This is a genomic window from Variovorax boronicumulans, from assembly GCF_040544675.1.
Classification (GTDB): domain Bacteria; phylum Pseudomonadota; class Gammaproteobacteria; order Burkholderiales; family Burkholderiaceae_C; genus Variovorax; species Variovorax boronicumulans_D.
In genome coordinates, this window is record NZ_JBEPKK010000016.1 from 55910 (window position 1) to 113291 (window position 57382).

Here is a 57382-nt window from a genome sequence, read left to right on the forward strand (position 1 = left end):
CGGATTTCAGGAGATCCCACATGACTGTTTCCAAGCCGCTGCCCCGCCGCTCGTTCCTCGGCAAGGCGGCGCTCGGCATCGCCGCCGCCCAGCTGGCGTCGACACTGCCCGCTTTCGCTCAATCGACCGCCGGCGCCGCCGCTGCAGGCACCGCCAGGCGACTCGAGCCGCTCAGGAGCATCGAGGCCGGCGGCCTGAACATCGGCTACTTCGAGGCCGGTCCGGCCGACGGCGCGCCGGTCATTCTTCTTCACGGCTGGCCCTACGACATCCACATGTTCGTGGACGTGGCGCCGCTGCTTGCGGCCGCGGGCTTTCGCGTGGTCGTGCCGTACCTGCGCGGCTATGGCACCACCCGTTTCCTGTCGGCCGACACGCCGCGCAACGGGCAGCAGTCGGTGGTCGCCGTGGACATCATCGCGCTGATGGATGCGCTGAAGATCCAGGTCGCCACCGTTGCCGGCTGCGACTGGGGCGCGCGCACGGCGTGCATCATGGCCGCGCTCTGGCCCGAACGCGTGAAGGCGCTGGTGTCCGTGAGCGGCTACCTCATCGGCAGCCAGGAGGCCGGCAAGACGCCGCTGCCGCCGCAGGCCGAGCTGCAGTGGTGGTACCAGTACTACTTTGCGACCGAGCGCGGGCGCGCTGGCTACGAGAAGAACCGCGACGACTTCGCCAGGCTCATCTGGCAGACCGCATCGCCCCAGTGGAACTTCGATGCGGCCACCTTCGAGCGCAGCGCCGCGGCCCTGCACAACCCCGACCATGTGGCCATCACGGTCCACAACTACCGCTGGCGCCTGGGCCTGGCCGATGGCGAGGCGAAGTACCAGGCGCTGGAGAACCGGCTCGCCAAGGCACCGGTGATCGGCGTGCCGACCATCACGCTCGAAGGCGACGCCAACGGCGCGCCGCACCCGCAACCCAGCGCCTATGCAAAGAAGTTCTCGGGACGCTACGAGCACCGGCTGGTCAGCGGCGGCATCGGCCACAACCTGCCGCAGGAGGCGCCCGACGCCTTTGCGAAGGCGGTGATCGACGTGGCGCGGGGTTGAACAACAAGGGGCGCACGACCTTCGCCGTGCGCCCCTTTTGACTTTGAAGAAGGCGGCGCTTCGCAGCGCCGCGTGGCTCCATCAGGTACCGATGCGTCCGCCGTCGTCCTTCGTGATCACGATGGTTGCAGAGCGCGGCCGCGAACCGGCACCATAGCCGGCGTTGCTGGGCCAACGGCTCGAGTACTTCGACGGGTCGGCAATGTCGGCCTGCTTCGTGGTCTCGCCCGGGTGCTGGATGTTCACGAAGATCGCCTTGCCATCGGGCGTTTCGCAGAAGCCCGTGAGCTCGCATGCCGACGGACCCACCAGGAAGCGCTTGAGCGTGTCGGGCGTCGCGGCCTTGCCCACCTGGGTCAGCACATCGAGCTTGCTGCTGTCTGCCTTGGTGTAGCTCAGGGTCTTGGCGCCACCGTCGCCGACCTTGCCGGGCAGGCCGGCGAGCATCATGCAGTTGGTCACATCGGTGTAGGCGCCGTCGTCCGTCTGGATCCAGCAGATGCCTGTCGAAGGGCTGAACGCCAGGCCGTCGGGACTCGAGAAGTCCTGGTCGGCCGTGAGGTTCGAGATGTTGACCATGCTCTGGTCGGCACCGGCCTCGGCGCCCAGGAGATAGATGTCCCAGGTGAAGGTCGTGGCCGCGCCGCCCGCGCTGCCTTCCTTCATGCGCAGCAGATGGCCGTTCGGGTTGCCCTGCTGCGCCGTTGCGCCCTTCATGTCCGTGTAGGCGCGCGGATTGGCCGCGTCGGGCGCAAGCTGCGACGAGCCGCTCGGGTCGATCCGGCGGTTGCTGTTGTTGGTCAGCGTCTGGTAGATCTCGCCGTTGGCCGGGTTCACGGCGCCCCATTCGGGCCGGTCCATCTTGGTCGCGCCGACCGCATCGGCTGCAAGGCGGCAATGGATCGAAACATCGGCCTGGTCGGCGAACGCGTAGGTCGCGTAGCCAGCGACGGTGGGGTTCGTGATGCTCAGTTCCAGCCACACGCCGGTTCCGTCCGGGTTGTACTTGGCGACGTACAGCTTGCCGTCGTTCAGGTACTTGTCGCCCGTTGCCATGCGGTCCGCCGGGTTCGCGTCCGCGGCCGTCCACAGCGCGGTGGAGACGAACTTGTACATGTACTCGTTGCGGGCGTCATCGCCCATGTAGACGGCCAGGGGCTGGCCGACCGTCGGCACGCCGAACGCGGCGCTCTCGTGGGCAAAGCGGCCCAGCGCGGTGCGCTTGCGAGCGGACTTGTTCTTGTCGAACGGATCGATCTCGACGATGTAGCCCATGCCGTTGAGTTCGTTGCGGTAGTCGTCGCTTCCGTCGACCGACGCGCCGGTCTTGCTGATGATCCAGCGTGCGTACTTGTCGTCGGCTCCCGCGCTTTCCCAGCCGTGGCGCGATGCACCGCCCTGGGCGCTTCCGTAGCGCTTGAGCGCCACGACACTCTTGTCGGCACGGGCCGCGTCGTCGGTGGCGCTGCGTGTGAAGTAACCGAACCAGTTCTCTTCGCCGGTGAGGAAGGTGCCCCAGGGCGTCTTTCCGGTGCCGCAGTTGTTCAGCGTTCCGCGCGTGCGGGTGCCGTTGGTCGAATACTTGGTGACCATCAGGCTGTTGCCGCGTGCAGGCCCTGCGATCTCGATGTCGCTCAGCGGCGTCAGGCGGAAGTTGAAGCTGGAGCCCGGAACCGTCGCCCACTTGTTCGATGTCTTGGCGACTTCGACCACGGCGATGCCGTGAATGGCGATTTCCTTGTCGACTTCTGCAGCGGGGCGCGGCAGCGTCGAGGTTCCGCCGTTGGCGTGCAGGAAGAACGAGCTGAGCTTTTCGTCGGTCGTCGCTTCGTGGTTGATCGCCAGCAGGCCGCGATCGGCGGACGTGAGGGAGTATTTGCCGCTCGCGTCCAGGCCGAACCACTCCATGCCGTCGTGATGGTCGCCGGCGCGGTTCTCGAAATCCGTGTCGGTGCCGTCGTTCTTGTATGCCGCGGTGCCAGCGGTCAGCGGGTCGCCCAGGGCGTAGAGAACGCTGAAGGAGTAGCCGGCGGGAATGGAGACGACGTCCGCCAGGCTCTTGGCAACCGCGCCGAACCCGAGAAGCTTCTCGGTGGGAGGTTGCGGGGCCGGTGCGGGGGGCGGAGCAGGTGCCGGTGCGGGCGGCAGGACGGGGAAGGCAACGCCGTTGCTCCCGCCGCCGCCGCAGCCTGCGACGGCCAAGCCGCCCAGCAGGGCCGTTCCGGCCGTGCCGACGCCGCCGCGCAGAAGGCCGCGGCGACTCAGCCGCGCAGCCAGCACCGTATCGAAGGTCGGGTTGGGCGAAGTGTTGGAGTCTTCGTCGTTGAAGTCGATCTTTTTGGGATCGGCCGGGTTTTTCATTTGGGGCTTTCTAGATACGTGGAAATGGTTAATCTAGAGAGCCGCAGTGACGGTTTCGTGACTTGGTCAGGCGCTGGTCAGTCCGCCATCGGCTGACGGAGAAAGCGAGCACCAGAGAAAAAGAGCAACGGCTGCGCAGCAGCGGCATCGGCCGGCCGCTCAGGGCGCGGAGGCCCTTCAGCGCTTCGCGGGCTTGACCTGGCCGGTGCCGGCCTTCTTGCCTTCCAGCTTGCGATTGACCTCGTCCAGGGCCTTGGCCGACTTGCTCAAACGCTTTTCGATCTTCTCCGTGTGGGCCACGGCCTGGTCCACCTCGCTGGAGCGGTGCTTGTCGGTCAGTTCCTTGTCCAGCACGGCATGCACCACCACCAGATCGTCGGCGGCTTCCTTGATTTCCTCGGCGACCTGCTTGCTTTGCTCAACGGCGTTCTCTTCAGCGGAGCCTTTGTTGGGCGCAACAGGGTGGCGTTTGGCCGGCATATCGATTCCTTTGTGCGTGGACGTCGACGTTCATCAACGTCGTGGAGGTTTTAACCCAGACCCGAATCTCACGGAGTCGCGGCGCGGGACTACAGCGCCCAACCCGGCGCATCGTGGATAAGAGTCACAAGTTCAGCCGGTGCTGTTTTTCAATCATTCATGCAAAGCCTGGATCAGGCGCAGTCGCGCAAGTCCCGATGCCTCTTACCACCATTCTTGTCGAAGACAGCCAGACGATTCGGGACAACCTGATCCCGGCGCTGGAAGATCTCGTCGGCGCCGAAGTCATCGCGGTGGCCGATTCTCCGCTGGAAGCCGAAAAAGCCTTCGACGCGCACGGCGATGTCTGGGATTTGGCGGTGGTCGATATCTTCCTGTCGGACGGGTCGGGCCTGACGGTCTTGCGCCGCTGCATGGACAGGCTTCCCCATCAGCATGTGCTGGTGCTCACGAACTACCCGACCGCCGAAGTCCGCTCGCGGTGCCTGGCGCTCGGTGCCGACGGGGTGTTCGACAAGTCCACGCAGCTCGACGAATTCTTTGCGGAGTGCGCGCGCTACGCCGGGGCCTGACTCCCCGGCTGTGCAGCCTGCCCGCCCCCCTTGCCCGCTAAAAAATTGGACAGCCGAAGCTGTCCAATTTTTTCAGTTCACCCGGATGTCGATCCGCCGCGGCTGCGCATGCGCGGCCTTGGGTATTCGCAACTTCAACACGCCTTGCGCGAGCTCGGCCGCAACGTTCTGCGTGTCCAGTTCCTTGCTGAGGGTGAACACGCGCCGGAAGCGGCCGAGGCCGACTTCGGTGTGGCTGGTCTTCAGGCCCTCGGGCACGGCGAGGTCGGACTCGGCTTCGATCGTCAGCGTCGCGGCTTCCACGTGCAGGTTCAGCTTGTCGCGGCTCACGCCGGGCAGGTCCGCGTAGAGCGTGATGCCGTTGGTGTCCTCGATCACGTCCACGGCCGGCGTCAGTGCCGCTTCGCTGTAGCGGGCGTGCGGCTGCTGCGCGCGGCCGGCGGCTACGGCGGAGGCGTCGGGTGATTTCTGCATGGTGCTGTTCATGGCGATGTTCCTTCCTTCGTTCATTCCTTCATTTTTTCGTCGAAGTTCACTGGATGGCGATTCGGCGGGGCTGCGCGCTCGCACGGCGCTGCACGGTGATGTGCAGCACGCCGTCCTGCAGCCTGGCGTCCACGGCGTCGGGGTCGGCGTCGTCCGGCAGCGTCATCACGCGGCGGAACGCGCCCTCGAAGCGCTCGTTGATGTGAACCGCCGCTTTCTCGCCGGCCTCGGGCAGCGGGCTCTTGCGCTCGCCGGAAATGGTGAGCAGCCCGCGCTCCAGGCTGAGCTCCAGCGTGGCCGGGTCCACGCCCGGCGCAAACGCATAGATCTCCAGTGCTTCGGGCGTGCTGCCGACGTTCAGGGCCGGAAAGCCGTTGCGGGCAAAGCCGCGGATGGTGGGAGACAGATCGAAGGCCTGCTGCACGTCGCGCTGCAGGCGATCCATCTCCGCGAACAGGTCGCGAGGAAACAAGGACCGATACATGGCGAAAACCTCCGTCGAAAAAAGTTGGACAACGGAGCACGGGAGCGTTCCCGCGCTTCCGTGGAGTGATCTAGGTGCTGCAAAACGGGTTTCAAGACCCCTTTGCAGCACGCCGCGCCGGGTGTCTTACTGGGGCCTGGCGGTTTCGCGCGAGGCGGAGGATGAAGCGGACGACGCGGACCCGGCGCCGAAGGGGCCGAAGCCGGCCGTCTTGATCTTCGGCATCCGGAACCGCCAGCGCGGCGGGCGGGGCAGGGGCTGGGGGTAGTCGAAGCGGGCGAGCTCTTCGCGCCCCTTCTGGGTGATGGCCAGCACCTGGGCCGCCGGCCAGGCGTCCGACCTGCAGGGCGCATCGTTGGTGCGAGAGGGAACCAGCGCGACGACCAGCCCGGCGGCGCGCAGCACGCGGACGGCGTCGATGTCTTCGTTGCGGTAGTACGACGCGGGCAGTCGGGAACCCGCGATTTGCTTGAGCAAGGTCATGGTCATTTCAATAGCTCCTTTTTCGGTCGACCGATCTGTGACGAAACGCAAGACGGTGCAGGAGCCGGGAATGTAAGGCGGGGCGTGCCGCATCGAATGTCGGACGATTCCGATTTTTCGGTGACGGGCGCCGGGCGCAGCCAAGACCTCGCAGGAGCACCCTGCGGAACTCAAGCGGCAAGGTATCGGGGCCATCGAAGACTGAGCTGCCGCAGTCGCTGTGCGTTGCCGCGGTCAGGCGGCGCGCAGCTTCGGTTTCGATACTCGCCTTGCAGCCCCCGATGGGCTGCCTATGCTTGTCTTTTCTTCGGCTATCCTCTCGCACCCGCCGCGCGTAGCGATTTTTTACACGTTCAGGAACTACACACGCGCTTGAGCGAAGGGGAGAGACAGATGCGCTTGATCATCATCGAACTTCTATTGGCCTTGGTGCTGTTGCCCCTGAGCGGTTTGTTCTGGTGGTGGGCCTTTGGCATGGGCGGCTGGGCGCTGGCCGTGTTTCTGGTGCTGGTTGGCGTCACGCTCATTCTTGTGCTGCGGGGCGTGCGCTCCGCCAAGAACCAGCTCGGTCAGGTCGGGGACGACCAAGAGCAGTAAAGCACCGCCTGGCGCGGCCTCCGCTGCCTTCGCCCGCTCGATCAGAGGCCTCCCGGTGAGGCCTTTTTCATTTCACCTGGCTTCCTGCCGAGCCATGCGTCTTGCCGCGCAATAAGCGCCTGCAATTCTCCGATTTCGCCTGCAATGGCGTTTCTTTCGGATATGAATTCTTTTGTTTGATTTGTCCTGTCGCCAAGACAATTAGACGCGCCCTGCATGACCGTGCCGCGAAATATTCATGTCGCCCGGATGACTGAATTAAAAAACATTACAAGAACTTCAATTCAAATTGAAGCTGAAATTATTCATTTGATTTCTCGCGCGATGCTTGCACATTCCTGGTGCTTTTGTGGTTCGGCATGGGGCGAAATTTCCGAGTAAATCTAAAAACCTACAAGTCATCGAAATGGGGCGCGAAGCCCATTTTCGATCTCACTGAAATGGTGCTGCCGCCTACCACCTGCGGAGGGTACCTTGCCCGGTTGCCTGGCATCTCCCTCTGGAGAAGTAAGGATTTCACAAATTCTTACAAAACCGCATGCAAGATCAAAAACCCTGAAAGAACGACTTTCGTGGTGTGGGCACCACGATCTCCCCACTGTCGGAGGTAATTAATAAGTGCTTATTCCAGTCGCAAAAATTGGATTCCGGAATGAAGTTTCAAGACCTCTTTCTCCAATGAAAAAGGGGCCTTTGAAGCAGCTGTGCCGCGAAACACCGTGCCGGACACGGCCGGTCCACGAATTGACACTCATATTTCGTCTTTGCCACGAAAAACGGGGTTATCCGAGGCAGCGACAATTCAGTTTTCATCGTGCACCGCTCCAAGGCATTCGCCTGGCTTCAGGTGCACCGCGGCAAAAGGACGCGTCCCGCAAACCGGGCTCGACCTTTGCATATGAACCGCAGTTGAAAGAAAAACCAGTTTTGCAATGGAGTTCAATTTGACACGCTACGTGTACCTGATGGGGTGGACCGTCGCCCTGGCCGTCGCGTCGATGCTCCAGGCCTGCGCACCGGGTTTCGGCTCGGTGGGCGCCTACGAGCCCGACCAGAGCCCGCCGCCGGCGCTTGCCGCCGACGGCGCACCGGAAGGCGCGATGACGGCCATTTCGCCGGCGCTGATCCGCGCCATGGCCGACGCGCAGCCCACCGCCATTTCGCCCGACGTGAAGGCGCTCTTCGGCCAGGCGCCGGCCTACACCATCGGCCCGGGCGACGTGGTGGGCGTGATCGTCTACGACCACCCCGAGCTGCTGCCCAGCGCCGGCGCCGTCATCAGCCAGCAGGCCGACCCCACGGGCATCAGCGTGGCGCCGGGCTTCATCGTCGGCGCCACGGGGCAGATCAGCTTTCCGTACATCGGCCGCGTCAAGCTGCAGGGGCTGACCGAAATCGAGGCCTCCGACCTCATCGCCCAGCGCATCGCCACCTACATCAAGGCGCCGCAGGTCACGGTGCGCATCCAGTCGTTCAGAAGCCGACGCGCGTTCGTCGAAGGCGAAGTGCGCGAGCCGGGCCTGCAGGTGTTCACCGACGTGCCGATGACGCTGGCCGAAGCGCTCAACCGCGCGGGCGGCATCACCGCCAACGGCGACCGCTCCTTCGTCACGCTCACGCGCGGTGACCGCACCACGCTCATCGATCTGCCCCGGCTGCAGGACCTGGGCGCCACCGCGGCCGACATTCCGCTGCAGAACGGCGACATGGTGCAGGTGCGCAACCGCGACGAGAACAAGGTGGTGGTCATGGGCGAGGTGCTGCGCCCCTCGGCGCTGACCATGCACAACGGCCGCCTGAGCCTGAACGAGGCGCTCGGCGAAGCCGGCAGCGCGAGCCTGGGCACGGCCAACACCGGGCAGATCTACGTGGTGCGCAACCGGGCGCAGGGCGGGCCCTCGGTGTTTCACCTGAACGCGAAGAACCCCGCCGCGCTGGCGCTGGCCGACCGCTTTGCGCTGCAGCCGCGCGACGTGGTCTACATCGACTCGGTGCCGCTGGTGAGCTGGAACCGCGTGGCCAGCCTGATCCTGCCGGCCGCGCAAGTGCTCGACATTGCCGACCGCATCAACGTGAACAACCGATGAAAAGCGTGCTCACCGTCTGCATCGGCAACATCTGCCGCAGCCCCATGGCCGAGGGGCTGCTCGCCGCGGGACTGCCGGATCTGCGCGTGGTGTCCGCGGGCACCGGCGCGCTCATCGGCCAGCCGGCCGACCCGACCGCGCAGAAGCTGATGCGCCAGCGCGGCATCGACATCTCGGGCCACGTCGCGCAACAGGTGAGCCAGCTGCTGTGCCGCCAGGCCGACCTGATCCTGGTGATGGATCTGGCGCAGCGCCGGCACCTGGAGTCGGCCTATCCCTTCGTGCGCGGCAAGGTGTTCCGCCTGGCCGAACACATGAGCCAGGACGTGCCCGACCCCTACCGGCAGAGCGAGCTCGTGTTCGCGCAGGTGCTTGCGCAGATCGAGTCCGGCGCGCGCGCATGGACCGACCGCATTCTGAAAATCACACAACCCGAGCAGCAATCGACATGAACGTACCCTCGCAAGCCGCCGTGCCGATGCAGGCGCTGGAAGACGACGGCGACGGAATCAATCCCGCGGAGTACCTGGACATCCTGGTGGACAACCGCTGGCTGGTGGCGGCCGTGTTCGCGGTCGCGCTGGCGCTGGGCGTGGCCTATGCGCTGATGGCCAAGCCCGTGTACGAGGCGAACCTTGCGGTGCAGGTGGAAGACTCGGGCAACTCGGCGGGGAGCTTTCTGGGCGATGCAGCCTCGTCGCTCCTGAGCGTGAAGACGCCGGCGGCGGGCGAGATCGAAATCCTCCGTTCGCGCGCCATCCTGGGCAAGGCGGTGGAGAACACCAAGCTCTACATCAGCGCGCGGCCGCGCTACGCGCCCGTGGTGGGCAACTGGCTCTCGCGCCGCGCGACCGAACTGTCTGAGCCGGGTTTCCTCGGCCTGTCCGGCTATGTGACCGGCACCGAGCGCATCCTGGTGCCGCGCTTCGACGTGCCCGCGGACTTCGACGACAAGCCTTTCAAGCTCACCCTCGGCGCCGACGGCCAGTACGAGCTGAGCAACCCCGACATCGAAACGCCGATGAAGGGCACGGTCGGCAAGCTGCTCGTGGCCGATGTGCCCAAGGGCAGCATCCAGCTGATGGTGAGCGACATCGCCGGCAAGCCCGGCGCGCAGTTCACGCTCGTGCGCTCGTCGACGCAGCAGACGCTGCTGTCGCTGCAGGACAGCCTGAAGGTGGTCGAAAAGGGCAAGCAGTCGGGCGTGCTCGACGTCAGCTGGAAGAACCCCGACGCCGAAAAGCTCACGCAGCTGCTCAACGAGATCGGGCGTCTCTACGTGCGCCAGAACATGGAGCGCAAGGCCGCCGAAGCCGAGAAGACGCTGGGCTTCCTCGATACGGCGCTGCCGCAGTTCAAGAAGCAGCTGGAGCAGTCCGAAGACACCTACAACCGCTACCGCAACCAGAACGGCACGGTGAGCCTGGACGACGAGGCCAGGAACGCGCTGACGCAAACGGTCGACCTGCAATCCAAACTGCTGGAGGCCGAGCAGAAGCGCCGCGAACTCGCCGCGCGCTTCACCGACGAGCACCCGAGCATCCAGACGCTCGATGCACAGGTGAAGGCCTGGAAAAGCGCCATCGCCGGCATCGACGCGCGCATCCGCAAGATGCCCGAGCTGCAGCAGAACACCGTGCGCATGCAGCGCGACATCAAGGTGAACACCGACCTGTACGTGTCGTTGCTCAACAGCTCGCTGCAGATGCGGCTGGCCAAGGAGGGCAAGGTGGGCAATGTGCGCCTGCTCGACGAGGCCATCGTTCCGGAAGAGCCGGTGTGGCCCAAGCCCGCGCTGGTGGTCCTGCTCGCCGCTTTCCTCGGGCTGGCGGCGGGCGTTGCGGCGGCGGTGGCGCGCGCTTCCTTCTTCGGCGGCATCCGCAACCCCGGCGAGATCGAGACCCACACCGGGCTCAACGTGTACAGCAGCATTCCGCTGAGCGCGGCGCAGCGCGCGATCGACCGGCGCATCGACGCCAAGGCGCCCGGCTTGCACGTGCTCTCGCACCTGCAGCCCGAAGACCCGGCGGTGGAGAGCCTGCGCAGCCTGCGAACCGCGCTGCAGTTCGCGATGCTGGAGGCCACCGACAACCGCCTCCTGGTGACGGGCGCGACGCCGGGCGTGGGCAAGACCTTCATCTCGGTCAATTTCGCGACCATTGCCGCGGCCACCGGAAAACGCGTGCTGCTCATCGACGCCGACTTGCGAAAAGGCCGCGTCAACCAGTTCCTTTCGATTCCGCGGTCTTCGGGATTGTCGGAACTGATCGCAGGCACGCTCGCGCCCGAACAGGCGATCCGGCCCTCGGGCCTGCCGAACCTGGACGTCATCACCACCGGCGTGCTGCCGCCTAATCCGGCGGAGCTGCTTACCAGCAGTTCCTTTGTTCAGGTGCTGGAAAAGCTCTCGCCCCAATACGACCTGGTGATCATCGACACCGCCCCGGTCCTAGTGGCGGCCGATACCGCTTCGGTCGCCCCACTCGCCAGTACCTTGTTATTGGTTGCGCGCGCGGAAAAAACCCAATTGGGTGAATTGAATGAAAGCGTTCGAAGGCTGGCGCACGCAGGTTGCGCGGTCAATGGCGTCATTCTGAATGCTATAGACCTCACGCGCCGCCATGCCGGCAGTGGGGGATATAAATATGGCGCTTACAAGCAATTACAATATACATACAATACCAACAGGGATTCCACCTAGAGCGTGAAGAAGTGGGGTTAAATTGAATTGCAGAACCTGTGAATTCACCCTGAACATCAATTTCTAATGAAATCGTATTCAGAGTAAATAGGTATTAAAAATCAATGTTGATTCATTTGTAGTACGTCCATCGAATATTTGGCCGCGCAAAAGGATCTGCACCGCAGATCCTCCGAGGCAATTGTGCGGATCGTGTCGGCCAAAAAAAATCAGGCCATAACCAGAGAGATGCTGGCGATTTCGCCCGCATGAGGAAAGGTGCGCCACCATGAACAGCTACAGACCCGGATGGAGAATTCCATGAGAAACATTCACACCGAAGATTCGCTCGTGCCCCAAGGCTGGGACATGAATGGGGAAAGGCTGCGCGACACTGCGGCCAAGCAGATCCATCATCCGGCCATGCTGAAAATCGGAAAGCGGTCGGTGGACATTGCCGCCGCGCTTTTCTTTCTTTGCGCATTCGGCTGGCTATTTGTGCTGATCGGCCTTTTTGTGCGCGCGAGTTCGGGATCGCCGGTTTTCTATTCGCAGCCGCGCTATGGAAAGAACGGAAAAGTATTCAGGTTCTACAAATTCCGCTCGATGACGCCGAATTCCGCCCAGGTGCTCGAAGAACACCTGAAAAACAACCCCGAGGCCAGAAAGCAGTGGGAAGAATTCCAGAAGCTCGAAGACGACCCGCGCATCACCCGCGTGGGTAAATTCATTCGCAAGACCAGCCTGGACGAACTGCCGCAATTCTGGAACGTGCTCATGGGCGACATGAGCCTGATCGGCCCGCGCCCCTGCATGCTCGAGCAGAAGAGCCTCTACGGCCAGAACTGGTCGCACTACTGCGCGGTGCGGCCCGGCATCACCGGCCTGTGGCAAGTGAGTGGCCGCAATCAGCTGAGCTACAACGCACGCGTCGCGCTGGATGTGAAGTACGTGGAAACGCTTTCTCCGGTGAAGGACGTCGATATCTTCTTGCGCACCATCTGGGTGGTCGCCGTCGGCCACGGGTCGCGGTGAACCACGCGATTCAGGGATATCCAACAAGAAGAAATACGCGCCGGGTCAATCCTTATGCGATGACCGGCTTTGTGATCGTGTTGATCTACACGGTCATCTATGCCTATTTCCGGGATTCGCTGCCGGAAAAATGGAGCGTGGACTCCGCCAAGATCATCGAGATCCTCAATTACGGAGGTGCCGGTGACATCGACAATTCATTTGCGATCACGGCGGCCATGTTCGGGCTGATCGGTCTGGACAATCTGGATGTATTTACCTGCGCGGTGAGCGCGGTATTCCTGATGTTCGCAACGCAGGGTATCAAGAGAGCGGGCGATTTGTTTTCGAGGCTCCTGCTGATTGCGCCCTGCATCATGCTGAACATGTTTGCGCCGTCCAAGGAAACGGTGGTGCTCATCATGACGATGTTCATTACCGTGTCGGCCATCTATTTCAAGACATCGAAATGGATGACATTTGGAGCGTTTCTGTTTTTGTACACGGTGTATGGCATCTTTGTGCGGCAATATTATTTGCTGATTGCCGGCGTGTTTTTCATCGTTTATTTTCTGTGGCGCCGGCCGATTAAATACCACCTGATTGCCGGCGCACTCGTAGTTGCAGCGGTCATGGCCGCGCCTTCGAGCATTTTGCAAACCCTGCAATCGCCGCGCGACACCTCCAACGCCTATGCCGAGCAGATCGGCAGCGACAATCGAACCGCTTTCACCAACATTGCGTCGCCGGCCACCGGCCCAGGGTTCCTGATCAATTACGGCTACGCGGCCACGGTACTGATGACGCCGGTGCTTTATTTTCAGACGGCGAGCGATTTCTTCATGCAATTGATGATCGCCACCATGCTGTTCATTCTTTACAAGGCCAAGAAAAGAGCCAGGCACGGACCGCCGCGATTCGAATTGCGGTTTTTCTCCAGCCTTTTCATTGCGCACATCCTCGTGCAACTGATTTTCGAACCCGATCTCGGCAGCTTCACCCGGCATCTGACCTCCGTGATGCTCTACCTCGTCGCGATCAAGGTGTCCGAGGGCAAACCGATTCAACCGAGCTCCAGATAGATGAAAAAAATCCTGATCTGTGCCGTGCCGTTCAGCGACAACCTGGGCGACGGGGTCATCGCGGCGTCCCTGGCGCACATTGCCGGCCTCAAATATCCCGAAGCCCGAGTCGAATTTCTGGACATCGCCGGCCGCCACGGCTTCGACGAAGACAACCTGCGCGGCGGCGGCGCGTTCGGCGTCTTCCAGAAGCTGCCGGCCTTCCTGCGCTCGGCCATCGTGTTCGCGTACTGCCTGAAGAACTACCTGCAGCACTGGCGCACACCGTGGCGCGCGGCCATCGCCGATGCGGACCTGGTCATCGTCGGCGGCGGGCAGCTGTTTTGCGACGTGGCGCTCAACTTCCCCTCGAAGCTCTACTTTCTGAGCCGGCTGCTGCGCGGCAAGCGCGTGGCGGTGGTGTCGGTGGGCGTCACGGCCAAGTGGTCGCGCGGGGGCAGGGCGCTGGTGGGCAAGTTCCTGAAGAACGCCGCGCCGGTGTTCTTTGCGACCCGCGACGCCGAATCGGCGAAGAACCTGCACGATGTCTTCAAGGTGCCCAGGCCCGCCATCGCGGTGGTGCCCGACCCCGCGCTGGTCTGCGAGCGCGCGTTTTCCGAAGAGCTCGCCGCCGAGAAGAAGTGGGACGTGGGCATCTGCGTGAGCAGCCTCGATGCGCTGGTGATGAATTCCGAATACCGCAGCACCGACGCGGGCACCACCACCGCCAGCACGTCCGCCGAGTTCTTCTCGAACCTGGCCGACGCGCTGCGGGCCGAGGGCGCGCGCATCCTCTACTTCACCAACGGCGCGGCCGAAGACAACCGCGTGCTGGCGGAAATTTCCGCGCAGCAGCCCGCGGCCGAGGGCGCCTCGTTCCTGGTGCCCAAGCGGCCGGACGACCTGGTCGAACTCATCAGCGCCTGCTCGTGCATAGCCGCGCACCGGCTGCACGCGAACATCGTGGCCTACAGCCTGAACATCCCCTCGGTCGGCATGAACTGGGACAAGAAGGTCGAGTCCTTCTTCCGCCTCACCGGGCGCACCGACTACCTGTTCGACCTGTCGCCGCGCCCGGACGATCTCAAGGCCTCGGTGCTGAAGCTGCTGCGCGAGAAGAACCCCGACCGCCGTCGGCTGGAAGAGCTGCAGGGCGAAGTCATCGCCGGCACGCACGCGCTGATCTGACGGCCGACTGAACCGCCATGAAAGTACTGCATGTTGCCGAGACGCTCAAGGGCGGGCTCGAAACCTATTTGCGCACCGTCTCGGGCTTCCAGAAGAGCTCGCCCGACATCACCCAGGTGAAGTTCATCCTGCCCGGCCGGGTCGACTGGCTGGGCGCCGAGAACACCCATGTGGTGCCCACCGCCCGCAAGGCGTCGGCGCTGGTGGGCTATGCGGGCCAGGTGCGCCGCATCATCGAATCGGAGCGGCCTGCCGTGCTGCATCTGCACAGCTCGATCGCGGGCGGCGTGGTGCGGGCGATGGCGCTGCTCGGGCAGATTCCCCGGGGCGTGAAGATCGTCTACTGCTCGCACGGCTGGGCCTTCGACCAGACCGGCCCGGCCTACAAGAAGCTGGCTTACCGCTGGATCGAGCGGCTGCTGTCCTGGCGCACCGACGCCATCATCTGCATCAGCGACCACGAGACGCGGATCGCCGAGCAGTTCGGCATCCAGGGGTGCCGGTGCATTCCGAACGGCATCGACCGCCTCGCGCCTGCGGCAAGCGCCGAACCGGCGCAGGGCCAGCCGGCGACAAGCGCACAGCGAAAGATCCTCTTCGTCGGCCGGCTCGACCGCCAGAAGGGCATCGATGCGCTGCTGGACGCCTACGTGCGGGTGCGGCCGAACTTCAGGCTCATCGTGGTGGGCGACTCGGTTCGCAACGACCTGCAACTCGCGCAGTCCGAGCAGGTCGAGTTCAAGGGCTGGCTGGAGAAGGACGCGCTCGACGCCGTCTACCGCGACTGCGACGCCACCATCGTCCCTTCGCGCTGGGAAGGCTTCGGCCTCGTCGCGGTCGAGGCCATGGCGCGCAGCAAGGCCGTGTTCGCATCCGACGTGGGCGGCCTCGTGGACATCGTGGCGCACGGCCGGAGCGGGCGGCTTTTTTCGCTGGCGAACATCGACCAGGTGCTGCGCGACATCGACGGGCTCTCCGACGCGTCGCTGCGGCAGATGGGTGAGGCCGGCCGGCAGATCTTCGAAGAGAAGTTCACCTCGCAGCGGATGAACACCGCCATCGTCAATCTGTACAAGGAGTCGGTCGTCCGATGAAGATCTTTCGCGGCCACGGCCGGCGCTTTTTTCTGCAGCTGTGCCTGCTGATGTGCGTGGGAGCGTCGGTCGCTGTCACGCACCCGGCACAGGCCCGCGACACGCGCGGCGTGAGCAGCCTGGCCACCGACTACCCCGTCGCGCTCAGCGTGCAGATCGACCCCGCCACCGTCACGGATGCCGACCTCAACGACATCCGCGCCGCGGGCTTCGAGTTCGTGCGCTTCGGCGCGCGGCCGCCCTTGAAGAGCGTGAACCCGTCGTCCATCGACTATCCGCGCCTGATCAAGCGGGTCAAGAACGCCAGGCTCGAAGCCATCGTCACGCTCTTCGGCGGCAGCGCCATCTGGGGCCAGAACCCCGAAGACCTGCGCCCCGGCAGCCGCAGGGAAACCCGGTTCTCCGAGTTTGCGACCGGCTTCATAAAGGCCAACGCCGCCGACGTGGCCGTGTGGGAAGTGTGGAACGAGCCCGACCACAAGACCTTTCTGAAGCCAGAGTTCATGGCCAACTTCAAGGCCGCGTCGTCGGAGCTGTGCGCCGACATGGCGCGCCAGAAGCTGCAGCCGAAGATCGTCGTCGGCTACGGTTTTGCGCACATGCCCTTCGTGGGCGACAAGGTGCCCGAAACGCTGGAAGACGCCTTTGTCGAGGCTGCCAGTTCCGACTGCCTGACCGACATTTCGATCCACCCGTACCGCCCCGTGCCCGAGACCGCCTTCGCGGACTACGGCAAGCTGCGGGCGCAGCTCGACCAGCGCCAGTTGCACAAGACCGGCATCGTGATCTCCGAGTGGGGCTATGCCTCGTACCTGCCGGTGCGCAACCGGAGCACGCAGGCCTCGCTGGTGTTCCGCGAATACCTCATCAACGTGGCGGCGGACATCAAGCTGCTGAACCTCTACGCATGGAAGGACCGCGGGCGCTCGTCGTTCTCCAAGGAAGACAACTTCGGGATCATGTCGAACGCGGGCGAGAAAAAAGAAGCCTTCTCCGCGCTCACCGAATTCCTGAAGATCGCGAAGCACGCCAGGAAGGTCTCGTACGCCGACGACAAGGGCGCGAACCGGCTGGTGCTCGAGCGCGACAACGCCTTGCTGCATGTGGTGTGGACGCAGAACACCGAGCGCAATCTGACGGTCCCCGTGGCCGAGGGCAAGAAGTGCACGCGCGTCGACTTCTTCCCGCAGATGCGGCGCGGCAGCTGCGGGCCGCGCACCGGCGGCGCCGAGGGTGGGTTTGCGGTGAAGGCCACGGCCTATCCGTTCCTGCTGTCCGTCTCCGACTAGACACATGGCGCGGCTCTCCGCACTCAGGAAGCGACTCGGCGGCCCCGTATGGGCCGTCGCGGACCAGTGCATCTACAGCGCGAGCCAGCTGCTGCTGAGCTTTGCGCTGGCGCGCGTGCTGTCGCCTTCGGATTTCGGCGTGGCCTCGGCGTTCCTGGCGGTGGCGAGCTTCCAGTACATCCTGCACACGGCCATGGTGCACGAGCCATTGCTGATCCAGCGGCACTATGCCAACCGCGCGGCCGCATGGACGAGCTGGGGGCTGGTGGTGGTGTTCTCGCTGGCGGGCTATCTGGCCTGGCAGCTCGCCGTATTTCCGGGCGAGGTGCGCTGGGTGGGCGTGGCGCTGATCGTCGGCTATGAGGTTTTCTGGATCTCGCGCACGCTGCTCTTCACCGGCCGGCGCTACGCCATGCTGTGCGTGACCGGCGTGCTCGTCGGCGCGGGGTATGTGGCGGTGCTCGGCATCGAAAGGCCGTCGAGCTGGAGCGAGGCGCTTCTCTGGGTGTCGCTGCTGCAGATGCCCTTCTTGCTCCTGGTGGTGCTGAACCTGCGCCATGTCATGCCGGTTCTTCCCGCGGCCAAGACGGCGAAGGCGCTCACGGTGCGTGCGTCCATGGGCTACGGCTGGAAGGCCAGCCTCTCGCAGTTCATGAGCTGGATCATGACCGGCGGCGCCATCCTGCTGCTGGGCTCCTCGGCCGATGCGCAGCAGGGCGGGCTGCTCAAGATCTACATCACCTTCCTGCTGCCGATGCAGTACGTGCTGGCGGCGCTGGGCTACTACCTGCTGCCGCAGCTGGCGGCCGGCTGGCATTCGACGGACCGGAAAAAAGCCTTCGGGCTCTTCGTCAAGTTCGTGCTGCTGGGCTTTGCCGTCGCCGAAATCGGCGGCGTGGCGCTGGGCCTGCTGGGTCCGCATCTCGTGGTGCTGGCCTTCGGCGAGAACTACCGCCACATGGATTTTTCGCCGTTCTATTACGCCCCCGCGATCTTCGGCCTGACCATGTGCCTGCGCACCGGCTTCAGGGCTGCGTCGCGGCCGGGCGCGCTGCTGGTGTGCTCGGTGGTGGGCGCCGCGGTGTTCGGCGTCTGCATGGCACTGGCCGAGCCGCCGGTCTCGTACATCCACACCATCCGCGCGATGACCCTGGGCTTTGCCTGCATGGCCGCGCTGATGATCGGCTGGCTGTTCGTCTTGATGAGAGCGCCGAGGCCTGCATGACGGCCCATCCGATGCTCCGCGACGTGCGCATGGACGAGCGCCTGCGCTTCCTGCGCGACGGCGTGGTGTGCCTGCGCCAGATCATCTCGCCCGAGTGGGTACGGCGCGCGCAGGACGGCATCGCGCACGAGCAGGCGATGTTCGACGCGGGCGCCGGCGAGGTCGCGCGGCAACTGACCGACACCCAGCGGCTGCGGTGGGTCCACGACCGGCTGTTCGAGTCGCACCCCGCCACCACCACCCACCCGGCGGCCGGCGCGCCCTGGCAGCAGGACACGTCCTGCGGCCTGGCGGACAGCCACCGCATCGTGCGCGTGTGGATGCCGCTCGATCACATGCCACGCGAAACCGCCATCGAGGTGGTGCGCGGCTCGCACCTGTGGAAGGCGGAACGCGGCTGGGCCGGCCGCGTCGAAGTGCGCGACATCGAGGCCAACCGCCGGGCCTTCGACATCGTGGGCTACGAGGTCGACGCGGGGGACATGGTGGCCTTCAACTGCCGCGCGCTGCACCACGCGGTGCCGGGCGCGAACGTCGACGAGAAGCGCAGGGCTTTCGCGATCTTGTATGCCGACGACGAGATCACGTCGGGGCGCCGGGCGTCGCCGGTGCATGGGACGCTGGAATCCTCTGGGCTTGCATGGCGCGGCGGGCAGGCTACCCTCGGCACCTCGCTGACCCAGGAGATCCGATGAAACCCCAAGCAATCGACTACCAGAACGCCTCGCCGGAAGTGAAGGCCGTGTTCGACGACATCAAGACCTCGCGCAATGTGCCCGACGTCAACAACTTCTGGAAGTACCTGGCCAACGACCCCGCCACGCTCAAGCGCACCTGGGCGAGCTTGAAGGAAGTGATGGCGCCCGGCGCGCTCGATCCGGTGGTCAAGGAAATGATCTACCTCGCGGTGAGCGTGACCAACAACTGCGGCTACTGCATCGCGAGCCATCACGCGGGTGCGGAGAAGGCAGGCATGACGCCCGAGATGTTCGGCGAACTGATGGGTGTGGTGGGGATGGCGAACGAGACCAACCGGCTGGTCAACGGGTACCGCGTGCCTGTCGATCCTTCGTTCGACAAGTAGGGCTTTCGTTCAGGGCGCCGACCGCGCCGACGGTGTACTCCCCTCCGCGAATGTCCCCCGGCCCTGCGGGCCTCCTCCTTGATTTCGCTGCGTGGAGCACACCATCGGCGCGATCGTCTTCAGAGCATTCGTTGATCGGCGATGCACTCGCAGCGTGCCCAGGTGCGCAGAGCACCCGGTGATCTGTGCACACGCCCTGAACACGACTTTCAGCCGATGGTCATCAGGCTGGCGTTGCCACCAGCCGCCGCGGTGTTGACGCTGAGCGCTCGCTCGACCACAAGGCTTTCGAGCGGAATGCCGACATCGCCAGATGCCAACGCGCGCACACCGACGATAGGCCCGGCGCGCGACGCAACGCGTTGAACCACGCGCGCAAGTTCGGCCGCCTCCCCATGGTGAAGCACGGCATCGAACACAACGGTCTCCGATGCCCAGTCGTTCGCAACGACTACCGACTGCTGCACATCGGCCGGCAACGATGCGCGAAGACGCTGTGCATCCGCGTCGGCGGGCCAGATCGCCGTGCTGCCCACCGACAGCACGGCCGACAGTTGTGCCAGCCTGTCGGCCTCTGTATCGGCCAGACAGAGCACTGCCTCGCGCGGCAGCAGCGTGTAGACGTTGCGCTCGCCTGTGGGGCCGGTCAGCGTGCGCGAGCAGCCCGCGCGCGACAGCCCCGCAAAGTGCAGGCATTGGGCCGCCAAAGCGCCGCGCCCGGTTTCCCGTGCCCAGCGGCCCAGGGCAGAAAACGCGGGGCTCGGCGTGGCTGCACCGCCATCGACGGCGCGCGCCAGCACATCGTCAGGCCGCCTCGACAGCAAGCGCGCCATGTACAGCGGCCCGCCCGCCTTCGGCCCCGTGCCCGACAGGCCCTCGCCGCCGAAGGGCTGCACGCCCACCACCGCGCCGACGATGTTGCGGTTCACATAGACATTGCCCGCCTTCGCATGGTCCACGATCTGCGCAATGGTCTCGTCGATGCGCGTGTGCACGCCCAGCGTGAGGCCGTAGCCCGTGCCGTTGATCTGCCCGACCAGTGCGCCCAGGTCGCGGCGGCGGTAGCGCACCACATGCAGCACCGGCCCGAACACCTCGCGCTGAAGTTCCGCAATGTTGTCCAGCTCGATCAGCGTGGGCATCACGAAGGTGCCTTCGCGGGTGTCGTGGCCGAACTCGCGGCCTTGCCGGTAGACGCGGCGGCCCCGGCTGCGCAGGGTGGCGATGTGGCGCTCGATGCTGTCGCGGGCTTCGGCGTCGATCACCGGACCCACGTCGACGGCCAGCCGCGCGGGGTTGCCGATGCAGCTCTCGGCCATTGCACCCTTGAGCATGTCGATGAGCCGGTCCGCCGCTTCTTCCTGCACGCACAGCACGCGCAATGCCGAGCAGCGCTGGCCCGCGCTGTCGAAGGCCGAGGCCATCACATCGGCAACCACCTGCTCGATGAGCGCGGACGAGTCCACGATCATCGCGTTCTGCCCGCCTGTCTCGGCGATGAGCGGCACCGGTGCGCCTGTGGCACCCAGGCGCGCGGACAAGGTCTTCTGCAGGATGCGCGCCACATCGGTCGAGCCGGTGAACATCACGCCCTGCACCCGCGCATCGGCGACCAGCGCGGCGCCCACCGTCTCGCCGCGTCCGGGCAAGAGTTGAACGGCGGCGTGCGGCACGCCGGCCTGCCACAGCAGGCGGATCGCTTCCGCGGCGACCAGCGGCGTCTGCTCGGCGGGCTTCGCGAGCACCGGATTGCCGGCGGCGAGCGCCGCGGCCACCTGGCCGGTGAAGATCGCCAGCGGAAAGTTCCACGGGCTGATGCACACCATCGGTCCGAGCGCGCGGTGCGTGTCGTTGTGGAAATCGCTGCGCGCCTGCGCGGCGTAGTAGCGCAGGAAGTCGACCGCCTCGCGCACTTCGGCGATGGCGTTGGCATAGGTTTTTCCGGCTTCGCGTGCGAGCAGGCCCAGGAGGCGCGGCTGTTGCGCTTCGAGCAGGTCGGCCGCGCGGTCGAGCAGGGCTGCGCGTTCCGTGGGCGGCGTGGCGGCCCATGTGGCTGCGATGCCTTCGGCCTGGGCGACGGCCCCCTCGACATCGGACAGCGTTGCGTCTTGCACTCGCCCCACGACGTCGCGGTGGTCGGCGGGATTGAGCACATCGGCCCAGAGGCGGGACGACGCCGCATCGCCCGCCGCGCCGGCGAGCAGCGGCTCCACGCGCCACGTCTCTGCAGCGGTGGCCTGCAAGGTCTGGCCCAGCGCGCGCAGGCTGTCGTCGTTGGCAAGGTCCAGCCCTTGCGAGTTGGTGCGCTGTGCGCCGTAGAGCGCGCGAGGCAGGGGAATGGCGGGGTGCGGCAGGCCGATGGCGCCTTCGTCCAGCGCCATGCGCTCGACCGTCGCGACCGGGTCTTCGACCAGTTCTTCGAGCGGAATCGTCGGGTCCGCGATGCGGTTGACAAACGAGGTGTTGGCGCCGTTCTCCAGCAGCCGCCGTACCAGGTAGGCCAGCAGGGTTTCGTGCGTGCCCACCGGCGCATAGATGCGGCACGGCCGGCTCAGCGGCCCGACCACCTGTTCATACAGCGGCTCGCCCATGCCGTGCAGGCACTGAAACTCGTACTGCCCCGGCGTGTAGCGCGCAGGGTCGGCCATCGTGTAGATGGCGGCCAGCGTGTGCGCGTTGTGCGTTGCGAACTGCGGGTAGACCGCCTCGGGCGCAGCCAGCAGCTTGCGCGCGCACGCCAGGTACGACACGTCGGTGTAGGCCTTGCGCGTGTAGACCGGATAGCCGCCCAGCCCGTCGATCTGCGCGCGCTTGATCTCGCTGTCCCAGTAGGCACCCTTCACCAGCCGCACCATCAACCGGTGACGGCTGCGGCGCGCGAGGTCGATGACGAAATCGATCACGAAGGGACAGCGCTTCTGGTAGCCCTGGATCACGAAGCCGATGCCGTTCCACCCCGCGAGCGCGGGCTCGAAGCACAGGCGCTCCAGCAGGTCGAGCGAGAGTTCGAGGCGGTCGGCTTCTTCCGCGTCGATGTTCAGTCCGATGTCGTACTGCTGCGCGAGCAGCGTCAACTCGCGCAGCACCGGGTACAGCTCGTCCATCACCCGCGCATGCTGCGCGCGGCTGTAGCGCGGGTGCAGCGCCGAGAGCTTGATCGAGATGCCCGGCCCCTGGTACACGCCCCGATGGTTCGAGGCCTTGCCGATCGCATGGATCGCGTCTTCGTACGCGATGCGGTAGCGCCGTGCATCGGCCATGGTGAGCGCAGCCTCGCCGAGCATGTCGTACGAATAGCGAAAGCCTTCGGCCTCCAGCTCGCGCGCGTTGTCCAGCGCCTGCTCAATGGTTTCTCCGGTGACGAACTGCTCGCCCATCATGCGCATCGCCATGTCCACGCCCTTGCGGATCAGCGGCTCGCCGCCCTTGCCGATCAGGCGCGTGAGCACGCTGGACAGGCCCGACTCGCTGTGCGTGGCCACCAGCTTGCCGGTGAGCAGCAGGCCCCAGGTGGCCGCGTTGACGAACACCGAGGGGCTGCGGCCCGCATGCGACTGCCACTGGCCGTGCGCGATCTTGTCGCGGATGAGCGCATTGCGGGTGTCGGCATCGGGAATGCGCAGCAGCGCCTCGGCCAGGCACATGAGCGCGACGCCTTCCTGCGACGAGAGCGCGTATTCCTGCAGCAGGCCCTGCACCAGGCCGGCGCGGCCCCCGGCGTTCTTGCGGTCGCGCAATTGCTGGGCGATGCGGTGGGCGAGGGCATGGGCGTCCTCCGCCTGGCCGGGCGGAAGGCGGGCTTGCTCCAGCAAGGGCGGGAGCGCCTCGGTTTCGGGGCGGCGCCAGGCCGCGGTGATCTGTGCGCGCAAGGCGGACGCTTCGGTCAGGCCATCGGCGAAAGACGTGAACAAAGAGGGCAGAGGGTCGGCGTTGGGTGCAGGCATAGGGGGGCTCGAGCTGGTGAGAAGCTGAATGATCTCAATCCGCTGAACGAATATGTGTGCGAAGAATGCACGGGTTGCCGAGCAAATCACTACGGTCATGTGGGATCGAGGTGCCCCGCCGCGGCTCCGGCTCTTGACTCGGTTTCTTGTATGTTGGATATTCGATCCAGTATGAAAGAAGACAAAGCGCCATCGTCCCCCAGCCTGAATGACCGCATCGCCCAGCGGGTGCGCGACCTGCGGGCTTCCTGCGGTCTCTCGCTTGACGCGCTGGCGGTGCATTGCGGCGTCAGCCGTTCGATGATCTCGCTCATCGAGCGCGGCGAGAGCAGCCCCACCGCCGTGGTGCTCGAAAAGCTCGCCACCGGACTGGGCGTTCCGCTCGCCGCACTGTTCGAAGCCACTGAGCCCGCCGCGAGCCCGGTCTCGCGCCTGGCCGACCAACCGCAGTGGCGCGACCCGCATTCCGGCTACGTGCGCAGGAATGTCTCGCCGCCCGGCGCGGTCTCGCCGATCCAGATCGTCGAGGTGAGCTTTCCGCCCAAGGCGCGCGTGGCCTACGAGACCGGCGCGCGCGAGCCGCGCATCCATCAGCAGGTGTGGGTGCTCGAAGGCCGCATCGAGGTCACCGTGGGCGATGTGCTGCACCGCCTCGACGCGGGCGACTGCCTGGCGATGGCGCTCGACCATCCGATGAGCTATCACAACCCCACCCGCAAGACCGCCCGCTACGCCGTCGTGATCACCACGGCGGCCGCTTCCTGGAGATGAACCGATGACGACAACGAACGACACCCCGCAAGCCCGCGTGCTTTCCAGCGTGAGCGACGCGCAGGTCCATGCGCTCGCCGACCTGCTGATCGACTGCGTGGAAGGCGGCGCCTCGGTGAGCTTCATGCGGCCGCTGACACGCGAGCGCGCCGTCGCGTTCTGGCGCAAGGTGGCCGACGGCGTGGCGCGCGGCGAGCGCGTGCTGCTGGTGACCGAAGACGCCGAGGGCATCGTGGGCACCGTGCAGCTTGTGCTCGATCAGCCCGAAAACCAGCCGCACCGTGCCGAGGTCTCGAAGATGCTGGTGCATCGCCGCGCGCGACGCCGGGGCCTGGGCGCGCTGCTGATGCAGGCGGCCGAGGATGCGGCGCGCGCACACCGCAAGACGCTGCTGGTGCTGGACACATCGGGTGCCGAGGCCGAACGGCTGTATGCCCGCATGGGCTGGCAGCGCGTGGGCGTGATCCCGGGGTTTGCATTGCTGCCGGAGGGTGGGCTGTGCAGCACCACCTTCTTCTACCGCGCGCTGCAGGCCTGAACCGGGCGCGCATCGCCGCTGCGCGCCGCGACGGCCGCGATGCGCAGCGCGGATTTGTATCGCTCTTTGTCCGGCGCAGCGCCAGATACGCAGCGCGACCAATCAGTTCGCGCTCGACACATCCGCACGCATGCGCTGCGATGCAATGGCGGCTTCATCCACTCCGACATGAAGCTCGCCATGACCCAGCACCCGTTGTTCCATCGTTCAGGCCGCGCGTTGACCGCCGGCATCTTGCTCGCCGCAGCAACCTTCGCCGCGCAGGCGCAGCCTTCCGCCCCCACCGATCCGCGCGGCCGCTGGATCACCGCGAACGGCAACCTCGAAGTGGAGGTCGCGCCCTGCGGCGCCGCGTTGTGCGGCACCGTCACCAAAGTGTTGGGCAACCGATCGATGGCGCCCGGCGGCGGCGACATGCAGGCCGCCGACCGGCGCCCCGCGCTGGGCATGACGCTGCTGAAAGACTTCGCGCCCGTCGATGCCGCCGACCCCGCCCGCCCGCCCACCGAATGGGCCGGACAGATCTACAACCGCGAGAACGGCAAGACCTACAGCTGCAACATGTCAGTGAGCACCGCGGGCAATCCGGCGGGCGAGTTGATGCTGCATGCGTATGTGGGGCTGCCGGTGTTCGGCAAGACGCAGCGCTGGGTGCGGGCGGGCGGGGATTGAACGAGGTGCGGCGCATGGTCAAGAAACGGCTGCACAGGGCCGGCCTCCTCGAAAACCATGCCTCCCCGGTATGGCAGGCCGTGCCTCGGCCTGTCATCATTCGCGGCGCATGAACCAAGAGCCGCTCTCCCTCACCGATTTGATCCACCGCGCCCGGCAAGCCCTGGCGGACCCGCAAGGCTCGCTGCCCGCCATGCTGCCGGCCACCGCGCACGCGGGGTGCGTGGTGTTCCTTGCGATGGGCGAGGGCGAGAGCCGGGCCCGCGTGGTGACCGGGCGCGGGTCCGGCATCGACGCGGCATGGCGGCAGGCCGCCGATGCGCTCGCGGTTCAGGCCGCCCGTGCCGACCGGCCGCCCGAACGCCTGCGCGCCGAGCTGGTCGACCAGGTCACGCCGCTGACTTGGGGCGCGCTGAAGGCGAAGCTGGCGCAAACCAAGCGCAACTATTTCAACCAGGGCATCGCCTTCGACGCGCGCTTCGAGCACGCCCTGCTCGCGCAGGAAATGCACGGCAGCGCGGTGCTCTACAGCGGCGAGGTGGAGCATGCGGTGCCCAACCTCCAGAACCTGCGCCTGCATGCCAGGCGCCGCTTCGGCGCGGAGATCGACTTTCCCGCGGACGATGACGCGCCCGTGTGGACCTTCACCACCCGCGCCGTGTATGCGGATGCCGAAGGCGCATGGCCGCTCACCGCCGAAGGGCAGGCCGCCGGCTACAGGCGGCTGGACGACTGGAACGCCCCGCAGGTGCGCCGGATGATCGACGCGGCCAGCGGCTACCTGGCCGAACAGGTCAAGCCCACGGGCGAGTTCCACTACGGCTGGTTCCCGTGCTTCGACCGCGCCATTCCCACCTACAACACGCTGCGCCACGCGAGCTCCACCTACGCGATGCTGGAGGCCTGGGAGCTCACGCGCAGCGCCGCGCAAAAGGCCGCCATCGACCGCTCGCTGGCCTTCCTGACGCAGCGGCTGATCCGCCGGATGCCCTTGCCCGACGGCACGCCGGCCGCCTTTCTGCTGGACGTCGGCAACGAGATCAAGCTGGGCGGCAACGCGGTGTGCCTGCTCGCGCTGGTCAAGTACACCGAGCTCACCGGCGATGCGCAATACCGGCCGCTGATGGAGCAGCTGGCGCTGGGCATCCGCGCCATGCAGGACCCCGCGAGCGGGCGCTTCGTGCATGTGCTCAACCACCCTGGGCTCGATGTGAAGGACGCCTTTCGCGTCATCTACTACGACGGCGAGGCGGCGTTCGGCCTGATGCGGCTGTATGGGCTCACGCGCGATCCGCGCTGGCTCGCGGTGGTCGAAAAGGCCTTCGGGCATTTCATCGCCGCCGAGCACTGGAAGGCGCACGACCACTGGCTGAGCTACTGCGTCAACGAGCTCACGCGCTACCGGCCCGAGCAGCGGTACTACGAATTCGGCGTGCGGAACGTGGCCGGCTACCTGGGCTTCGTGCTGGAGCGCATCACCACCTTTCCCACGCTGCTCGAACTGATGATGGCCGCGCGCGAGATGGTGCTGCGCATGGAGGCCGACCCCGCGCTGCGTCCGCTGCTGGCCGGCCTGGACCGCGAGGCCTTCGACCGCGCGCTGGAGCATCGCGCGCGCTACCTGGCCAACGGCCACTTCTGGCCCGAGCTGGCGATGTTCTTCCGCAAGCCCGACCGGGTCGCGGGCTCGTTCTTCATCAAGCACCACAGCTTTCGGGTGCGCATCGACGATGTGGAGCACTACCTCTCGGGCTATGTGGCCTACCTGAAGATGCTGCAGGCCAAGAGCGGCGATGGCGTTGCGGACGAAGGCGCGGGCGCCCTAAGCCCGGCTCCAGCCGATGCTGCAGCCGCACCCGCGCTGCTCCCGCCGGCCGACGGCCCCGTGGTGGCCTGGGGCGGCGACGTCAACCTGGGGCGCAGGCAGCACTACCGCACGCCGGAGGTGGGCCTTGCCGCCGTGCTCGGCGGCGTCACGGTGCTGGCCGAGGCGGACCTGCGCATCGTCAACCTCGAATGCGTGGTCTCCACGCTCGGCACGCAGGGCGTGCAGAAGGACGAGGCCACCCCGTACTACTACCGCGCGCGGCCCGAGATGCTGCGCGTGCTCGCCGAGGCCGGCATCCAGGTGGTGACCACCGCCAACAACCACAGCGGCGACTACGGCGTCGATGCGCTCTTGGAGCAGGCGCGCCTGCTGGACGCCGCGGGCATCGGCCACGCCGGCACCGGTGCCACGCGCGAGGCCGCGCTGCGTCCGGTGCTGCGCCGCGTGGGCGCGCTCAACGTGGCGGTGTTCTCCATCGACGCGACGCAGCCGCGCTTTGCGGCCGGCGATGCCGTGGGCGGCAGTGCCTACCTGCCGCTGTCGGCGCCCGCCGCGTGGCTCGAATGCCTGGCACCCCGCATTGCGGCCGTGCGCGCGAAGGCGCATGTGGTGCTGGTGGCCGTGCACTGGGGAAAGAACCAGGAGCCCGCGCCCGGCGGCGAGGAAATCGCCGTGGGCCACGCCCTCATCGAAGCCGGCGCCGACGCGGTGCTGGGCGCGTCGGCTCACATGCTGCAGGGGGTGGAGGTTCACAGGGGCCGGCCCATCGTCCACGATGCCGGCGACCTGCTGTTCGATGCCATCCGGCGCGACGACGACGAAGGCGGTGTGTTCTCGCTGCAACTGGGCGAAGACGGCGTGCGGCGCGTGATGTTCACGCCCATCGGCACGGGCTTCGGCCAGACGGTGCAACTGCAGGGCGAACGCGCCGTGGCCTCGGCGCGCCGGTTCCTGCAGAAGAGCGCGGAGCTCGGCTCGGCGTTCACCATGGCGCCTTCGGGCCAGTGCGTGCTCGAACTGCAGCCGCCGCACAGGGTGCGCACGCAAGAGGCGCTGCCGGCCGCGCCTGAAGCCTCTGTTCGTGCCGACGCGATCCGGCCCGTGACGGTAGCGCGCGACGAATGGTGCGCAGCCACCGTGCCGGACGACGCCCGGCTCGCCTCGCCCGTGGCCTTCGGGCCGCTCCGGCTGCTCGGCGTGCGGGCCACGCCGCAGGCGCTCGAAGGTCGCCAGTTGCTGTTCGTCGAGAGCTACTGGCAAGCCGATGCGCCCGTCGACGCCGACTGGCGTCTGGACATTCGCGCGGTGCCCGTCGCGCCCGCCACCATGCCCTCGTGGGGGGCCGGCATGGACCACGACCCCTGCGACTGGATGTGGCCCACCAGCCGCTGGCAGCCCGGCACCATCTACCGCGATCGCTACGGCCTGCGGCCGCCCGCGGGCAAGACGCTGCACGATGCCCAACTGCAGCTCGTGGTGGGCCTGGTGGGCCGCGGAGGGCGCCACGGGCGCGTGCCGGTGGGGGCGCCCATCGCGTTCGCGCTCCGCAAGGGCCGCGCAACGCCGCAGCCGGTCGAAACCTTTCCCCCGCCGCCGCAGTACCGCGCCACGCCCCCGCATGAATTGCCGCCCGACCTGCCGAGCGCGTCCGAAGTGCCCGGCCAGACGTGGAACGCCGCGCAGGTGGCCGCGGCGACCGGCGGAACCTGGCTGGTGGCGCCGCCGCCCGGGTGGTTCGTGCGCTCGGTGCCGCGCAGCGAAACCTTTCTGGACATGCTGCCGGGGCCGTCGCTGTTCGTGGTGTCCGGCGAGCCGGTGCGCGCCATGCACGAGCGCTATGCGGTGTCGCCGGAGCGCCTGAAGTGGGACTGGTCCAAGCACCTCGTGCGCTTTCAGCCGCGCCTGGCCGGCGCGGTGGTGTCCGAGCCCGTCGAAGGGCTCGCGCCGGACTTCCCGGTGCTGCAGGTGGCCGATCCGATCCACGCGCTCATCGAACTGGGCGCCACGGCGCGGCAGCGCCTGCGCGGCCGCGTGGTGGCCATCACCGGCAGCGCGGGCAAGACCTCGGTGTGCCGGATGCTGGCACATGCCTTCGGGGCGTCGCATCGCGTGTTCGCCACGCTGGACAATTACAACTCGCGCGTGGGCATGCTCGCCATGCTGGCGAACGTGTCGGCGGACACCGACCTGGTCGTGCTGGAGACCGCGGTGAGCGGCATCAACGCGCCCGAGTTCCAGAACATCAAGCTGGTGCAGCCCGACCTGGCCATCGTCACCAACATCGCGCCCTCGCACCTGGCCGAAGGCCAGACGGTGCTGGACATCGCGCGGCGCAAGGCCAACATCTTCGAGGGCATGCGGCCCGGCGGCATCGCCCTCCTGTGCGCCGACACCGACCACTTCGACTACCTGGTCCGGCGGGCCCGCGCGCGCCGGCTCACGGTGCTGACCTACGGCACCGCGCCGTCGGCGGACATCCGGCTGGAAGCGCACGACCCGGCGACGGGCCGGGTCACGGCCAGCCATGGCGGGCGCAGCTTCTCGTACCTGCTGGGCGCCAAGGGGCGGCACATGGCGGTCAACAGCCTGGCGTGCTTCGCGGTGGCGCACGCGCTGGCGCTCGACGAGGCGAAGGTGCCGGCGCAGCTTGCGTCGTTCGAGGCCGTGGCCGGACGCGGCCAGCTGCTGGCGCTCTCGCTGGGCGGGCGGCGGGTGCGGCTCATCGACGAAACCTACAACGCCAATCCGCTGTCGATGGTGTCGGCCCTCGCCATGGTGGCCGACGAGCCGTGCGCCGACGGGCGCAAGGTGCTCGTGCTCGGCGACATGCTGGAGCTGGGCGACGATGCGGCCCGCTACCACGCGGAGCTGGTCGCGCCCATCGTGCAATGCGCGCCTGCGCGGGTCCTGCTGCGTGGGCCGCACATGCGCGCTCTGCGCGAGCGGCTGGCCGCGGCGCTGCCGCCGGGTTCGGTGGTGCAGGCGCCCGAAACGCTCGCCGAGCTCGGGCGCGTGCTGCGCGAGGCCATCGCCGACGGCGACCTGGTCTTGCTCAAGGGCTCCAACGGCATGCAGCTCTGGCAGATCGTGCAGGACCTGGTGAAGCAGCAGGATGCGTCGTCGTCGTCGCCGCCTCCGCCGCCGGCGTTGGTGATCCGCCGCGTTGCGCCGCGGCCCCTGCCGGACCTCGGCACGGCGCCGGCACCCACGCCGGCTGTGGCCCCCAAACCCCCCGGAGTCGCCTGATGAACCGCAACACACCGGCATGGCGCGCCCTGCCGCCGAAGGCGCGCCGCATGGCCTCGAAGGTGCTGGGCACCCTTGCGGTCGCGTTGCTCGCGCTCGCGCAGACCGCCTGCGCGCAGCGCGCCGGCCCCGAGCCGCGCACGCCCTCCGCGTTCGTCGAGGACGACCTGCTGCACTGGAACCAGCCGGCCGTCCGCGCCAACTGCCCCGACCGGCCCGGCTACCTGTGGGTGCAGCCGGTCGAGGGGCCGGCCTGCATCCGCTACTTCGCGAGCAGCGACATCGACGGCGCGCGCATCGCCATCGTGCAGTTCTCGGGCGACCGCGACAGCGTGATGAACCAGGCGCCCGAACGCATTCCGGGCAACACCGCGCCGCAGCGCACGCTGGACGCGCAGCGCAGCCGCGACCGCGCGGGCGTGCCGTGGATCTTCATGGCGAGGCCGGGCACCTACGGCTCGTCGGGCGATCACGGCAGGCGGCGCGAGCCGGTGGAATTCCACGCGCTGGACGCGGCGCTCGATGCGCTGATGCAGCGCCACCGGCTGCAGCGCATCGTGATCCTGGGCCACAGCGGCGGCGCCACCGCGGGCGCCGCGCTGCTCACCATGGGCCGCACGCGCGTGGCCTGCGCGGTGCTGACCTCGGGCGCCTACGGGCTGCTGGAGCGTGCGCGCCTCTTGGGCCAGTCGAGGGACGGGCGCACCGACACCACGGGCAGCACGCAGTTCTACGACCCGCTGGACCATGTGAGCGGCATCGCGCGCGACCCGTCGCGGCGCATCGTGCTGATCGGCAACCCCGACGACAGGAACACGCCCTTCGCGCTGCAGGAGCGCTTCGGCGATGCGGTCGCCAAGGCGGGGCACCGCGTCGAGCTGAGGACGCATGCGGCCGAGCCGCCGCTGTACCACGACCTGAAGGACCGCATCGGCCTGAACACGGCCGCGCTGTGCGCGCGCGAGGCGGCGCTGCAGTAGGCGCCGCACAAGAAACAAGACACAACAATCAAGAAACGAAAGAAACCGACGAATGAGCAGCCACATCGCATCGCGCGAATACGGCCGCATGCCCGACGGGCGGTGCGTGACCGAATACACCCTGGACAACGGCCGGGGCCTGCGCCTGAGCGCCATCAACCACGGCGGCATCGTGACCGCGCTGCATGTGCCCGACCGCCACGGCCAGGGCGCGAACATCGTGCTGGGCCTGCCGTCGCTGGACGACTACCTGAAGCCGCATCCGCACTTCGGCACCATCGTCGGGCGCTATGCCAACCGGATCGCGGGCGGCCGCTTCAGGCTCGACGGCGTGGCGCACCAGGTGGGCATCAACGACGGCGTGAATTCGCTGCACGGCGGCGCACAGGGTTTCGGCACGCGCTTCTGGCAGATCGAGCCGGTGGCCGCGGAAGCGGCGGGCGGCGATGTGGCCATCGAGCTGCGCTACACCAGCGCCGACGGCGAAGAGGGCTACCCCGGGCAGGTGCAGCTCACGGTGCGCTACACGCTGGCCGCGACCGGGAACACCTGGCGCATCGACTACCGCGCCACCTGCGACCGGCCGACGGTGCTGAACCTGAGCCACCACGACTACTTCAACCTGGCGGGCAGCGGCACGGTGATGGACCATGTGCTGACGCTGCCGGCCAGCCGCTATTGCCCCGTGGACGCCACGCTGATTCCGCTCGGCCTGGCCGAGGTGGGCGCGACGCCTTTCGATTTCCGCACGCCGGCGCGCATCGGCGACCGCATCCGCGACGGGCACGAGCAGCTGCTGCGCGCGCACGGCTACGACCACAACTGGGTGCTGGACCGCAACCGACCCGGGCTTGCGCTGGCCGCGCGCCTCGAGCACGGGGCCTCGGGCCGTGTGATGGAGGTGCACACGACCGAGCCCGGGGTGCAGTTCTACTCGGGCAATTTTCTGGACGGCAGCCTCGTGGGTTCGGGCGGCGCGAGCCTGCGGCAGGGCGATGGGCTGTGCCTGGAAACGCAGCACTTTCCGGATGCGCCCAACCAGCCGGGTTTTGCGTCGACGGTGCTGCGGCCGGGCGAGGTGTTCGAGAGCGCGACGGAGCACCGGTTCAGCGTCGTCGGCTGAAGCCTTGCGTCAGCCGGCGAACAAGGCCGCCGGCACGCCGGGGCTGCCGATGCGCACCGCGAACAGGCCGCCAGCCAGCGGCTCGCTTTGCAGCTGTTCTTCGGTGCGGCTGTTGCGCGCGGTCGTGATGTAGAGCGTCTGCAGGTCGGCGCCGCCGAAGGCGCAGTCGGTGACGTTGCTTGCGGACAGCGGAATGCGGGCCAGCTCGGCCGCGCTCACCGGGTCGTGGCAGGTGACGCAGGCACCGTCCCAGTGGCAGATCCACAGGCGGCCGGCCGCATCGGTGGTCATGCCGTCGGGCAGGCCGTCCGGCTTGGGAAAGCGATGCCACTCGCGGCGGTTCGACACCCTGCCGGCCTCCATGTCGAAGTCGTAGGCGTAGAGCTTGTTGATCGCCGTGTTGTTGAAGTACATGGTGCGGCCGTCGGAGGACCATGTCGGGCCGTTGGTCACCTCGAAGCCGTCGTCGTGCCGCGTGCAGCGGCCGTCGGCGTCGTAGCGGTAGAGCGCGCCGGTGGGCGCCTTGCAGTCGAAGTCCATGCTGCCGCCCCAGAAGCGGCCGCGGCTGTCGCACTTGCCGTCGTTGAAGCGGTTGTTCGCGCGCTCGAGCTCGGGCTGGTGCAGGTAGCGCGGCCTGGCATCGTCGCCCGGCAGCGTGGTGTCGAAGAGCGCAAAGCCGCGGCGCAGCGTGAGGATCAGGCCCGGCGCGTTCGCGCGCTCCGAGATCGCGGTGATCTCTTCGTCGAATCGCCAGGTCCGGCGCGCACCGTCGGCGGGGCGGAACCAGAAAAGGCGCGGCGTGAGGATGTCGATCCAGTACAGCGCCTGCTCGCGCTGCGACCACAGCGTGCCTTCGCCCAGGTTCGCTTCGGCCGGCCAGATGCATTCGGGGGCGCCGATGACGGTGGGCGCGGGAAGGTTCGTCATGTCTTGTCTCGTCCTTTTTTTTTGGGGTGGGGTCCTTGACGCGGCGAGGCGCCTCGGGGCATATTGATATTAGAAACCAACCAAAGTGAAATTGATTGATATCAGTTTTGCAATGTCATTCTCGACCTCAACGGAGACTCTATTTGAATTCTTCCAATCTCTCGATTTATCCCAGCCTGCAGGGCCGCACCGTGTTCGTCACGGGTGGCGGCAGCGGCATCGGCGCGGCCATCGTGTCGGCCTTCGTGGCGCAGGGCGCGCGCGTGGCCTTCGTCGACATCGCCGAAGAGGCGAGCGCCGCGCTTGCGCAGCAACTGGTCGACGCCGGCCATGCGGCGCCCTGGTGGCGTGCCTGCGACGTGCGCGACATCGCGGCGCTGCAGGGCGCCATTGCCGATGCGTCGGCCGCGCTCGGCGACTTTGCGGTGCTGGTCAACAACGTGGCCAGCGACGACCGCCACACGCTCGAATCGGTCACGCCCGACTACTACGACAACCGCATGGCCATCAACGAGCGGCCGGCGCTGTTCGCGATCCAGTCGGTGGTGCCGGGCATGAAGCGGCTGGGCTTCGGCTCGGTGGTCAACCTGGGGTCCACCGGCTGGCAGACCAAGGGCTCGGGCTACCCCTGCTATGCGATCGCCAAGTCGTCGGTGAACGGGCTCACGCGCGGCCTCGCGGTCGATCTGGGCCGCGACCGCATCCGCATCAACACCGTCTCGCCCGGCTGGGTGATGACCGAGCGTCAGGTCAAGCTGTGGCTCGACGAGGAAGGCGAGAAGTCGCTCAAGCGCAACCAGTGCCTGCCCGACAAGCTGATGCCCGAGGACATCGCGCGCATGGTGCTGTTCCTCGCGTCGGACGACGCGAAGATGTGCACCGCGCAAGAGTTCATCGTGGACGCCGGTTGGACCTGAACGTCCATTCGCGATCCTCAATCCGTTCGGGCTGAGCTTGTCGAAGCCTTGCGCAGCGCTTCGACAAGCTCAGCGTGAACGGGTGTGTGTGCAGCGGCTTCGACAAGCTCAGCCCGAACGGCAGGGGAGCGGCGTGAACTGGTGTGTGTTGTTCGGCCGGCTTCAGTCCATCTCCAGCTTGCGTCCATAGACGCTCATGCTGGCGGTCTTGAGCGCCTTCATCATCACCTTGGCCGCCGGCGACAGCAGCCGGTCGGTGCGGGTGATGATGCCGAACTGGTCCATGTGGCAGGGCATCTCCAGCGGCAGCAGCGACACGATGCCGTGCGCCGCGTAGTAGCGCGCCACCTCGGTGGCCAGCACCGCGACCATGTCGCTCTGCTGCAGCATGCGCGTGATGAACAACAGGGCCGAGCTCTCCACCGTGTTGACCGGCGGCGCGAGGCCTTCTTCCTGGAACATCAGCTCGAAGCGGTGGCGCAGCACGCTGCCGGTGGGCGGCACGATCCACCCGGCGCCCACCACGTCGCGCAGCGTGAGCCCGCTGGTGCCCAGCATCGGATGGCCCGGCCGCACCAGCGCGCACACCGGCTCCTCGCTCAGCGCCTCGTAGCGCAGCTGCGACTTGTCGTGCTCGGCGAAGAGCCGCGCCACGAGGATGTCCAGCTTGCCCTGCTCCAGCCGCTCGATCAGCACCGGGCTGGTTTCTATCTCCAGTGACACGCGCAGGTCGGGCTGATCGCGCTTGACCATCGCCACCGCCGTGGGCAGCAACGCCAGCCCGGGCGCGGTGATGGCGCCCACGCCCACCTGGCCGAAGCGGCCGGCCTTGAGCGCGGTGAGCTCGTCGTGCGCCTGGTTGAGGCTCGCGAGCGCGACGCGGGCGTGGCGGATCATGGTCTCGCCGTACCAGGTCGGGCGCATGCCGCGCGGCAGGCGTTCGAACAGCGGCACCTCCAGCACGTCTTCCAGGTCCTTGAGCAACTTCGACGCGGCGGGCTGCGTCATGTTGAGCACCTGCGCCGCGCGATGGATGTTGCCTTCCTCGGCCAGCGCGACCAGCAACAGCAGCTGCCTTGTCTTGAGCCGCGCGCGAATAAACCAGTGGTTGTAGTTGGTCATGTTTTTGGACGAAATCTGAGAACCAAGGGCTTATGGGGTTTTCCAGAATCCCTTGATCGATATGCATTTTGTCTAAAAAACGATTGGATCGATATCAATTCTGTTCCTAGACTCGCCTCAGTTCCAACAAAGAGACAAGGTCGGCGCCTCCGTGATCCACGGCGAGATCCATCAGAACGTGCGGCAGTACATCAACGGCCGCTGGGAAACCAGCGCGACCACCGGTGTGAGCGCCAATCCGTCGGACACCAGCGAGGTGGTCGCCGAATACGCACGCGCCGACCGCCGCCAGACCGATGCCGCCATCCGCGCGGCCACCGAAGCCTTCCCCCACTGGAGCCACAGCTCGCCGCAGCGCCGTGCCGACGTGCTCGATCGCATCGGCACGGAGCTGCTTGCGCGCAAGGACGACCTGGGCTTGTTGCTGGCACGCGAAGAGGGCAAGACCCTGCCCGAGGCCGTGGCCGAAGCGGCGCGCGCGGGCCAGGTGTTCAAGTTCTTCGCGGGTGAGGCCCTGCGCAGCGGCGCGGGCGGCGGCAGCGGCGGCGAAAGCGTCGCCTCGGTGCGCGCCGGCGTGCAGGTCGATGTCACGCGCGAGCCGGTGGGCGTGGTCGGGCTCATCACGCCCTGGAACTCCCCGCTGGCGGTGCCGGCCTGGAAGATCGCCCCCGCGCTCGCGCACGGCAACAGCGTGGTGTTCAAGCCCGCCGAGCTGGTGCCGGCCTGCGGCTGGGCACTGGCCGAAATCATCAGCCGCGCCGCGCTGCCTGCGGGCGCCTTCAACCTCGTGATGGGCAGCGGCCGCGAAGTGGGGCAGGCCCTGGTCGACAGCGCGCAGGTCGATGCGCTCAGCTTCACCGGTTCGGCCGCCAACGGCGAGCGCGTGCTGCAGGCCGCCACCGCGCGCCGCGCCAAGGTGCAGCTGGAAACCGGCGGCAAGAACGCGCTGGTGGTGCTGGCCGATGCCGACCTGGACCGCGCCGTCGATTGCGCGGTGCAGGGCGCCTACTTTGCCGCGGGCCAGCGCTGCACGGCGTCGAGCCGGCTGATCGTGGAGGCCGGCGTGCACGACGCCTTCGTCGCCAGGCTGCGCCAGCGCCTGAAGACACTGAAGATCGGCCATGCGCTGGAGCGCGGCATCGACATCGGCCCGGTGGCCAACGCAGAGCGCCTGGCGCGGAACCTGGCGTGGATGGGCATTGCGCGCGAAGAAGGGGCCGAGCATGTGTGGGGCGGCGAGGCATTGGAGCGCGCCACGCCCGGTCATTACATGAGTCCCGCGCTGTTTCTGGCCAAGCCCTCGCACCGCATCGCCCGCGAAGAAATCTTCGGCCCGCTGGCCTGCGTGCTGCGCGCCGACGACTACGACCACGCGCTGGCGCTGTGCAACGACACGCCCTTCGGCCTGTGTGCGGGGCTGTGCACCAACTCGCTCAAGCACGCGATGCATTTCAGACGCCATGCCGAGGTCGGCATGACGATGGTCAATCTGCCGACCGCGGGGGTGGACTTTCACGTGCCCTTCGGCGGCCGCAAGGGGTCGGGCTACGGGCCGCGCGAACAAGGGCGCCACGCCGCGGAGTTCTACACGACGGTAAAGACCGGCTACATGCTGGCCTGAACCGTTCGGGGTTTCATCATCAAGTACAGCAACACAGACTCGTCAAGAAGGAGACACACCATGACCATGAATCGCCGCACTCTCAACATCGCGCTCGCCGCAGCGTCCCTGGGCAGCCTGCTGCCCGCTTCCGCCTTCGCGCAGAAGAAACTCGTGCTCGGCTTCGCCCAGGTGGGTGCCGAGAGCGAATGGCGCACCGCCAACACCGAGTCGATCAAGTCGGCCGCCAAGGAGGCCGGCATCGAGCTCAAGTTCTCCGATGCGCAGCAGAAGCAGGAAAACCAGATCAAGGCCATCCGCTCCTACATCGCGCAGAAGGTCGACGTGATCGCCTTCTCGCCCGTGGTCGAGTCGGGCTGGGAAACCGTGCTGCGCGAAGCCAAGGCCGCCAAGATTCCGGTGGTGCTGACGGACCGCGCGGTCAACACCAAGGACGACTCCCTCTACGTGACCTTCATGGGCTCGGACTTCGTCGAGGAAGGCCGCAAGGCCGGCCGCTGGCTCACCGAAAAGATGAAGGACCAGAAGGGCGATGTGAACATCGTCGAGCTGCAGGGCACCGTGGGCTCGGCCCCGGCCATCGACCGCAAGAAGGGCTTCGAGGAAATCATCAAGGCCGACCCCAAGTTCAAGATCATCCGCTCGCAGACCGGCGACTTCACCCGTGCCAAGGGCAAGGAAGTGATGGAAGCCTTCCTGAAGGCCGACGGCAAGAAGATCAACGTGCTCTTCGCGCACAACGACGACATGGCCATCGGCGCCATCCAGGCCATCGAAGAAGCGGGCATGAAGCCGGCGAAGGACATCGTGATCATCTCCATCGACGGGGTCAAGGGCGCCTTCGAAGCCATGATCGCCGGCAAGCTCAATGTGTCGGTGGAATGCAGCCCGCTGCTCGGCCCGCAGCTGATGAGCGCCGTGAAGGACATCAAGGCCGGCAAGGCACTGCCCAAGCGCATCGTGACCGAAGAAGGCATCTTCCCCATGGAAGTCGCCGCCAAGGAATTCCCGAACCGCAAGTACTAAGAAGAACACCACATGAAACGCAACTTCCTCAAGGCCTCGCTCGCGGGCATCGCCTTCGCCATCGTCGGCTTCACGCCGCTCGCGAATGCGCAGGACAAGGGCCTGATCGCCATCTCGATGCCCACCAAGTCGTCGGCCCGCTGGATCGCCGACGGCGCGAACATGGTCAAGTACTTCAAGGACAAGGGCTACAAGACCGACCTGCAGTACGCGGACGACGACATCCCGAACCAGCTCGCGCAGATCGAGAACATGGTGACCAAGGGCTCGAAGGTGCTGGTCATCGCGGCGATCGACGGCACCACGCTGTCCGACGTGCTGCAGAAGGCGGCCGACAAGGGCGTGAAGGTCATCGCGTACGACCGGCTCATCAAGGGCTCGAAGAACGTGGACTACTACGCCACCTTCGACAACTTCCAGGTCGGCGTGCTGCAGGCGCAATCGATCGAGACGGCGCTGGGCCTCAAGAGCGGCAAGGGCCCGTTCAACATCGAACTGTTCGGCGGCTCGCCCGACGACAACAACGCCTTCTTCTTCTACAACGGCGCGATGTCGATCCTGAAGCCGTACATCGACAGCGGCAAGCTGGTGGTGCGCAGCAAGCAGATGGGCATGGACAAGGTGGGCACGCTGCGCTGGGACGGCGCGGTGGCGCAGGCGCGCATGGACAACCTGCTGTCGGCCTACTACACCAAGGACCGCGTGGATGCGGTGCTGTCGCCGTACGACGGCCTCTCCATCGGCATCCTCTCGTCGCTCAAGGGCGTGGGCTACGGCTCGGGCACGCAGGCGATGCCCATCGTCTCGGGCCAGGACGCCGAGGTGCCTTCGGTCAAGTCGATCCTGCGCAAGGAACAGACCTCCACCGTGTTCAAGGACACGCGCGAGCTGGCCAAGGTGACGGTGGCGATGGCCGACGCCATGCTCTCGGGCAAGACGCCTGAAGTGAACGACACCAAGACCTACAACAACGGCATCAAGGTGGTGCCTTCGTACCTGCTCAAGCCGGTGAGCGTGGACGCCTCGAACTGGAAACAGGTGCTGGTGGACAGCGGCTACTACAAGGAAAGCCAGATCAAGTGAGCACGGCGAGCGAAGGCGCCCCGCGCACCATCCTGGAGATGCGCGGGATCACCAAGACGTTTCCGGGCGTGAAGGCCCTGAGCAACGTCAACCTCGCGGTGCGCGCGGGGGAGATCCACGCAGTGGTCGGCGAGAACGGCGCGGGCAAGTCGACGCTCATGAAGGTGCTGAGCGGCGTCTATCCGTGCGACTCGTACACCGGCGAGATCCATTTCGAGGGCGAGCTTCGCCGCTTCAAGGGCATCGTCGACAGCGAGAAGCTGGGCATCATCATCATTCACCAGGAGCTCGCGCTGGTGCCGCTGCTCTCGATTGCGGAGAACCTGTTTCTCGGCAACGAGATCGCGCGCGGCGGCGTGATCGACTGGTTTGCCGCCTACGCGAAGACGCGCGAGCTGCTCGCCAAGGTGGGCCTGAAGGAACTGCCCACCACGCTGGTGACCGACCTGGGTGTCGGCAAGCAGCAGCTGGTGGAAATTGCCAAGGCGCTGGCCAAGGAGGTCAAGCTCCTCATCCTCGACGAGCCCACCGCCAGCCTCAACGAGAAAGACAGCGACGCGCTGCTGACGCTGCTGCTCGAACTGAAGCGCCAGGGCATCGCGTCGATCCTCATCTCGCACAAGCTCAACGAAATCGCCAAGGTGGCCGACTCGATCACCGTGCTGCGCGACGGCGCCACGGTGGAGACCATGGACTGCCGCGGCGCGCCGATCAGCGAAGACCGCATCATCCGCGGCATGGTCGGGCGCGACATGGAGCACCGCTATCCGCAGCGCTCGCCGAAGATCGGCGAGACCGTGCTGGAAGTGCGCGACTGGCGCGTGCACCACGCGCTGCATGCCGACCGCGAACAGATCAAGGGCGTGAACCTGCATGTGCGCCAGGGAGAGATCGTCGGCATCGCGGGCCTCATGGGCGCGGGCCGCACCGAGCTCGCGATGAGCGTGTTCGGCAAGTCCTACGGGCAACGCATCAGCGGCACGGTGCTCATGCACGGCAAGCCGGTGGACGTGAGCACCGTGCGCAAGGCGATCGACCACGGCATCGCTTATGTCACCGAGGACCGCAAGGGCCTCGGGCTGGTGCTGGAGGAGGGCATCCGCAAGAACATCAGCCTCGCGAACCTCGATGCGATTTCAGAGCGCGCGGTGATCGACGAAGGCCGCGAGTCCAAGGTGGCCAACGACTACAGGAAGGCGCTCAACATCCGCTGCTCGGGCGTGGAGCAATTGGTGGTCAACCTGTCGGGCGGCAACCAGCAGAAGGTGGTGCTGAGCAAGTGGCTCTTTACCAAACCCGAACTGCTGATACTGGACGAACCCACGCGCGGTATCGACGTGGGCGCCAAGTACGAGATCTACACCATCATCGACCAGCTCGCGAGCGAGGGCAAAGGCATTCTCATGATTTCTTCCGAACTGCCCGAGTTGCTCGGCATGTGCGACCGCATCTACGTGATGAACGAGGGGCGCTTCGTGGCCGAGTTCACTGCGGCCGAGGCGACGCAGGAGCGCATCATGCATGCGATCGTCAGCGCAGGGAGTTCCGTCCATGTCGCAGCCTGAAGCCAACGCGGTGCAAGGCGCCGCACCCGCTGCAAGCCCGAAGCTCCACGCGGGGTTCCTGAAGAACAATCTGCGCGAATACGGCATGCTGATCTCGCTGGTCGCGATCATGGCGCTGTTCCAGGTGCTGACCGACGGCACGCTCTTGCGGCCGCTCAACCTCACCAACCTGCTGCTGCAGAACAGCTATGTGGTCATCATGGCCCTGGGCATGCTGCTGGTGATCGTGGCGGGGCACATCGATCTGTCGGTGGGCTCGGTCTGCGGCTTCATCGGCGCACTGGCGGCGGTGCTGATGGTGGAGTACGAATGGCATTTCGTGCCGACCGCGCTCATCAGCATCGCGGCCGGTGCGGTGATCGGTGCCGCGCAGGGCTGGTTCGTCGCGTTCCGAAAGATCCCCTCGTTCATCGTCACGCTCGCGGGCATGCTGGTGTTCAAGGGGCTCACGCTGGCGCTGCTGGCGGGGCAATCGGTGGGGCCGTTTCCGGTGGAGTTCCAGCGGCTGAGCTCGGGCTTCATTCCCGATCCGCTGGGCGGCGACACCTTGCGCACCACCTCGCTGATCGTCGGCGCACTCGCCGCGGCGGCGCTGGTGTTCTTCAAGCTGCGCGGCCGCGCCAAGCTCAAGGCGCACGGCATGGAGCAGGAGCCCTATGCCTTCTTCCTGGTGAAGAACCTGTTCTTCGCAGCGATCATCCTGTTCTTCAGTTACCTGCTCTCCACCTACAAGGGCCTGCCCAATGTGCTGGTGGTGATGGCGGTGCTGATCGTGGTGTACGACTTCGTCACCAACCGCACCACCATCGGCCGGCGCATCTATGCACTGGGCGGCAACGAGAAGGCGGCGCGGCTGTCGGGCGTGAAGACGCAGCGGCTGGCGTTCCTCACCTTCGTGAACATGGGCGCGCTGGCTGCGCTCGCGGGCCTGGTGTTCGCGGCGCGGCTCAACACCGCCACCCCCAAGGCGGGCCTGGGCTTCGAGCTCGACGTGATCGCGGCCTGCTTCATCGGCGGCGCCTCGGCGTCGGGCGGCGTGGGCCGGGTGATGGGCGCGGTGATCGGCGCCTTCATCATGGGCGTGATGAACAACGGCATGTCGATCCTCGGGATCGGCATCGACTACCAGCAGGTCATCAAAGGCCTGGTGCTGCTGGCGGCGGTGTTCATCGACGTCTACAACAAGAACAAGTAGGACGCGCATGGCTCAAGGCAATCCGTCGCCCGTGCTCGAACTGCGGGGCATCCACAAGCAGTTCGGCGGCATCTCCGTGCTGCGCGATGTGCAGTTGCGGCTGTACCCGGGCGAGATCCACGCGCTGATGGGACAGAACGGCGCAGGCAAGTCCACGCTGATCAAGGTGCTCACGGGTGTGCTGCCGTCCAGCGGCGGCGAGATGTTCCTGGGCGGGGAGCCGATTCATCCTGCGTCTCCTCTGGATGCGCAGAAGCTGGGCATCAGCACGGTCTACCAGGAAGTGAACCTGTGCCCGAACCTCTCGGTGGCCGAGAACGTGTTCGCGGGGCGCTATCCGCGCTGCGGCATGGCACAGGGCTTTCGCATCGACTGGGCGGCGGTGAACAAACGGGCGGCCGAATTGCTGGCGCGCATCGGGCTCGACATCGACGTGACGCGCCTGCTGTCGAGCTATTCGGTCGCGGTGCAGCAGATGGTGGCGATCGCGCGGGCACTCGGTGTGTCGTCGAAGGTGCTGATCCTCGACGAGCCCACATCGAGCCTGGACGACGACGAAGTGGAAAAGCTCTTCGCTGTGTTGCGGCGCTTGCGCGGCGAAGGGCTCGCGATCGTTTTCGTGACGCACTTTCTCAACCAGATGTACGCGGTGTCGGATCGCATCACGGTGCTGCGCAACGGCAACTGGGTGGGCGAATGGAAGGCCGCGGACCTTGGGCCACAAGCCTTGATCGCAGCGATGCTCGGGCGCGAGTTGGCCGCTCAATCCGCACGACCTGCAGCGCTGCCTGCATTCGATGAAGCCGCGCCGGCCCTGCTGCAGACCGAAGGGCTGGGGCAGGCCGGGCAGTTGCAGGCGACCGATCTGCGCGTGCGTGCCGGCGAAGTCGTCGGCATCGCCGGGCTGCTCGGCGCGGGGCGCACCGAGCTTGCGCGCCTGCTGTTCGGGCTCGAATCGCCCGATCGCGGCGTGCTCAAGGTCGATGGTCGCTCCGTCACTTTCTCGAACCCGGCCGATGCGATCCGCGAAGGGCTGGCGCTGTGCCCCGAAGAGCGCAAGACCGACGGCATCGTGGCCGAGCTGTCGGTGCGCGAGAACATCGCGCTGGCGCTGCAGGCGCGACTGGGCACGCGCAAATTCCTGTCGCACGCCGAGCAGACCGCGATGGCCGAGCGCTTCGTCGCCTCGCTGGGCATCAAGACCGCGAGTGTCGAAACCCCCATCGGTTTGCTCTCTGGCGGCAACCAGCAGAAGGCCATGATCGCGCGCTGGCTCGCGACCGAACCGCGCCTGCTGATCCTCGATGAGCCCACGCGCGGCATCGACGTGGCGGCCAAGCAGGAAATCATGGAAGAGATACTGCGGCTCGCACGCGCGGGCATGGCGGTGATTTTTATCTCGTCGGAAATGAGCGAGGTGGTGCGCGTGGCGCATCGCATCGTGGTGCTGCGCGATCGGCAGAAGGTGGGCGAACTGCCGGGCGGGTCCAGCGAGGACGAGGTTTACGAAATGATTGCTGCAGCACCATGACTCTCCCCCAGTCTTCGCGCACTTCGTGTCGCTTCGCCAACCCCCTTCCGGGGGCGACACCAGCGGCCCGGCAAAGCCGGTTCCGCGGTGTCTCCCGCATCGAGAGCACGCCGACATGAACCGCCTGTCATCCCTCATGAGCCACCGCCTCGCGTGGCCCATCGTCACGCTGCTCCTGCTGCTCGCGGTCAACACCGCCTTCAACGCCAGCTTCCTGCACCTCGAATGGCGCGAAGGCCACCTCTACGGCAGCCTGATCGACATCCTGAACCGCGCAGCGCCGCTGGTGCTGGTCTCGCTCGGCATGACGCTGGTGATCGCCACGCGCGGCATCGACATCTCGGTCGGTGCGGTGGTGGCCATTGCGGCGGCGGTCGCGGCCTGGATGATCGGCGGCTCTGTGGCCAGCGATGTGAGCCGGTTCCCGATGCCGCTCGCCATCGTTGCGGCCATCGGCGTCGCGCTGGTGTGCGGCCTGTGGAACGGCCTGCTGGTCGCCAAGGTCGGCATGCAGCCGATCATCGCCACGCTGATCCTGATGGTGGCCGGCCGCGGCATCGCGCAGCTGATTGCCGACGGGCAGATCATCACGATCTACTACAAGCCCTACTTCTTCCTGGGCAGCGGCTATCTGCTGGGCCTGCCTTTCTCGCTGTTCATCGTGGCGGCGGTGTTCGTGCTGCTGTATCTCGCGATCACGCGCACCGCGCTGGGATTGTTCATCCAGGCGGTGGGCATCAACCCGACGGCGGCGCGCGTGGCGGGCATCCAGTCGCGGCGGCTCATCGTCGGCGCGTATGCGTTCTGCGGTGCTTGCGCGGGCGTGGCGGGCCTCTTGATCAGCTCGAACGTGAAGAGCGCGGACGGCAACAACGCCGGCCAGCTGCTGGAGCTCGATGCGATCCTGGCGGTCACGCTGGGCGGCACGGCGCTCACCGGCGGGCGCTTCAGCCTCGTGGGCAGCGTGATCGGCGCGCTGATCATCCAGACGCTGACCTATGCGATCTATTCGCTGGGCGTGCCGCCGGAGATCAACCTCGTGGTGAAAGCGGTGGTGGTGTTCGTGGTGATGCTGCTGCAGTCGCCGGAGTTCAGGGCGGAGGTGCGGTCGCTGGTGCAGCGGCCGGTGCATGAGGGGAATAGGGCATGAGCGCGGTGATCGAAACGGCCGCAGCACCCTCACCCCAACCCTCTCCCGCAAGCGGGAGAGGGGGCAAGGCAGGGCTCAACCCCAAGTACCTGCCGCTCACCGCGACCATCTCGCTGTTCATGCTGATGGCGACGCTGGGCTCGGTGTTCTACGACGGGTTCTTCTCGGCGCAGGTGTTCCTCAACCTGCTGATCGACAACGCCTTCCTCATCGTCGTCGCGGTCGGCATGACCTTCGTGATCCTCGCCGGCGGCATCGACCTGTCGGTGGGCTCGGTGATCGCGCTCACCACCATGGTGTCGGCCGCGCTGGTCGAAAAGCACGGCTGGAGCCCGGCGGTCGTGATTCCGCTGGTGCTGCTGATGGGCACGGCCTTCGGCGCATTCATGGGCCTGCTCATCGAACGCTTCCGGCTGCAGCCCTTCATCGTCACGCTCGCGGGCATGTTCCTCGCGCGCGGGCTTTGCTACCTGATCAGCATCGACTCGATCAGCATCACCAACACCTTCTATTCGGAGGTCTCGCAGATCCGCATTCCGATCTGGGGCGAGGCCTCGCTCTCGATCAGCGCGGTGATCGCCATCGTGGTGCTGCTGGCCGCGGTGTTCATTGCGCACTGCACGCCTTTCGGCCGCGCGGTGTATGCCATCGGCGGCAGCGAGCATTCGGCCATGCTGATGGGCCTGCCGGTGCGGCGCACGCTCATCGGCGTGTACACGCTCTCGGGTTTCTGCTCGGCGCTGGCGGGCGTGATCTTCACCTTCTACATGCTCTCGGGCTACGGCCTGCACGCGGTCGGACTGGAGCTCGACGCCATCGCGGCCGTGGTGATCGGCGGCACGCTGCTCACCGGCGGCGTGGGCTATGTGGTGGGCACGCTCTTCGGCGTGCTGATGCTCGGGATCATCCAGACCCTGATTTCCTTCGACGGCACGCTGAGCTCGTGGTGGACGCGCATCGTCGTCGGTGCGCTGCTCTTCGTGTTCTGCCTGCTCCAACGTTTTTTCACCTCGCGCGCTCCGCGCCGCTGACTCGATGACAAAGAAATTGCGCTCGACCGAATGGTTCGGTTCGGCCGACAAGAACGGCTTCATGTATCGCAGCTGGATGAAGAACCAGGGCATTCCGGACCACGAGTTCGACGGCCGGCCGATCGTCGGCATCTGCAACACCTGGTCGGAGCTCACGCCCTGCAACGCGCACTTCCGCAAGATCGCGGAGCATGTGAAGCGCGGCATTTCCGAAGCGGGCGGCTTCCCCGTCGAGTTTCCGGTGTTCTCGAACGGCGAGTCGAACCTGCGGCCCACCGCGATGCTCACGCGCAACCTCGCGAGCATGGACGTGGAAGAAGCGATCCGCGGCAACCCGGTCGATGCGGTGGTGCTGCTCACCGGCTGCGACAAGACCACGCCCGCGCTGCTGATGGGCGCCGCGAGCTGCGACATCCCGGCCATCGTGGTGACCGGCGGGCCGATGCTCAACGGCAAGCTCGACGGCAAGGACATCGGCTCGGGCACGGCCGTGTGGCAGCTGCACGAATCGCTGAAGGCCGGCGAGATCAACCTGCACCAGTTCCTCTCGGCCGAGGGCGGCATGTCGCGCTCGGCGGGCACCTGCAACACCATGGGCACGGCCTCGACCATGGCCTGCATGGCCGAGGCGCTGGGCACTTCGCTGCCGCACAACGCGGCGATTCCGGCGGTCGATGCGCGGCGCTATGTGCTCGCGCAGATGTCGGGGATGCGCGCGGTCGCCATGGCGAAAGAAGGGCTCACGCTGTCGAAGATCCTCACGCGCGAGGCTTTCGAGAACGCGATCCGCGTGAATGCGGCCATCGGCGGATCGACCAATGCGGTGATCCACCTGAAGGCGATCGCGGGGCGCATCGGCGTCGACCTCGAACTGGAAGACTGGACCCGCATCGGCAGCCACACGCCCACCATCGTGGACCTGATGCCTTCGGGCCGCTTCCTGATGGAGGAGTTCTATTACGCGGGCGGCTTGCCCGCCGTGCTGCGCCGCCTCGGCGAGAACGGCCTGCTGCCGCATCCGGGCGCGCTCACCGTCAACGGCCAGTCGATCTGGGAGAACGTGCGCGAGGCGCCCAGCCTCAACGACGAGGTCATCCGCCCGCTCGACAACCCGCTGATCGCCGACGGCGGCATCCGCATCCTGCGCGGCAACCTCTCGCCGCGCGGCGCGGTGTTGAAGCCTTCGGCGGCAACGCCCGAGCTGCTCAAGCACCGTGGCCGTGCCGTGGTGTTCGAGAACCTGGAGCACTACAAGGAACGCATCGTCGACGAAGACCTCGACATCGATGCCAGCTGCGTGATGGTGCTGAAGAACTGCGGCCCCAAGGGCTACCCCGGCATGGCCGAGGTCGGCAACATGGGCCTGCCGCCCAAGCTGCTGCGCCAGGGCGTGAAGGACATGGTGCGCATCTCCGACGCACGCATGAGCGGCACGGCCTATGGCACCGTGGTGCTGCATGTGGCGCCCGAAGCCGCGGACGGCGGACCGCTCGCCGCGGTGCGCGATGGCGACTGGATCGAGCTCGACTGCGATGCGGGGCGCTTGCACCTGGACATCAGCGACGAAGAACTGGCTGCGCGCCTGGCTTCGCTGTCCGCCTCCGATGCGCAGCCCATGAGCACGCGCGGCGGCGGCTACCAGAAGCTCTACGTCAACCACGTGCTGCAGGCCGATGAGGGCTGCGACTTTGATTTCCTGGTGGGTTGCAGAGGCTCCGCCGTGCCCCGCCATTCGCACTGACATTCACACGGATTCACCATGACCCCCAGATACCGCGGCATCTTCCCGGTGGTGCCGACCACCTTCACCGAACAGGGCGCGCTCGATCTCGAAAGCCAGAAGCGCTGCGTCGATTTCATGATCGATGCGGGCTCCGACGGCCTGTGCATCCTTGCGAATTTCTCGGAGCAGTTCGTGCTGTCCGATGAAGAGCGCGAAGTGCTCACGCGCACGATGCTCGAGCATGTGAAGGGCCGCGTGCCGGTGATCGTGACCACCACGCACTACAGCACCAAGGTCTGCGCCGAGCGCAGCCGCCGCGCGCAGGACATGGGCGCAGCGATGTTGATGGTGATGCCGCCGTACCACGGCGCCACCTTCCGCGTGCCCGAGCCGCAGATCTTCGAGTTCTATGCGGGGCTTTCGGAGGCAGTGAGCATTCCGATCATGATCCAGGACGCACCGGCCAGCGGCACGGTGCTGTCGGCACCGTTCCTCGCGCGCATGGCCAAGGAGATCGAGCATGTCGCGTATTTCAAGATCGAGACGGCCGGTGCGGCCGCGAAGCTGCGCGAGCTGATCCGCCTGGGCGGCGACGCCATCGAAGGCCCGTGGGACGGCGAAGAGGCCATCACGCTGCTGCCCGACCTCGATGCCGGTGCGACCGGGTCGATGACCGGCGGCGGCTTTCCGGACGGCATCCGCCCGATCATCGAAGCGCACCGCGCGGGCGACCGCGACAGGGCCTTCGCGCGCTACCAGCAGTGGCTGCCGCTCATCAACTACGAGAACCGGCAGGCGGGGCTGCTAGCCTGCAAGTCGCTCATGAAGGAGGGCGGCGTGATCGCTTGCGAGGCACCGCGGCATCCGCTGCCGCCGATGCACCCCGCGACGCGCGCCGGCCTGATCGAGACGGCGAAGCGGCTCGATCCGCTGGTGCTGCGCTGGGGGCGGTAGCAACACCGCGCGTGCAACGCACGGCCGGCTTCACCGACGAAAACGGCGGAGCGGTCGCAGGCTTGCTGGGGGAGGGGAATCGCTGGGTGAATGCCCAGCGGATCGAGGTGTAGCGCGGGCTGATGGTCCGAGCGCGCCCACGCCCTGGAGATCTTGCTAGCTCTTTTCGAGCTCGGTGACTTGCAAGGACAGGTCGAACAGCTTGGACTTGCTGGCGTAGTAGCGGTCCAGGCGCCACTCTTTCAGGATGTCCATGGCGAGCTCGAAGCTCTTGTAGTCGAGGCTGTACAGCGTGACCAGCTCGAAGCTGCGTTCGGATTCGAGCGCCAACACGAGCTGGGCCAGGATCTTGGCCGATTCGTTGGCCGGGTCCGTTTCGATGAATCGGCGAGCGACCTTGATGGCATTCATGGGGGAGGGTTCCTCGGTAGGCAGGGACCGAGAACTATAGCTAGCAGGCGCCAGCCTTTTATGACGGTTTTGTGACAGCCAAAGGTCATCGCCGCCGGCCCGCATGGTGCGGAACGGCGGCGAAGGTTCCGAGGTCGTCACGGGAGCGAGCGCCCCCGCGTCAACGGCAGAGACTCAGCGAAGCGGTGCCGGCATCGGCATCGGGCGCGGCGCCATCATGGGTTCGGGCGCGCGCTCCATGGGCATGGGCGCCGGCCTCACCACGGTGGTGACCGATTCGCGGATCACGCCGCCGCCCATCACGCTGCCGTCGATGGTGGTGGTGGTGTTGCCGGCGCTGCCGAGCACGCGGGCTTCGCAGTCCCTGCGGTCGCCGGGCAATTGCTGCAGGCCGCAGCGCGCGAGCGCATTGGCGCGGTAGTCGGGGGCGCCGGTCAGGCCGCCGCGCGCGGCTTCCTGGCGGGCCGCGCCGGCTTCGCGGACGCAGGCGGCACGGTCTTGCTGGTTGTGGCCGCAGACCGAGAGTTCTTGCTGGTAGATGCCGCCGCGCGAGCCTTGTGCGGAGGCCATGCCGGCGGTGGCCATGCCGCCGACGGCGAGCAGGGCGAGAACGATCGAACGGGTGTGGTTTTTCATTGGGTGTTCCTGGAAATGGTTCGTCGGATCAATGTCGGCGGATCAACGCGCCGGCGCGGGCTGGGCCGGCAGGGGCGTCTCGGTTTCGCGGATGACGCCGCCGCCCATCACGCTGCCCTCGGTGGTGGTGCGGGCGCCGCCCTTCATGCGGGCTTCGCAGTCGGCCTGGTCGGCGGCGGGCTGCTCGGCGCAGCGTGCCAGGGCATTGACCTGGCCTCGCGCCGGGCTGGGCGTGGTCAGGCCGCTGCGTGCAGCTTCCTGCTTGGCGGCGCCGGCCTCTCGCAGGCAGGCCGCGCGGTCTTGCTGCACACCGTCGCACACGGCGCGTTCCTTCTGCATGCGGGCGTCGGTTCCGGGCGCCTGTGCGCTGGCGGTCTGTGCGCCGAAGACGATGAAGCCGCTGGCGGCAAAAAGGGCCGTGGCGGAAAGAAGGGAACGAACTGTTGTTGTCATGCGGGCTCCTGGTTGGGGCGCGCCCTCTTTCTGAATGAGGTGCGCGACCGGAGCCACAGTGTGGTGCCGCCCCGGGCCGGCGGCGTGTGGGACAGCCCCGTTGACCGGGCGAGCCGGACGCGCCCCTGTGTGTGGGACGCGTCCGTCAACCCCGTTGTCAGCCTGCTGCGATGCGCTGTGCGAGGTGAGCGAGCGCTTCCTCGACCTGGTCCACCAGGATCAGCGAGAGGTCGCCCGGCTGCAGGCGGGCCAGTGCGGTGTCGATCGCCACGAACTCGCCGCGGATCTCGTCGATCTGGCGCGTGCGCGCCGCGCCCTGCAGGCCCTGGCGCAGCAGCGCCATCACTTCGCCGTCGGCACGGCCGCGTTGCGCGGCGTCCTGGTACAGGATCACGTCGTCGAAGGCTTGGCCCAGGATGGCCGTCTGGTCGCGGATGTCCGAATCGCGCCGGTCGCCCGCGCCGCTGATCACCACCGAGCGCTTGTTGGCCGGCATGGTGTCCACGGCCGAGACCAGCGCGCGCATCGCGTCGGTGTTGTGGCCGTAGTCGGCGATCACGGTGGCGCCGCGGTACTCCATGACGTTGAAGCGCCCGGGCACGCCGGCCGCGTCGTTCATGAAGCTGGCGAGGCCGCTGCGGATGGTGTCCCAGTCCAGGCCCACGGCCCAGGCCGCGGCCACCGAGGCCATCACGTTGTCGACCTGGAAGCCGATGGTGCCGTTGCGCGTGATCGGCACGTCGCGCAGCGGAATGCGCTCGCGCCACGAGCCTTCGGCCGCGACCAGCGTGTCCTGGTCGACGTACACGGTGCGCTTGCCCTGCGCGCGGTGCGTGGCCATCACCGGATGCAAGCGGTCGGCGGCGAAGAAGATCACTTGGCCGGGGCAGCCGGCCGCCATCGCCGCGACGTTCACGTCGGCCGCGTTGAGCACCGCATGGCCATCGGCCGCCACGTTGCGCACGATCACGCGCTTGAGCACCGCGAGGTCTTCGACGGTGGTGATGTAGTTCAGGCCCAGGTGGTCGCCGCTGCCGATGTTGGTGACCACGGCCACCTGGCAGCGGTCGAAACCCAGGCCTTCGCGCAGCACGCCGCCGCGGGCCACTTCGAACACGGCCGCATCGACGTCGGGGTGCATCAGCACATTGCGTGCGCTCTTGGGGCCGCTGCAGTCGCCGCTGTCGGTCTGGCGTCCGTCGACGTACACGCCGTCGGTGTTGGTCATGCCGGTGCGCAGGCCGCTCGATGCGAGCAGGTGGTTGATCAGGCGCGCGGTGGTGGTCTTGCCGTTGGTGCCGGTGACGGCGACCACGGGGATGCGGCCGTCGTCGCCGTGCGCGAACAGGGTGTCGACCACCGCTTCGCCGACCGCGCGGCCGCGGCCGAACGAGGGCGAGATGTGCATGCGCAGGCCCGGCGCGGCATTCACTTCGACCACGCCGCCGTGCTGCTCTTCGAGCGGGCGCAGCACGTTCTCGCAGACCATGTCGACGCCGCAGATGTGCAGGCCCACCATCTGCGCCGCATCGACCGCGCGCGCGGCCACTTCGGGGTGCACGGTGTCGGTCACGTCGGTGGCAGTGCCGCCGGTGGAGAGGTTGGCGTTGTTGCGCAGCACCACGCGCTGGCCGCGCTCGGGCACGCTGTCGGGCGTGAGCCCTGCCGATTCGAGGCGGCCGATGGCGATGTCGTCCAGGCGGATCTTGGTGAGCGAGGTGGCATGGCCCTCGCCGCGGCGCGGGTCGAGGTTCACCGCGTCCACGAGCTGGCGCACCGTGGAGCTGCCGTCGCCGATCACCTGCGGCGGATCGCGGCGCGCGGCGGCCACCAGGCGGTCGCCGACCACCAGCAGGCGGAAGTCGAAGCCCGGCAGGAATTTCTCGACCATCACTTCGCCGTAGACGGCGGCCGAGTCGTAGGCCGAGGTCAGTTGTTCGCGGGTGGTGATGTTGACGGTCACGCCCTTGCCCTGGTTGCCGTCCTGCGGCTTGACCACGACCGGCAGGCCGATTTCTTCGGCCGCGGCCCAGCCGTCTTCGGCGCTGGTGACGGGGCGGCCCAGCGGCACCGGCACGCCGGCGGCGTTGAGCAACTGCTTGCTGAGTTCCTTGTCCTGCGCGATGGCTTCGGCCACGCCGCTGGTGCTGTCGACCTCGGCCGCCTGGATGCGGCGCTGCTTGGCGCCCCAGCCGAACTGCACCAGGCTGCCGCTGGTCAGGCGCCGGTACGGAATGCCGCGCGCCACGGCGGCATCGACGATGGCGCCGGTGCTCGGGCCCAGGCGCTCGGATTCGTCGAGGTCGCGCAGTTCGGTGATGGCGGCGGCGGCGTCGAAGGGGGTGTCGGCTTGCGCGGCGGCGATCAGCTCTTCGGCCAGCGCGATGGCGCGGCGGCCCACGGCTTCTTCGCTGTATTGAAAGGTGACCTGGTAGACGCCTTCTTCCACCGTTTGCGCGGTGTGGCCGAAGTTGACCGCGCAGCCGGCCTGCGCCTGCAGCGCCACGGCGGCGTTTTCCAGCACATGGGCGAGCGCCAGCGGCTGGCCCAGCACCATCGGGTGCAGTTCGCCGATGGTCGGGAAGCGGGCGCGCAGGCGCGCTTCGAAACCGGCGAGCTTGCTGATGGCGTTCTCATTGCCTTCGCAGGCCACGACCGCTTCGATGGCGGTGTGGCGGCTCCAGAGATTGGGCCCGCGAAGGGCTCGGATGCGGGTGACTTTCATGGGGCTTGCGAGAGCTTGCAGGTCGGGCGCCGGGGCGCTTCAGACGAATTGAGGTTGAAGGGGCTGCGTTTGCGACAGTTGCAGCGAAGCCAGCGCGGCCTGCAGGTCGGCTTCGAAGGCTTCCACGCCGGCGCCGATCAGGTTCAGCGGAATGCCCATCGCCCAGCCGGCGGCCACGGCGGCCAGAAGGCTTTCGAGGCTCACGCCGGCATGGGTGGCGCGCCAGATCGTCAGGCGCCCCAGGCCCGGCAGGAAGGATTCGCTCGTGCCGTTGGCCAGCACCACGCGGTCCTGCCGCACCAGCACGGCCTTGCCGCCGGCGGCCTGGTGCGCGGTGAGCGCAGCGGCATGCGGATCGGCGGCATACAGGATGACGGCGCCGTCGCACAGCGGCGCGAGGCCGGCCACGCGCGCATCGGCCGCGTTCAGCACGGCGGTGCCTTCGGACAGCACCACATCGACCTGCGTGCGCAGCACCTTGACCATCTGGTCGCTCTCGGTGATGTCGTAGTCGGCGAGGGCCTCGGCGCCTTCCAGGTCGGTCACGATGCCGACTTCGCAGCGGTCGTAGGCCAGGCCGTCGCGCAGGATGGTTTCGGCGCCGTTCTCGATCACCACGGCCTGCACGGCGCGGTTCACCAGAAGGCGGTGGCCGGCGTCCCAGTTGGCGCTGTCGCGCGCATCGACGCGGCGGCGTTCCAGGAACAGGCCGTCGCGGCAGGCCAGGCCCGTGTGGCGGCCGCCCAGGTTGATGAGCCAGGCCACCAGGCGCGCGAGCACGGCGGTGTTTTGCGAGCCGGCCACGCCGACCACCGGGATGCGGCCGGGCGCGTCGTTGGGAAACAGGTGATCGCAGATCGCGCGGCCCACCGGGCGCGGCGAGCCGACGGCCGGCTTCAGGTGCATCAGCAGGCCCGGGCCGGCGTTGACTTCGACGATCGCGCCGCGCTGCGGGCCGAGCGGCTTGGAGATGTCCTGCGCCACCAGGTCGATGCCCGCGATGTCCAGGCCGACCACGCGCGCGGCCAGCACGGCGGCGTGCGCAACTTCGGGGTGGACCTGGTCGGTGCAGTCGTTGGCCATGTTGCCGTTGCGCTGGATCGTGACCACGCGGCCGGCGGCCGGCACCGAGGCGCCGTCCAGTTCCTGGCGCTGGAGTTCGAGCTGCAGCTTGGCGTCGGTGGCCAGCACGATCAGGTCGAGCGGGTATTCCTCTTCGGCGCCGCGGCGCGGGTCGCTGTTGAGCTGTTTCTCGATGAGCTCGGCCACGCTGAGCTTGCCGTCGCCGGTCACGGTGATGATCTCGCCGCGCGCGGCCGCCACCACTTCGCCGCCCACCACCAGCAGGCGGTGTTCGTGGCCGCGGATGAAGCGCTCGACCATCACGTCGCTGCCTTCGGGCTCGGCCACCGCGAAGGCGGCCATGACTTCCTCGCGCGTCGTCAGTTCGAGCGACACGCCGCGGCCGTGGTTGGCGTCCGAGGGCTTCACGGCCACCGGCAGGCCGATGTCTTCGGCGGCTTCCCAGGCTTCTTCGGCGCTGGCGACGATCTGGCCTTCGGGCACCGGCACGCCGCAGCTGGCGAGCAGGGACTTGGTCAGTTCCTTGTCGCTGGCGATGGATTCGCCGATGGCGCTGGTGTAGTCGGTCTCGGCAGTCCAGATGCGCTGCTGGTTGGCGCCGTAGCCCAGTTGCACCAGGTTGCCGCTGTTCAGGCGCATGTGCGGAATGCCGCGGTCGGTGGCGGCGGAGACGATGGCGGCGGTGCTCGGGCCGAGGTAGCAGTCTTCGACCTTGGCCTTGACCGCATCGACGGCCTTCTGCACGTCGGCGGCGGTGAACGGGTCGTTGTTGATGGCGGCCATCAGCAGGCGGTGGCCCTCGGCCAGCGCCACCCGGGCAACCTGTTCGTCGCGCGCCCGGAACACCATGCGGTAGACGCCGTGCGCCGAGGTACTGCGGGTTTGCCCGAAGCCGGTCGGCATGCCGGCCAGGTTCAGCAGTTCGATGACGACATGCTCCAGCACGTGGCCCGACCAGGTGCCTTCGGTCAGCCGCTGGATGAAGCCGCCGCGCTCGCCCACGCCGCAGTGGTGCTCGATGAGCGCCGGCAGCAGGGCCGTGAGTCGGTCGGTGAAGCCGTCGATCTTGTTGGACGGGAAGTCTTCCAGCTGGCCCAGGTCGAGCCAGACTTCGAGCACCGGACGGTAGGTCCAGAGGTTGGGGCCGCGCAAATAGTTGATGCGCAGCAGGCGGATGTCGTCGAAACGGGTCATGCAAACGTTCGATGTGCTTTGGCCGAGCACCGCGGGGCCTTCAAGCGCGCCCATGGTGATCGGTCAGAATCGGCGCCCGACCAGGGGCGCCCTGAGGCGCTCCATGCGGCCCGCGATGGGCAAGAGTCAAAGAAACACAATGCAACATCACGATCCAGTCGGCACCCGGGAGGGCGAAATCGAGGCGGCTTCAGACGCGCTGAAAAACCGGCTCGCAGTCGCGGAAAACGTTCTGGTAACACTCGCGGTTGACCTCGACTACGAACTTCGTTTCGCTTTCGGCCTGGTGGCACTGACCGACCAGCGTCTGATGGCCCTGGAGCCGGGCGGCAACTGGCGTGAGTGGCCACTGACCGATCCGACCCTGGCGCTGCACCTGGCCGACCATTCGGGCATCGGCACGCTGGACCTGACCGGCCCCGACGGCCGCCTGGCGCGCTGGCGCTACACATTGGCCAGCCAGCCGGCGGCGCTGCGCCTGCTCAAGCTGTTCGGGCAGCGGGCGGACGCCGTGGGCCCGGTGCCGATAGAGACGGCCGACGGCGATGACCCGGCCGCCGACACCGAACTGCAGACCCCGCCCTCGACATGGGTGCTGCTTCGCCTGGGCCGTTTTGCCAAGCCTTACCGCAAGCAGCTTTTCCTGGGGTTTTTCCTGACCCTGCTGTCCACCGCCGCCACCCTGGTGCCGCCGTACCTGACCATCCCGCTGATGGACGACATCCTGATCCCGTTCCAGAACGGGCAGAAGATCGACCCGGCGCGCGTCGGCCTCTACCTGGGCGGTCTTCTGGGCGCGGCGCTCCTGGGCTGGGGCCTGGGCTGGGCGCGCACCTACCTGCTGGCGCTGGTGTCCGAGCGCATCGGCGCCGACCTGCGCACCACCACCTACGAGCACCTGCTCACCTTGCCGCTGGACTATTTCGGCGGCAAGCGCACCGGCGACCTGATGTCGCGCATCGGCTCGGAAACCGACCGCATCAACGTCTTCCTGTCGCTGCATGCGCTGGATTTCGCCAACGACGTGCTGATGATCGTGATGACGGCGGCCATCCTGATCTCCATCAACCCGCTGCTCGCGGTGGTCACGCTGGTGCCGCTGCCCTTCATCGCCTGGATGATCCATGTGGTGCGCGACCGGTTGCGCACCGGCTTCGAGAAGATCGACCGCGTGTGGTCCGAGGTGACCAACGTGCTGGCCGACACCATCCCGGGCATCCGCGTGGTCAAGGCCTTCGCGCAGGAACGCCGCGAGGCCGACCGCTTTCGCACCGCCAACGCCTACAACCTGCAGGTCAACGACAAGCTCAACCGCACCTGGTCGGTGTTCACGCCGACCGTGTCGCTGCTGACCGAAATCGGCCTGCTGGTGGTGTGGGGCTTCGGCATCTGGCAGGTGGCGCGCGGCAGCATCACCGTGGGTGTGCTCACCGCCTTCATCGCCTACATCGGCCGTTTCTACACGCGCATGGATTCGATGAGCCGCATCGTCTCGGTCACGCAGAAGGCGGCATCGGGCGCCAAGCGCATCTTCGACATCCTGGACCATGTGAGCAACGTGCCCGAGCCGGCGAACCCGGTGAAGGTCGGGCGCGTGCAGGGGCGCATCGAGATGAGCGGGCTGGGCTTTCGCTACGGCTCGCGCGCAGTGATCCGCGACCTCGACCTGGTGATCGAACCCGGCGAGATGATCGGCCTGGTGGGCCACAGCGGCTCGGGCAAGAGCACGCTGGTCAACCTGATCTGCCGCTTCTACGACGTGACCGACGGCGCCATCAAGGTCGACGGCACCGACATCCGCCGCTTCGCCGTGGCCGACTACCGGCGCCACGTGGGGCTGGTGCTGCAGGAGCCATTCCTCTTCTTCGGCACCATCGCGCAGAACATTGCCTACGGCAAGCCCGACGCCACGCGCGCCGAAGTGGTGGCCGCGGCCCGCGCCGCCCATGCGCACGACTTCATCCTGCGCCTGCCGCACGGCTACGACTCGCTGGTCGGCGAGCGCGGGCAGGGGCTTTCGGGCGGCGAGCGCCAGCGCATCAGCATTGCGCGGGCGCTGCTCATCGACCCGCGCATCCTGATCCTGGACGAAGCCACTTCGGCGGTGGACACCGAGACCGAGAAGGAAATCCAGAAGGCGCTGGACAACCTCGTGCAGGGCCGCACCACCATCGCCATCGCCCACCGGCTGTCGACGCTGCGCAAGGCCGACCGGCTCGTGGTGATGGACCGCGGCGAGGTGGTCGAGGTCGGGCCGCACGATGCGCTCATGGCCGCCCAGGGCGCTTACTGGCGGCTCTACCAGGCGCAACTGCGCCAGGGCGACGACGGTGCGAGCGAGGGCGCGGTCGACGAGCGCGCCGGCGCGCAGTTGCCGCTGATCAGCCACGCAGCCCACCCGGCAGGTGACGCATGACGGACAACAACACCACCATCACCACCACCTTCGATCTGGCACGCGACAGCTTCGGCCGCCTGGTGCTGACCGATGCGCAGGGCGAGCGCCATGTGGGCATCACGCCCGTGCGCGCCTTTCCGCTCACGGCGCCCGGCGAGGGCATTTCGCTGGTCGGCGGCGACGGGCGCGAGCTGGTCTGGATCGACCGCGTCGAGGCGCTGCCGGCCCCGATGCGGGCGCTGCTCGAAGAAGAACTCGCGGTGCGCGACTTCGCGCCCACGCTGCTGAAGCTGCA

Annotated in this window: 46 protein-coding genes (1 of these 46 only partly in view); 33 read left to right on the forward strand and 13 right to left on the reverse strand. The window is 67.0% G+C overall.

The window, feature by feature from the left end; all coding sequences use genetic code 11:
- Positions 1 to 20: 20 nt before the first annotated feature.
- Positions 21 to 1055: an alpha/beta fold hydrolase gene (locus tag ABIC90_RS23175; RefSeq protein WP_354358297.1), complete on the forward strand. Its 1035-nt coding sequence runs from the start codon at positions 21 to 23 to the stop codon at positions 1053 to 1055.
- Between the two features lie 81 nt (positions 1056 to 1136).
- On the opposite strand, the gene ABIC90_RS23180 is transcribed toward ABIC90_RS23175, so the two are convergent.
- The gene (locus ABIC90_RS23180) at positions 1137 to 3416 is read right to left on the reverse strand and encodes a PhoX family protein (protein ID WP_354358299.1); all 2280 of its coding nucleotides are present in this window, start codon (positions 3414 to 3416) and stop codon (positions 1137 to 1139) included.
- 177 nt (positions 3417 to 3593) lie between these two features.
- Positions 3594 to 3896, reverse strand: coding sequence for a hypothetical protein (locus ABIC90_RS23185; protein WP_354358301.1), 303 nt, complete (start codon positions 3894 to 3896; stop codon positions 3594 to 3596).
- A 197-nt stretch (positions 3897 to 4093) separates the two neighbouring features.
- Here ABIC90_RS23185 and ABIC90_RS23190 point away from each other — a divergent pair, with 197 nt between their 5' ends.
- On the forward strand, positions 4094 to 4468 hold the full coding sequence (locus tag ABIC90_RS23190) for a response regulator (protein WP_354358303.1): 375 nt from the start codon (positions 4094 to 4096) through the stop codon (positions 4466 to 4468).
- A 72-nt stretch (positions 4469 to 4540) separates the two neighbouring features.
- Here the strand turns inward: ABIC90_RS23190 and ABIC90_RS23195 are convergent, their stop codons facing one another.
- From ABIC90_RS23195 to ABIC90_RS23205, 3 genes are all read right to left on the reverse strand, one after another.
- Positions 4541 to 4942 carry an Hsp20/alpha crystallin family protein gene (locus ABIC90_RS23195; protein WP_354358418.1) on the reverse strand — a complete coding sequence of 134 codons (402 nt, stop codon included), beginning with the start codon at positions 4940 to 4942 and terminating at the stop codon, positions 4541 to 4543.
- Between the two features lie 58 nt (positions 4943 to 5000).
- Entirely contained in the window at positions 5001 to 5438 is a 438-nt protein-coding gene (locus ABIC90_RS23200; RefSeq protein WP_354358305.1) for an Hsp20/alpha crystallin family protein, read from the reverse strand.
- 126 nt (positions 5439 to 5564) lie between these two features.
- Positions 5565 to 5927 carry a hypothetical protein gene (locus ABIC90_RS23205; protein ID WP_354358307.1) on the reverse strand — a complete coding sequence of 121 codons (363 nt, stop codon included), beginning with the start codon at positions 5925 to 5927 and terminating at the stop codon, positions 5565 to 5567.
- A 387-nt stretch (positions 5928 to 6314) separates the two neighbouring features.
- Between ABIC90_RS23205 and ABIC90_RS23210 the strand changes: the two genes are divergently transcribed.
- The 12 genes from ABIC90_RS23210 (at position 6315) to ABIC90_RS23265 (ending at position 19240) form a co-directional block, all read left to right on the forward strand.
- Entirely contained in the window at positions 6315 to 6518 is a 204-nt protein-coding gene (locus ABIC90_RS23210; protein ID WP_354358309.1) for a hypothetical protein, read from the forward strand.
- Positions 6519 to 7450: 932 nt separating this feature from the next.
- Complete coding sequence (locus ABIC90_RS23215) at positions 7451 to 8605, forward strand: polysaccharide biosynthesis/export family protein (RefSeq protein ID WP_354358311.1); 1155 nt, start codon at positions 7451 to 7453, stop codon at positions 8603 to 8605.
- Entirely contained in the window at positions 8602 to 9057 is a 456-nt protein-coding gene (locus tag ABIC90_RS23220; RefSeq protein ID WP_354358313.1) for a low molecular weight protein-tyrosine-phosphatase, read from the forward strand. The genes ABIC90_RS23215 and ABIC90_RS23220 overlap by 4 nt, the downstream gene beginning before the upstream one ends.
- Complete coding sequence (locus tag ABIC90_RS23225) at positions 9054 to 11306, forward strand: polysaccharide biosynthesis tyrosine autokinase (protein WP_354358315.1); 2253 nt, start codon at positions 9054 to 9056, stop codon at positions 11304 to 11306. The genes ABIC90_RS23220 and ABIC90_RS23225 overlap by 4 nt, the downstream gene beginning before the upstream one ends.
- 300 nt (positions 11307 to 11606) lie before the next feature.
- Entirely contained in the window at positions 11607 to 12320 is a 714-nt protein-coding gene (locus tag ABIC90_RS23230) for a sugar transferase (RefSeq protein ID WP_354358420.1), read from the forward strand.
- On the forward strand, positions 12317 to 13381 hold the full coding sequence (locus ABIC90_RS23235; RefSeq protein ID WP_354358317.1) for a hypothetical protein: 1065 nt from the start codon (positions 12317 to 12319) through the stop codon (positions 13379 to 13381). The genes ABIC90_RS23230 and ABIC90_RS23235 overlap by 4 nt, the downstream gene beginning before the upstream one ends.
- A complete protein-coding gene (locus tag ABIC90_RS23240; protein ID WP_354358319.1) occupies positions 13382 to 14548 on the forward strand; it encodes a polysaccharide pyruvyl transferase family protein in 1167 nt (388 codons plus the stop codon).
- A 17-nt stretch (positions 14549 to 14565) separates the two neighbouring features.
- Positions 14566 to 15642: a glycosyltransferase gene (locus tag ABIC90_RS23245; RefSeq protein WP_354358321.1), complete on the forward strand. Its 1077-nt coding sequence runs from the start codon at positions 14566 to 14568 to the stop codon at positions 15640 to 15642.
- Positions 15639 to 16931: a hypothetical protein gene (locus ABIC90_RS23250; protein ID WP_354358323.1), complete on the forward strand. Its 1293-nt coding sequence runs from the start codon at positions 15639 to 15641 to the stop codon at positions 16929 to 16931. The genes ABIC90_RS23245 and ABIC90_RS23250 overlap by 4 nt, the downstream gene beginning before the upstream one ends.
- Before the next feature lie 4 nt (positions 16932 to 16935).
- Positions 16936 to 18156 (forward strand): lipopolysaccharide biosynthesis protein, encoded by a 1221-nt coding sequence (locus ABIC90_RS23255; RefSeq protein WP_354358325.1) that lies wholly within the window; start codon positions 16936 to 16938, stop codon positions 18154 to 18156.
- On the forward strand, positions 18153 to 18851 hold the full coding sequence (locus ABIC90_RS23260; RefSeq protein WP_354358327.1) for a phytanoyl-CoA dioxygenase family protein: 699 nt from the start codon (positions 18153 to 18155) through the stop codon (positions 18849 to 18851). Before ABIC90_RS23255 ends, ABIC90_RS23260 begins: the two co-directional genes overlap by 4 nt.
- Positions 18848 to 19240: a carboxymuconolactone decarboxylase family protein gene (locus tag ABIC90_RS23265; RefSeq protein ID WP_354358329.1), complete on the forward strand. Its 393-nt coding sequence runs from the start codon at positions 18848 to 18850 to the stop codon at positions 19238 to 19240. Before ABIC90_RS23260 ends, ABIC90_RS23265 begins: the two co-directional genes overlap by 4 nt.
- Positions 19241 to 19449: 209 nt before the next feature.
- On the opposite strand, the gene putA is transcribed toward ABIC90_RS23265, so the two are convergent.
- Positions 19450 to 23184 carry a trifunctional transcriptional regulator/proline dehydrogenase/L-glutamate gamma-semialdehyde dehydrogenase gene (gene putA / locus ABIC90_RS23270; RefSeq protein WP_354358331.1) on the reverse strand — a complete coding sequence of 1245 codons (3735 nt, stop codon included), beginning with the start codon at positions 23182 to 23184 and terminating at the stop codon, positions 19450 to 19452.
- A gap of 171 nt (positions 23185 to 23355) precedes the next feature.
- Here putA and ABIC90_RS23275 point away from each other — a divergent pair, with 171 nt between their 5' ends.
- The 6 genes from ABIC90_RS23275 (at position 23356) to ABIC90_RS23300 (ending at position 32342) form a co-directional block, all read left to right on the forward strand.
- Positions 23356 to 23955, forward strand: coding sequence for a helix-turn-helix domain-containing protein (locus tag ABIC90_RS23275; RefSeq protein WP_354358333.1), 600 nt, complete (start codon positions 23356 to 23358; stop codon positions 23953 to 23955).
- A 4-nt stretch (positions 23956 to 23959) separates the two neighbouring features.
- Positions 23960 to 24493, forward strand: a complete 534-nt coding sequence (locus ABIC90_RS23280) for a GNAT family N-acetyltransferase (protein WP_354358335.1) — start codon at positions 23960 to 23962, stop codon at positions 24491 to 24493.
- A gap of 168 nt (positions 24494 to 24661) precedes the next feature.
- Positions 24662 to 25165: a DUF2147 domain-containing protein gene (locus ABIC90_RS23285; RefSeq protein WP_354358337.1), complete on the forward strand. Its 504-nt coding sequence runs from the start codon at positions 24662 to 24664 to the stop codon at positions 25163 to 25165.
- Between the two features lie 109 nt (positions 25166 to 25274).
- The gene (locus tag ABIC90_RS23290; RefSeq protein WP_354358339.1) at positions 25275 to 30239 is read left to right on the forward strand and encodes a CapA family protein; all 4965 of its coding nucleotides are present in this window, start codon (positions 25275 to 25277) and stop codon (positions 30237 to 30239) included.
- Positions 30239 to 31219, forward strand: coding sequence for an alpha/beta hydrolase family protein (locus ABIC90_RS23295; protein WP_354358341.1), 981 nt, complete (start codon positions 30239 to 30241; stop codon positions 31217 to 31219). The genes ABIC90_RS23290 and ABIC90_RS23295 overlap by 1 nt, the downstream gene beginning before the upstream one ends.
- Before the next feature lie 52 nt (positions 31220 to 31271).
- Entirely contained in the window at positions 31272 to 32342 is a 1071-nt protein-coding gene (locus tag ABIC90_RS23300; RefSeq protein WP_354358343.1) for an aldose epimerase family protein, read from the forward strand.
- 9 nt (positions 32343 to 32351) lie between these two features.
- Here the strand turns inward: ABIC90_RS23300 and ABIC90_RS23305 are convergent, their stop codons facing one another.
- The gene (locus ABIC90_RS23305) at positions 32352 to 33269 is read right to left on the reverse strand and encodes an SMP-30/gluconolactonase/LRE family protein (RefSeq protein WP_354358345.1); all 918 of its coding nucleotides are present in this window, start codon (positions 33267 to 33269) and stop codon (positions 32352 to 32354) included.
- A gap of 143 nt (positions 33270 to 33412) precedes the next feature.
- Between ABIC90_RS23305 and ABIC90_RS23310 the strand changes: the two genes are divergently transcribed.
- On the forward strand, positions 33413 to 34186 hold the full coding sequence (locus ABIC90_RS23310; protein ID WP_354358347.1) for an SDR family NAD(P)-dependent oxidoreductase: 774 nt from the start codon (positions 33413 to 33415) through the stop codon (positions 34184 to 34186).
- 162 nt (positions 34187 to 34348) lie between these two features.
- Here ABIC90_RS23310 and ABIC90_RS23315 read toward each other — a convergent pair whose 3' ends face one another.
- Positions 34349 to 35308 carry a LysR family transcriptional regulator gene (locus tag ABIC90_RS23315; protein ID WP_354358349.1) on the reverse strand — a complete coding sequence of 320 codons (960 nt, stop codon included), beginning with the start codon at positions 35306 to 35308 and terminating at the stop codon, positions 34349 to 34351.
- A gap of 151 nt (positions 35309 to 35459) precedes the next feature.
- Between ABIC90_RS23315 and ABIC90_RS23320 the strand changes: the two genes are divergently transcribed.
- From ABIC90_RS23320 to ABIC90_RS23365, 10 genes are all read left to right on the forward strand, one after another.
- The gene (locus ABIC90_RS23320) at positions 35460 to 36929 is read left to right on the forward strand and encodes an aldehyde dehydrogenase family protein (protein ID WP_354358351.1); all 1470 of its coding nucleotides are present in this window, start codon (positions 35460 to 35462) and stop codon (positions 36927 to 36929) included.
- Between the two features lie 60 nt (positions 36930 to 36989).
- On the forward strand, positions 36990 to 37955 hold the full coding sequence (locus tag ABIC90_RS23325) for an ABC transporter substrate-binding protein (protein WP_354358353.1): 966 nt from the start codon (positions 36990 to 36992) through the stop codon (positions 37953 to 37955).
- A gap of 12 nt (positions 37956 to 37967) precedes the next feature.
- Positions 37968 to 39038 carry a multiple monosaccharide ABC transporter substrate-binding protein gene (gene chvE, locus ABIC90_RS23330; RefSeq protein ID WP_354358355.1) on the forward strand — a complete coding sequence of 357 codons (1071 nt, stop codon included), beginning with the start codon at positions 37968 to 37970 and terminating at the stop codon, positions 39036 to 39038.
- A 38-nt stretch (positions 39039 to 39076) separates the two neighbouring features.
- Positions 39077 to 40603, forward strand: coding sequence for a multiple monosaccharide ABC transporter ATP-binding protein (gene mmsA, locus ABIC90_RS23335; RefSeq protein WP_354358422.1), 1527 nt, complete (start codon positions 39077 to 39079; stop codon positions 40601 to 40603).
- Positions 40590 to 41798, forward strand: a complete 1209-nt coding sequence (gene mmsB, locus ABIC90_RS23340; RefSeq protein ID WP_354358357.1) for a multiple monosaccharide ABC transporter permease — start codon at positions 40590 to 40592, stop codon at positions 41796 to 41798. Before mmsA ends, mmsB begins: the two co-directional genes overlap by 14 nt.
- A gap of 7 nt (positions 41799 to 41805) precedes the next feature.
- Entirely contained in the window at positions 41806 to 43329 is a 1524-nt protein-coding gene (locus ABIC90_RS23345; RefSeq protein ID WP_354358359.1) for a sugar ABC transporter ATP-binding protein, read from the forward strand.
- A gap of 115 nt (positions 43330 to 43444) precedes the next feature.
- Positions 43445 to 44479, forward strand: coding sequence for an ABC transporter permease (locus tag ABIC90_RS23350; protein ID WP_354358361.1), 1035 nt, complete (start codon positions 43445 to 43447; stop codon positions 44477 to 44479).
- The gene (gene yjfF, locus ABIC90_RS23355) at positions 44476 to 45510 is read left to right on the forward strand and encodes a galactofuranose ABC transporter, permease protein YjfF (RefSeq protein ID WP_354358363.1); all 1035 of its coding nucleotides are present in this window, start codon (positions 44476 to 44478) and stop codon (positions 45508 to 45510) included. Before ABIC90_RS23350 ends, yjfF begins: the two co-directional genes overlap by 4 nt.
- A 4-nt stretch (positions 45511 to 45514) precedes the next feature.
- Complete coding sequence (locus ABIC90_RS23360; RefSeq protein ID WP_354358365.1) at positions 45515 to 47251, forward strand: IlvD/Edd family dehydratase; 1737 nt, start codon at positions 45515 to 45517, stop codon at positions 47249 to 47251.
- Between the two features lie 18 nt (positions 47252 to 47269).
- Positions 47270 to 48187 carry a dihydrodipicolinate synthase family protein gene (locus tag ABIC90_RS23365; protein ID WP_354358367.1) on the forward strand — a complete coding sequence of 306 codons (918 nt, stop codon included), beginning with the start codon at positions 47270 to 47272 and terminating at the stop codon, positions 48185 to 48187.
- A gap of 156 nt (positions 48188 to 48343) precedes the next feature.
- On the opposite strand, the gene ABIC90_RS23370 is transcribed toward ABIC90_RS23365, so the two are convergent.
- The 5 genes from ABIC90_RS23370 to cphA (ABIC90_RS23390) form a co-directional block, all read right to left on the reverse strand.
- On the reverse strand, positions 48344 to 48598 hold the full coding sequence (locus ABIC90_RS23370) for a hypothetical protein (RefSeq protein WP_042580210.1): 255 nt from the start codon (positions 48596 to 48598) through the stop codon (positions 48344 to 48346).
- Positions 48599 to 48772: 174 nt separating this feature from the next.
- The gene (locus tag ABIC90_RS23375) at positions 48773 to 49234 is read right to left on the reverse strand and encodes a hypothetical protein (RefSeq protein ID WP_354358369.1); all 462 of its coding nucleotides are present in this window, start codon (positions 49232 to 49234) and stop codon (positions 48773 to 48775) included.
- Between the two features lie 42 nt (positions 49235 to 49276).
- Entirely contained in the window at positions 49277 to 49687 is a 411-nt protein-coding gene (locus tag ABIC90_RS23380; RefSeq protein WP_354358371.1) for a hypothetical protein, read from the reverse strand.
- A 157-nt stretch (positions 49688 to 49844) separates the two neighbouring features.
- Positions 49845 to 52412, reverse strand: coding sequence for a cyanophycin synthetase (gene cphA, locus ABIC90_RS23385; protein WP_354358373.1), 2568 nt, complete (start codon positions 52410 to 52412; stop codon positions 49845 to 49847).
- A gap of 39 nt (positions 52413 to 52451) precedes the next feature.
- A complete protein-coding gene (cphA, locus tag ABIC90_RS23390) occupies positions 52452 to 54689 on the reverse strand; it encodes a cyanophycin synthetase (RefSeq protein ID WP_354358375.1) in 2238 nt (745 codons plus the stop codon).
- 139 nt (positions 54690 to 54828) lie between these two features.
- Here cphA (ABIC90_RS23390) and ABIC90_RS23395 point away from each other — a divergent pair, with 139 nt between their 5' ends.
- Positions 54829 to 57105, forward strand: coding sequence for an ABC transporter ATP-binding protein (locus ABIC90_RS23395; RefSeq protein ID WP_354358377.1), 2277 nt, complete (start codon positions 54829 to 54831; stop codon positions 57103 to 57105).
- A protein-coding gene (locus ABIC90_RS23400; protein WP_354358379.1) for a DUF1854 domain-containing protein crosses the window boundary here: on the forward strand, positions 57102 to 57382 show its 5' portion. Its footprint extends 208 nt past the window's final position; the window shows 281 of its 489 coding nt (coding positions 1-281); its start codon is at positions 57102 to 57104; the stop codon falls past the right edge of the window. The genes ABIC90_RS23395 and ABIC90_RS23400 overlap by 4 nt, the downstream gene beginning before the upstream one ends.

Coding starts and splice junctions, on each gene's coding strand:
- ABIC90_RS23175 (WP_354358297.1), top strand. CDS start 21: ATGACTGTTTCCAAGCCGCTGCCCCGCCGCTCGTTCCTCGGCAAGGCG.
- ABIC90_RS23180 (WP_354358299.1), bottom strand. CDS start 3,416: ATGAAAAACCCGGCCGATCCCAAAAAGATCGACTTCAACGACGAAGAC.
- ABIC90_RS23185 (WP_354358301.1), bottom strand. CDS start 3,896: ATGCCGGCCAAACGCCACCCTGTTGCGCCCAACAAAGGCTCCGCTGAA.
- ABIC90_RS23190 (WP_354358303.1), top strand. CDS start 4,094: ATGCCTCTTACCACCATTCTTGTCGAAGACAGCCAGACGATTCGGGAC.
- ABIC90_RS23195 (WP_354358418.1), bottom strand. CDS start 4,942: ATGCAGAAATCACCCGACGCCTCCGCCGTAGCCGCCGGCCGCGCGCAG.
- ABIC90_RS23200 (WP_354358305.1), bottom strand. CDS start 5,438: ATGTATCGGTCCTTGTTTCCTCGCGACCTGTTCGCGGAGATGGATCGC.
- ABIC90_RS23205 (WP_354358307.1), bottom strand. CDS start 5,927: ATGACCATGACCTTGCTCAAGCAAATCGCGGGTTCCCGACTGCCCGCG.
- ABIC90_RS23210 (WP_354358309.1), top strand. CDS start 6,315: ATGCGCTTGATCATCATCGAACTTCTATTGGCCTTGGTGCTGTTGCCC.
- ABIC90_RS23215 (WP_354358311.1), top strand. CDS start 7,451: ATGGAGTTCAATTTGACACGCTACGTGTACCTGATGGGGTGGACCGTC.
- ABIC90_RS23220 (WP_354358313.1), top strand. CDS start 8,602: ATGAAAAGCGTGCTCACCGTCTGCATCGGCAACATCTGCCGCAGCCCC.
- ABIC90_RS23225 (WP_354358315.1), top strand. CDS start 9,054: ATGAACGTACCCTCGCAAGCCGCCGTGCCGATGCAGGCGCTGGAAGAC.
- ABIC90_RS23230 (WP_354358420.1), top strand. CDS start 11,607: ATGAGAAACATTCACACCGAAGATTCGCTCGTGCCCCAAGGCTGGGAC.
- ABIC90_RS23240 (WP_354358319.1), top strand. CDS start 13,382: ATGAAAAAAATCCTGATCTGTGCCGTGCCGTTCAGCGACAACCTGGGC.
- ABIC90_RS23245 (WP_354358321.1), top strand. CDS start 14,566: ATGAAAGTACTGCATGTTGCCGAGACGCTCAAGGGCGGGCTCGAAACC.
- ABIC90_RS23250 (WP_354358323.1), top strand. CDS start 15,639: ATGAAGATCTTTCGCGGCCACGGCCGGCGCTTTTTTCTGCAGCTGTGC.
- ABIC90_RS23255 (WP_354358325.1), top strand. CDS start 16,936: ATGGCGCGGCTCTCCGCACTCAGGAAGCGACTCGGCGGCCCCGTATGG.
- ABIC90_RS23260 (WP_354358327.1), top strand. CDS start 18,153: ATGACGGCCCATCCGATGCTCCGCGACGTGCGCATGGACGAGCGCCTG.
- ABIC90_RS23265 (WP_354358329.1), top strand. CDS start 18,848: ATGAAACCCCAAGCAATCGACTACCAGAACGCCTCGCCGGAAGTGAAG.
- putA (WP_354358331.1), bottom strand. CDS start 23,184: ATGCCTGCACCCAACGCCGACCCTCTGCCCTCTTTGTTCACGTCTTTC.
- ABIC90_RS23275 (WP_354358333.1), top strand. CDS start 23,356: ATGAAAGAAGACAAAGCGCCATCGTCCCCCAGCCTGAATGACCGCATC.
- ABIC90_RS23280 (WP_354358335.1), top strand. CDS start 23,960: ATGACGACAACGAACGACACCCCGCAAGCCCGCGTGCTTTCCAGCGTG.
- ABIC90_RS23285 (WP_354358337.1), top strand. CDS start 24,662: ATGAAGCTCGCCATGACCCAGCACCCGTTGTTCCATCGTTCAGGCCGC.
- ABIC90_RS23290 (WP_354358339.1), top strand. CDS start 25,275: ATGAACCAAGAGCCGCTCTCCCTCACCGATTTGATCCACCGCGCCCGG.
- ABIC90_RS23295 (WP_354358341.1), top strand. CDS start 30,239: ATGAACCGCAACACACCGGCATGGCGCGCCCTGCCGCCGAAGGCGCGC.
- ABIC90_RS23300 (WP_354358343.1), top strand. CDS start 31,272: ATGAGCAGCCACATCGCATCGCGCGAATACGGCCGCATGCCCGACGGG.
- ABIC90_RS23305 (WP_354358345.1), bottom strand. CDS start 33,269: ATGACGAACCTTCCCGCGCCCACCGTCATCGGCGCCCCCGAATGCATC.
- ABIC90_RS23315 (WP_354358349.1), bottom strand. CDS start 35,308: ATGACCAACTACAACCACTGGTTTATTCGCGCGCGGCTCAAGACAAGG.
- ABIC90_RS23325 (WP_354358353.1), top strand. CDS start 36,990: ATGACCATGAATCGCCGCACTCTCAACATCGCGCTCGCCGCAGCGTCC.
- chvE (WP_354358355.1), top strand. CDS start 37,968: ATGAAACGCAACTTCCTCAAGGCCTCGCTCGCGGGCATCGCCTTCGCC.
- mmsA (WP_354358422.1), top strand. CDS start 39,077: ATGCGCGGGATCACCAAGACGTTTCCGGGCGTGAAGGCCCTGAGCAAC.
- mmsB (WP_354358357.1), top strand. CDS start 40,590: ATGTCGCAGCCTGAAGCCAACGCGGTGCAAGGCGCCGCACCCGCTGCA.
- ABIC90_RS23345 (WP_354358359.1), top strand. CDS start 41,806: ATGGCTCAAGGCAATCCGTCGCCCGTGCTCGAACTGCGGGGCATCCAC.
- ABIC90_RS23350 (WP_354358361.1), top strand. CDS start 43,445: ATGAACCGCCTGTCATCCCTCATGAGCCACCGCCTCGCGTGGCCCATC.
- yjfF (WP_354358363.1), top strand. CDS start 44,476: ATGAGCGCGGTGATCGAAACGGCCGCAGCACCCTCACCCCAACCCTCT.
- ABIC90_RS23360 (WP_354358365.1), top strand. CDS start 45,515: ATGACAAAGAAATTGCGCTCGACCGAATGGTTCGGTTCGGCCGACAAG.
- ABIC90_RS23365 (WP_354358367.1), top strand. CDS start 47,270: ATGACCCCCAGATACCGCGGCATCTTCCCGGTGGTGCCGACCACCTTC.
- ABIC90_RS23370 (WP_042580210.1), bottom strand. CDS start 48,598: ATGAATGCCATCAAGGTCGCTCGCCGATTCATCGAAACGGACCCGGCC.
- ABIC90_RS23375 (WP_354358369.1), bottom strand. CDS start 49,234: ATGAAAAACCACACCCGTTCGATCGTTCTCGCCCTGCTCGCCGTCGGC.
- ABIC90_RS23380 (WP_354358371.1), bottom strand. CDS start 49,687: ATGACAACAACAGTTCGTTCCCTTCTTTCCGCCACGGCCCTTTTTGCC.
- cphA (WP_354358373.1), bottom strand. CDS start 52,412: ATGAAAGTCACCCGCATCCGAGCCCTTCGCGGGCCCAATCTCTGGAGC.
- cphA (WP_354358375.1), bottom strand. CDS start 54,689: ATGACCCGTTTCGACGACATCCGCCTGCTGCGCATCAACTATTTGCGC.
- ABIC90_RS23395 (WP_354358377.1), top strand. CDS start 54,829: ATGCAACATCACGATCCAGTCGGCACCCGGGAGGGCGAAATCGAGGCG.